This window comes from Nitrospira tepida (assembly GCF_947241125.1).
Taxonomy (GTDB): Bacteria; Nitrospirota; Nitrospiria; order Nitrospirales; family Nitrospiraceae; genus Nitrospira_G; species Nitrospira_G tepida.
Genome location: NZ_OX365700.1, coordinates 3,264,731 through 3,321,013, shown reverse-complemented (window position 1 = coordinate 3,321,013; position 56,283 = coordinate 3,264,731). Strand labels below are relative to the sequence as shown.

The following is a 56,283-nucleotide window of genomic DNA, read 5'->3' as shown; positions in this document are numbered from 1 at the left end:
CGGCCTGATGCTGGTGGCGTTGGCGGCCGTATACTATTTTTGTCCCGATGTGGAGCAGGATTGGCGGTGGGTGACGCCAGGGTCGTTGCTCGCGGTCCTGCTGTGGCTCATCGTGTCCTTGGGCTTCAAGCTCTATGTGGACAACTTCAGCACCTACAACAAAGTCTACGGGTCGATTGCCGGCGTCATTGTCCTGATGCTTTGGTTTTACTTTTGCGGGATCACGCTGCTGGTCGGCGGCGAATTGAACGCCGAGATCGAGAAGGCCGCGCGGGCCCAACGGGCAGAAGCGGCCGACGGTCGGCCGGCCGCCTTACGGGCCGGGGAAGGACAACGGGCGTCGGCATGATACTCTGCCCACGCGACTGCTCGCGGTGCGATGAGGCCGAGTGCCGGCGCGATGGGTGCCGGATCACGGGCGAGCCGATGTTGGAGACCTGTGAGCTGTGCGGAGAGTTATATGTGCCCTTCTGCTCCCTGATCGTCTGTGTCGCCTGTATCGAACGCGAGCCGTAATCCGGGCGAATCCGGCCTGTCGAAAGAGGTGTGCTCATGCCGCGCTCACTCTGGAAAGGCGCCATCAGTTTCGGATTGGTCAACATTCCGGTGGTCCTCTCTTCCGCCGAGAACCGCAACAGCTTTGACCTCACGATGTTGGACCGGCGGGACATGAAGCCGGTCGGGTTCAAGCGCTATAACAAGGAGACGGGAAAGGACGTGCCATGGGAGGACATCGTCAAAGGCTACGAATACGAGAAAGGGCGCTATGTGGTCCTCACCGAGGAGGACTTTCGACGCGCGAACGTGGAGGCGACTCAAACCGTCGAGATCATGAGCTTTGTGGACGCCGAAGCGATTCCGCCCACCTATTTCGAGACGCCGTATTATCTTGTGCCCGACCGGCGTGGGGAAAAGGGGTATGCGCTCCTCCGAGAGACGTTGAAGAAGACCGATAAACTCGCCCTCGCGACCGTCGTCATCCGCACCAGGCAATATGTCTGCGCGCTGATTCCGCGGGGCGAGGTCATCGTCCTGAATACCCTGCGCTATGCCGACGAGCTGAAATCCACGAAGGACCTCGATGTGCCGTCCGCCAACCTGAAAACGGTCGGCGTCACCGCGCGAGAAATCGAGATGGCGGCCAAGCTGGTGGAGGAGATGACGGAGGACTGGAACCCTGAGAAGTTCCGGGACACGTACCATGAGGACCTCATGAAGTTGATCGAGAAGCGCATCAAGGCCGGACAGACGGAGGTCATTTCGGAGCCGGAGGAAGAAGGCGCAACGCGAGCCCCCGCAGAGGTCATCGATCTCATGGCGCTGCTGAAGAAGAGCGTCCGGGCCAAGGAACACAAGAACGGGCAGAGGAATCGGGGCAAGCGGGCGGCCGGCCGCCATGACCGGACAGTCCGGCGCAAGAGCGCCTGAACGGTATGGGCCTTCGGCAATATTGGAACAAGCGGAACTTCAAGAAGACCCCGGAGCCGCGGGGACACGCCAAGCCTGCGTCCGGACGATGGCAATTCGTCATTCAAAAACATGCCGCCAGCCGGTTGCATTATGATTTCCGATTGGAGTTGGACGGGACGCTGAAAAGTTGGGCCGTCCCAAAAGGTCCCAGCCTGAACCCCTCTGATAAACGCCTTGCCGTTCACGTCGAAGACCATCCGCTGGATTACGCCGATTTCGAAGGGATCATCCCGCCCAAACAGTATGGAGCGGGGACGGTCCTGCTGTGGGACCGAGGAACCTGGTCTCCGATCGGAGATCCGCGGAGCGGATACCGGCGCGGCAGGCTGAAATTCCTCCTGTTCGGCCGGAAACTCCGGGGAGCTTGGAACCTGGTCCGCATGGGGTCCCGTGGAGAAAAGGGCAAGGAACACTGGTTGCTGATCAAGGAGGACGATGAGGAAGCCAACCGCGGCAAGGATCGTGACATTACCACGCTGACAGAGAGCGTGGCCAGCGGACGAACCATGGAACAGATCGCCGCCGACCGCCGGAGAGTGTGGCAGTCCAACCGCGACGGTCGTTCCAAAACGAGGTCCAGGGCGAAGCCGAAGGCGCTCGATCCCGCCGAGGTTCCGCGGTCGCGGAAGGCGGCCATGGCCGAGTGGGCGCCGCCCCAGCTTGCGACGCTCGTCGACAGGACGCCTGAAGGGGCTGACTGGGTCCATGAGCTCAAGTACGACGGCTACCGCATCCTCTGCTCGATTCGTGACGGCCGGGCGAAGCTGTTCACCAGGAACGGCCATGACTGGACGTCCAGGTTGCAGCGCCTCGCTCACGCGGCGGAAGGTTTACCGGTCAGGGAGGCCTGGCTGGACGGAGAGATCGTCGCCGTCGAGCCGGACGGGACGATCAGTTTTCAATCGCTTCAGAATTCGTTTGATACGCGATCCGAAGCCAATCTGGTTTACTATCTGTTCGACCTTCTCTATCTCGACGGCTATGACCTCCGGTCCGTTGCGCTGGTCGAGCGCAAACGCCTGCTCGCCTCGCTGCTGGAATCCATGGGGCCGTCGCCGTTGATCCGGTACAGCGATCACATTGAAGGGCGGGGAGAGGTCGTCTTCGCCGAGGCCTGCCGTCGTGGGATGGAGGGATTGGTGTCGAAGAAGGCCGCGGCATCCTATCATGCCGGGCGTAACAGGAACTGGGTCAAGGTCAAATGCGGACAGCGACAGGAATTCGTGATCGGCGGATTTACGGACCCCTCCGGGGCGCGAGTGGGGTTCGGGGCATTGCTTTTGGGCGTCCATGATGAACAGGGACGGCTGCGGTTTGTCGGCAGGACCGGAACCGGATTTTCCGAGCGATCGCTCAGGCAATTGCATCGGCGGCTGACCGCGCTCGAGCACACGACATCGCCGTTCGTCAATCCGCCGACCGGCTCCGAGGCCCGCGGGGTCCATTGGGTGAGACCTGAACTGGTGGCCGAAGTGGCCTTCGCGCAATGGACCGGCGACGGGCTGCTTCGCCAAGCCTCGTTTCAAGGTTTGCGGGAGGATAAGCCGGCGAAGGAGATCGTCATGGAACAGCCGGAACGGAAGCGGCAGCAAGATGATCGTGAGGGGCGGGCAGCCAGGGCTCGGCGCCGCCGCTGGGCCGGCATCCGAGCCGGACGGCGGAACAAACCATCTGCCGGAGACGGGAGATCCGCGAACGGTCCGACCATGGTCGCCGGCGTCACCCTGTCTCATCCTGATCGTGTGCTCTATCCCGAGCAGGGCCTGACCAAAATCGGGCTGGCTCGATACTACGAGCAGGTGGCCGACTGGATCATGCCGCATCTTGAACAGCGACCCTTGACGCTTGTCCGTTGCCCGGAAGGCCGAGCCGCCGAATGCTTCTATCAAAAGCACGCGAAGGACACGGTGCCTGAGATCGTAGGCCGGGTGAAAGTTCAAGAAAACCGAAAGACGGCCGTCTACATGACGGCGGATTCGTTGCCCGCGCTGATCGGGCTCGTGCAGATGGGCGTGCTCGAACTGCATACCTGGGGAGCGCGACGAGACCGCCTCGACCGGCCCGATCGCCTCGTCGTCGATCTGGATCCGGACCCGGAGGTGCCCTGGAAATCCGTCGTCGAAGCAGCGCAGCTCGTCCGGAGTTTATTCCACGAATTGGAGCTGGAGTGCTTTCTCAAGACCACCGGCGGCAAGGGCCTCCATGTAGTCGCGCCGCTTCAACAGGTCCATGCCTGGGATGAGGTGAAATCCTTTTCGAGAGCCCTTGCCGAGCATCTCGCCCGGCTCATTCCCGATCGGTTTGTCGCGAACATGTCGAAACAGAAGCGCAAAGGAAAAATCTATCTCGATTTTCTGCGGAACGCGAAGGGAGCGACCGCGATCGCCCCCTATTCGACCCGTGCCAAACCCCGCGCCCCGGTCTCGGTGCCGTTGACCTGGGATGAATTGTCGGTTGATCTTCGCTCCGACCATTTCACGGTCGCCAACGTCCCGGGCCGCTTGGCAGAATTGCGCCGGGACCCATGGAAAGACTACTTCACGGTCAAGCAGCGATTGACCGGCCGCATGGTGCGGGCCCTCGGCATGCGATAACCGATGGCGTGAGGGCTGCACGGCTCCTGTGCCTGTGACCAGCGTCTCCGGCCTTAAAATCCCGCGGCCGGCTCGGGCAATCTGATCGGCTGCTCCAGAGCGGCGGGCATGGCCGCCGTCGGAACCAGGCTCCGTCCTTCGAGCAACCGTTCGTAGACGGTGACATAATCGCGCACCATGCGCTGGACCGTGAAACGCGCTTCAAAATGGTCGCGGCAGCGCCGCCGATCGATCCGCTCAACGCCCTCCACCGAGCGGATCATCTCGGACAGATCCTCGCAAATGATTCCTGTCTCCCGGTCTTCGATCACCTCGGGAATCGAGCCACGCCGATAGGCCAAGACCGGCGTGCCGCAGGCCAGGGCCTCGATCAGCACGAGTCCGAAGGGTTCGGGCCAGTCATAGGGGCAGAGGAGCGCGTACGCGTCGCCGAGGAAATCGTTTTTTTCTGCATCGTTGATCTCCCCGACATATTCCACCAGCGGATGATCCAGTAACGGCTCAATCTTCGTCGTGAAATAGTCGCGGTCGCTCGGATCGACCTTGGCCGCGATCCGGATCGGCATGCCGACGGCCTTCGCGACGGCAATCGCATGATCGGGACGCTTCTCCGGCGCGATGCGGCCGAGGAACGCCAGGTATTGGCCCGGTTGCGGATGAAAATCATACAGGGTGGGCGGGAGCCCATGGTAGACGGTGTCCTGCCAATTCACCCAGCCGAGAGGCCGGCGTTGCGCGTTGGAAATGGAAACCACCGGCATCTCGGGAAATTCCTCGAAGATCGGCAGCAACTCGGGCAGGTCCAGCCGGCCGTGGAGCGTTGTCACGACCGGAGTGCGGCAGCGGCGCGCGAATGGAAACCCCATGAGATCGACGTGGGAATGGATGAGATCGAATTGCTCGGCTTTAGCGCCGAACGCCTGTTCGAGCTGCAAAAAGATCGGCGCCTCGCGGCAGGAGAGGTCTTTGGCCAGTCGAAGGGCCTTTGGATAGACCGGGTCGAGCTTGGCGGCCGTCACGGAATCCGCGGTGGCGAACAGGGTGACGTCATGTCCCAAGCGGACCAGCTCATCCGTGAGATAGGACACGATCCGCTCCGTGCCGCCATAACATTGCGGAGGCACGCTTTCCCACAGCGGGGCAACTTGTGCAATTTTCATGGGGACCCCTTTGGATTGGTGAAAGAAATGAAAGGCTGGAGGCGGGTAGCGGGACTCCAGCGGCCACTCAGGTGAGCGGGAGTATAGCCGCCGATTCAAACGAGCAAAGCTAGGCGATAACCTAGGTATCTGAAAGCGCCGTAACTGCAGCACCTCGCTAACCCGCATTATTCACGAGAATTCGTGACGAAACCGCGGAGATGCCACGCGTTGGACCCATTGCACGGAGAAGAGCAATGGGTACCCTCGCGCGGAGCCACGAGAGCCCGAGGCATACTTGCGACAGTATGTCGAGGGGCGCACGGCGCGATGAATAAAGAGCGCCACGTCTGTGCGCGCCGCCGAGTTGGTGAGGCGGCCGGACCTAAGCGGCGAGCCCGCCCGGCTGGCGGCCCTTCGGGCACGGCCAGCCTTGTCGCAGCCGGGGTACCTGTTGCTCTTTGCCAGCAACGGGTCGAACGGCGGTTGCAGTGGAAGTCATCGTGAACAATGCGGGCTAACTAGGGAGCTTACCAGAAGAGCATTCGATGAACGTCGGGTATCCTGCCTAAGTGCGCTGGGCGAAGTGAGAGCCAGAGACACATTCACCATGTGCCCATGTTGAATGCGATGGCCGTTCGTGAGCGTCGACCGAGCCTCTTCATATCAAGGTCACATGAAGGATTCCATAATCGTTCTCATCACCCTTTCACCATTGACGAGAGGTGCAACATGAAACGAATTCCAGGCATAGCCAAGACGGTGATCGCCGTATCGGGGGTCATAAGCTTAAGCCTTCCAACAGGCGGGTTCTCCGCAGACGGCGTTTCGCAGGGTGAATCCACACAGCAGAAGGGCCAGCAAGGCGTCGGTTTGGGTAAAGGCGCTCACGAGCAGGGAACCAACGAACCGCAGTCTTCAAACGTGATCATGGGCGGGCCGGAAATCATTACGGGGCGAATCGCGAACATCGACGGCGAGCAGTATTTGATCAAAGGCGACCGGGGGCAGGAAATCCGTCTGAAGGTTACCAAGGATACCAACATGGTCTGTGCGGGATCGCAACAGGACAAGTTGGCCACTGGCCGCGAAGGGGCCAAGGAGCATGAAGAAATTCCTCCCACCCCATTCATGGAACAACAGGCGAGAAAGGGTGGCGCGCCGGAAGAAGCACAAGCCGAACAGCAGATGGCGCGGCAACAACATCAAGGGGATTCTCGCAAGTCCGCACAAGATCCGAGTCAGCTCAAGGGAAAGGTTGGAAGCACCGACGCTCGCGCCAATGAAGATGTGGCCCGAGGCTCGGGTTTCACCGTCGGAGATTGCCGGTTCAACGTGGGCGATATCGTCCGTGTCGAAGCCTCCGATATGGGCACCGCCACGACGATCAAGCAATTGGCACGGGAATCAAGCGGCGATCAGGAAGAAACCAGCCTTCGCCAGTAGGGGCGAAACGAATAGAGAAAAAACGAGCCACCCAGGCATACCTAATAAGTAAGAAGGAGATGACCATGCATAGGGATGATCAATACGATGACAACTATGGGAACGATGCGGCCGGCTGGTCCACGTTTCTCGCCGGAGCCTTCCTCGGGGCCGGATTGGCGCTGCTCTTTGCGCCGCGAACCGGCTCCGAGCTGCGCGGCATGCTGCGCGATTATGCTTCCCGGGCAACCGACGATCTGGTGGAGCGAGGCCGCGAGGCTCTGGATACGGCGGTTGAGCGCGGAAAGGACTATATCGAGCGTGGTCAGGAGGCTGTACAGGAAACCGGACGGGCCGCCCGGGAATACGCGCGGAGCGGACAGGAGAAACTGAAGGATGTAGGAAAGGAAACGGTGGCTCAATTCAAAAATATGGGTCAAGAGGCCAGCAACCGCACATAGGTGATTGTCGTTGAATTCGGTTGAACAACAAGGAGGCGATATGTTGAAGACACTTGTGGGGGCGTTCTGTCTCACGGCGGTCCTGGGATTCGCAGCCTGTCAGTCGACAACCGGAAAGACAGGCGGTCAAACCATGACGGACAGCCGAATCACTGCGGCGGTTCAGGCGAAGCTGACCGCGGACCGGATGTCGAATTTTGCCAGGGTGGACGTGGATACCGAGCGAGGCGTGGTGAACCTAAGCGGGATCGTGCCATCGGCCGAGCAGAAGAGCCGGGCGGAGGACCTCACGCGTCAGGTCGCAGGCGTGAGGCGCGTCAATAACAACCTGCAGATTCAGCGGTAGGTGACGAGCCAGAAGGAGACAATGCCGCTTGTCACCATGAATGCGGAAATGGCATGGCTCCGCATCACGGAGATGACCCGGCTTGCTGCGGTGGGCGATCTACATTGTCCTCGCACGTCGCCGGAAGAATTGCACCGTCTTTTTGGCAATGTGGCCGAGCAAGCGGACATTCTCTTTCTCCTGTGAGGATCGCAAGACCCGCGTTCATCCCAGGGCAACGATTTCGAAAGGAGATGATGATGGTCCACAATTCATCGGGTCAAACGTCCTCTGTATGGATGGCGACGGTCGATATGCCGCAACCGGCGCCGCTCGCCCAATCGCTTCATGCCGATGTGTGCATCATTGGCGCAGGCATCGCCGGATTATCCACTGCCTATTGCCTTGCGTGCGAAGGGAAATCCGTGATCCTGCTGGAGGATGGCCGAATCGGCAGCGGAATGACGCAGCGGACGACCGCGCACCTTTCGAACGTCATGGATGAGGGATATGTTGAGATCGAGCGTCTTCACGGGCACAAAGGAGCCCGACTGGCGGCCAGCAGTCATGCGGCCGCCATCGACCGCATTGAAAAGATTGTCGCCGAGGAACGCATCGCCTGCGATTTCGAACGAATAGACGGATATTTGTTCTCCAAGTCGGGAGGATCGAACGAAACTCTCGACGATGAGTTTCTGGCCGCTCAGTGCGCCGGGATGCGCGTGGAGCGGCTTGAACGATCACCAGTGATTCCGCTTGAGGCCGGCCCTTGCTTGCGCTTTCCCCGTCAGGCGCAATTTCATCCCTTGCGATATCTTATTGGCCTGGCCGGCGCGGTTCACCGGCGCGGAGGCCAAATTTTCGGTGGCACGCATGTGAAGTCCGTCAAAGATGGACCGCAGGCGCAGGTAGAAACGGACGGTGGAGCCATCGTGACGGCCGGCGCCATCGTCGCAGCGACCAATACGTCGATTGTAGATACGGTTGCCATCCATACCAAACAGGCTCCCTATATGACGTATGTCATCGGAGCGCGCATTCCAACTGGTTCCGTTCCCAAAGCGCTCTATTGGGATATGGACGATCCCTATCACTATGTCAGAATTCAGAGCGGTTCCGATCGGGACGGTCAATATGACGTACTCATCGCGGGAGGAGAGGATCATAAAACGGGACAGGCCGACGATGCCGAGATGCGGTATGCCAGGTTAGAGCAGTGGGCGCGGGACCGATTCCGTATGATCGAACGCATCGAATATCGATGGTCGGGACAAGTGATGGAACCGGTCGACGGCATCGGCTTCATCGGGCATGATCCCGGAGGCTCGGAGAATGTCTATATTGCCACGGGTGATTCCGGAATGGGGATGACTCACGGGATGATCGCCGGCATCTTGCTGACCGACCTCATCATGAAGCGGGATTGCCCATGGTCGTCGCTCTATGACCCGTCGCGCAAGACGCTTCGCGCCGCCGGACAATATGCGAAGGACACGCTCAACATGGCGGCGCAATATGTCGATTGGGTTACTGGAGGGTCCGTCAAAGCGGCTGAAGAGATTCCCAAGGACAGTGGAGCGGTCCTTCGGCGTGGTCTCGCCAAGGTGGCGGTGTATCGGGATCAGATGGGTCTTGTCCATGAGCGGTCGGCTGTGTGTCCTCATTTGGGTTGTCTTGTCTCCTGGAATGCGAACGAAAAGACATGGGATTGCCCCTGCCACGGATCGCGGTTTGATAAGCTTGGCACGGTCATCAACGGTCCGGCGAATAGCGACCTCGCGTTGATGAAGAATGGGCAAGAGTAGCGGCGGAGAACGACGCTTCTCATGCCGATCTTGATTTGTGAGTCCAATTCCTCCGACCATGTGCGCTGCCCACCATCCGAGGTCGCGGCAAGGACGAAGGTGTGACCTGACCGATCGGATGACCGAGAGAGGGCCGTTATGGTCGCTCTCGATTGGCTAGCGCGCCATCATCTCAAGCAACTGCCTCGGAATCATCTCCCTCGCGCCGCGCTCGTCCAGCTCCTTGAAGTCGCCCCGCAGGGCCTTGAGCGCATACCGTTCGTAGCCGATCTCCCGTGCCGTTCGGAGGCCCATGCGGCGGAACATCGGCAGGGGCGGACACCAACCCTGCACGGCATGCTGGAAGAGAAACGCCGCGACGAGCCCGGGCAGGAGATACCAGCGGCGGTTCACGAAACGTCCCAAGCCCAGTCCGATCAGCGAGACGAAGGCGGCGTTGCTTTCGAGCGTCCGCTCGATATCCCATTCGCGATCCAACTCGGCCAACCGCCGGCGGATGGCTCGTGAACCACGATGGCGGTAGGAGGCGATACGGCGTTCGGTTTCGCCACGGATTTGCCGGTTGATGCCTTCATGTGTCTGTTGCGGCACACGCGCCGGCGTGTCCGGTATGGTCAGGGTCGGGGCCATGCTTCACTCCTTCCATTCGGGTCATTCGTGATCCGCATCGCACCACTCCGGCTGGTGCGACGCATACCAGACACGACATCTCCCCATCCAGAGACTGGCTATCATGACAGGAGCCTCACGATGACACCCTCGTGCTGCCGAAGCTCCAGTTTGTCTTCGCAAGGGGCATCCTGCCGATCGAGATGCGTCGACAGGGCGATGGCGCCGCGGCCCGGGCAAAGGGTCAACTTCGGCCGATTTGAGAAATTGAGCGCGATCAGGAACCGATTCGAGACCGATTCTCGGTAATAGCACAACAGGTCTCCCTCGGCGAGTCCTGGTCTATATGAGCCGACAGAGAGGGCCGCTTCGGCCCGCCGCAGTTGGATCAGTCGTCGATAGAGCGAGAGCAGGGATGTGGGATCGTCGCGCTCTGCCGCGACGTTAGTGGTCGCCGCGAACGGGGAGATCGGCAACCAGGGCGTGCCGGCGGTAAAGCCGGCTTGCGGGGAACCATCCCATTGCATCGGGGTCCGGACGGGATCGCGGCCGAAGCCGAAGCCTGGAACATTCTTTTCCCAAGGGTCCTGGATGAATTCGGGTGGGATCGGCACGTCGGTCATTCCGATCTCGTCTCCATAATAGAGCGTGGGCGTGCCGCGCAGGGTGAGCAGCAACAGGGCGGCAATGCGGGCCTGCGCGCGGCCGACGCGGCTCGCGATGCGGGGCTTGTCGTGATTTCCGAGCACCCAATTGGGCCAGCCATAAGGGGGCAGCGCCGCCTCATAGGCCTGCACCGCGGAGGCAATGGCGTCGGCCCGCCATGGCAACTCGATCAACTGAAAATTGAACGGCAAATGGAGGCCGTCGCCACCGGCGCCGTAATAGGTCACGAGCCGCTCCACCGGCAGGTACACCTCGCCGATCATCAGACGATCCCGATAGCCGTCCATGACGGCCCGCATTCCCGCGATGATCTGATGGATCTCCGGTCGATCGGTGGTATAGGTGGCCAGCAACTGGCGATAGGCCCACTCGCCCGGGCGATATTCGGGATTGGGCGGGTTGGCGCGGAATTCCGAGTCCTTGATGAGGTGCCAGATCACGTCCACGCGAAACCCGTCTGCGCCGCGATCCAACCAGAAGCGCATCACGCCGTGGACGGCCTCTTGGACCGCCGGCTGGCGCCAATTCAAGTCCGGCTGCTCTTTCAGATACGCATGGTAGTAGTACTGGGCGGTGCGCCGGTCGAATTCCCAGGCGCTGCCGCCGAAGGTGCTGAGCCAATTGTTCGGTGGGCCGCCGTCAGGGGCCGGGTCCTTCCAGATGTACCAGTTCCGTTTCGGATTGTTGCGCGACGCGCGGGATTCAAGGAACCAGGGATGTTGGTCAGACGTATGGTTGGGCACCAGGTCGAGAAGGACCTTGAGGCCGAGCGCATGGGCCGACGCCAGCAGTCGGTCGAAATCCTCCATGGTCCCGAACATCGGATGGACGGCCGTGTAGTCGGAAATATCGTAACCGAAGTCCGCCATCGGCGAAGGATAGATCGGCGAGAGCCAGATGGCGTCCACCCCGAGCCAGCGGAGGTAGTCGAGCTTCCCGATGATGCCCGGCAGGTCGCCGAGGCCGTCGCCGTTGCTGTCGGCGAACGAACGGGGATAAATCTGATAGATGATCCCGCGCTGCCACCACTGAACGGCGGAGCCGGCTGTGGAAGCGTTCATCATGTCACGCTGGCGCCGATCGTCTGAGCAGTCCGGTTCAGGACCCGATACCAGACGTATCCATAGGGGTCCAATTCCAGTCGGGGCGGGGCCGGCGCCTCGCGATGACGGCTTGAACAGAGCGGGACCAGCGTATGGTGCGGCTCCTGTTCGAGGTGCACGATGCCCGATTTGTTGGCGAAGTTGTGGGCGGCCACGAGCCGCTTCCCTCTCCATTCGCAGCTATGGACGAAGACGCTCGGCTCGCCCGTCTGCCACACTCGACACAGGCCGGAGCCCCATTCCGGACATTCGCGTCGGAGCCGGATGAACCGCTTGATCGCGTTGAGGACCGACTCCGGATCGCCCGCCTGCGCCTCCACGTTAACCTGTCGGTATCGGAACGGCCCTTTGGCCACGACCGGCATCGTCAGCGTGCGTGTCGGCGCCGTGGAAAATCCGCCGTGGCGGGCTTTGCTCCACTGCATGGGAGTCCGCACCGCGTTGCGGCCGTCCAAGGAAAGGTCGTCACCCATGCCGATTTCATCGCCGTAGACAAGCATGGGCGCGCCCGGAAGAGAAAAGAGCAGGCTCATTGCCAGCTCCAGCCTTCGGCGGTCGCCCAGCATCGGAGCCAGCCGGCGGCGGATGCCCCTGCCGAAGATGCGCATCTCCTGATCGGGCGCGAAGGCGTCGTAGACCGACTCACGCTCGTCTTCCGTCAGACGCTCCAGATCCAATTCGTCCAGGTTCCGGAGAAAGTTCACCCATTGGCACCCTTCAGGGATGGACGGCAACAAGCGAAGGGCCCGCCCGATCGGTTCAGCTCGGCCGGTCGCCAGCGCCAGAAACAGGTAATTATCGAGCAGGAAGTTGTAGAGCAGGTGAAGCTCGTTGCCCTCGCCGAAGAACGCCGCCAACTCATTTGGCTCCACGTCGGCTTCCCCGAGAAGCGCCGCATCGGCGCGCCGGGATGACGTGAAGGCGCGCAGATCCCGCAGGATGTGATGCGCATCATGGCGCAACGCGGGATCCGGACTTGGAAGCGGCGATTCGATCATGTGCGAGACGGCGTCCACCCGGAATCCTGAGATGCCGAAGGACAGCCAGAAATCGATGACGCGCTTGATCTCCTCCCGGACCTCCGGACAGGTTACGTCGAGGTCCGGTTCGAAATGGTAAAAGCGATGGTAATAGTATTGGCCGGCGATCTCGTCGAACGTCCACACCGAGGATTCTTGGCCCGCAAAGATATTTCCCTGTCCCGGCTCGGTGGGCGGGGGCATGTCGGTCCAGGTGTAGTATCGGCGAAACCGGGACGCGGGATCGTGCCGAGCCGCGCGAAACCAGGGATGCTCGTTGGAGGTATGGTCCATGACCAGGTCGAGAATGACGCGAAGACCCCGCTCTCCGGCCTTGCGCACGAACATCAGAAAGTCGTCGAAGGTGCCCAACCGCGGATCGATGCCGAAGTAATCCATGACATCGTAGCCGTTATCCCGGTCCGGCGTGGGAAACATCGGAAGCAGCCACAGGCAGGTCACGCCGAGGTCGGCGAGATAATCCAGACGCCGGCACAGGCCTGGAAAATCACCCACTCCATCGCCGTTGGAATCCTGAAACGTGGCGACGTCGAGCCCGTAGATCACCGCGTTCTTGTACCAAAGCGGACGCTCTCGTTCATCCATCGATCAGCTCTTCACCAGCCGTGCGGCTCGGGGCGGTGGCCGGCGCCGTCAGTGAGTCCCGGGAGAGCAGGCTCGTGACCGGGGACCTGAGAATACGGACCCGCCCGCATGGCTACCCGTTGATCACCGTGCCGCCGTTCGGGTGCAGCACTTGGCCGGTCATGTAGGAGCTGTCTTCCGAAGCCAGAAAGACGTAACAGGGGGCGATCTCTTCCGGCTGCCCGGCCCGATGTAGCGGAACGTCCGACCCGAAACTGGCGACCTTATCCGGGGGGAACGTCGAGGGAATCAGCGGCGTCCAGACCGGACCAGGGGCCACGGCATTGACGCGAATTTTGTGCTCGGCCAACGACAGCGAGAGGGAGCGAGTCAATGAGACAATGGCGCCTTTGGTAGCCGAATAGTCCAGAAGGTGCGCGCTGCCCTTGTAGGCGGTCACCGACGTCGTATTGATAATCGTCGAACCCTCGCCCAGATGGCGGAGAGCCGCCTGCGTCAGGTAGAAGTACGAGAAGATATTGGTGCGAAACGTCCGCTCCAATTGAGAGGGGGTGATCTTCTCGATCCCGTCTTGAGGGTGTTGTTCGGCGGCGTTGTTGACGAGGATGTCGAGCCGTCCGAATTCCCGCACGGTCTGCTCGACCGCCTGCCCGCACCACGCGGCATCGCCGATATCGCCGGATAATGCGAGACAACGGCGCCCTTCCTGTTCGACCAACTGTTTGGTCTCCTCTGCATCCTTGTGCTCGTCGAAATACAGCACGGCCACGTCGGCGCCCTCCCGGGCGAACGCCACGGCCGCCGCCCGTCCGATGCCGCTGTCACCGCCGCTGATGAGCGCCGCCTTGCCCGCGAGCTTGCCTCTACCGTGATGCTTCTGATCCTCTGTCTTCGGTCGAGGCGTCATGTCTGATTCCAGACCTGGCTGCCGATGTTGCTGCTGAGGCGGCCGTTGCGGTGTTGACATGGTCCACGCACTCCTTTCCCTCTTGATGGAAGCACGGCTGAGAGTTGATGATCTCATGATCCAACATACGAATGAGAAGGCGCCGAAAGAGACTAGGATCATGCCTAGGTTCGGGACCTGGTCGGGAAATGGTCAACTGAGCGAGGGATGGTACTCAGTCCGGAAGCCCGCACAGTCCAGCCGGGCCGGTTGTTTGATCCCGGCCATAACTGCTGGCGTGTCGAGCCTTGCTCACGCGCCGCGTTTTTGGTGGACGGCCAGGCCTACTTCACGGCGTTCCGTGAAGCGGCGCTTCTGGCGCGCCACTCGCTGGTCATCCTCGGGTGGGACTTCGACACGCGGGTCCGGTTGGTTGTCGATCGCGAGCCGGACGGCTATCCGGATCGGTTGGGACCGTTCCTGAGCGCGCTGCTGGTCCGCCGCCGCAGGCTTCATATCTACGTGCTGGTCTGGGATTTCCACGTCATCTATTTCAGAGAACGGCAGTGGTGGCTGCCGTCCCATCTCCTGGCCCAGCGCCGGCTCCACTTCGTGAAAGACGGCGCTCACCCGGTCGGCGCCTCCCATCATCAGAAGATCGTCGTGATCGACGATGCCGTGGCCTTTGTCGGCGGGCTCGATTTCGCGTCCTGCCGCTGGGACACGCCGGAACATCGGGCCGACCATCCCGGCCGGGTGATGCTCTCCGACGGCAGCCCCTGCCGGCCGTTCCATGACGTCCAGATGGTCGTCGATGGACCTGCGGCGGCTGCTCTGGGCCAACTGGCGAGGCAGCGGTGGCGGACCGCCACCGGGCGCCTGATTCCGGCTGCCCCGTCACGTACAGGAGCAGACCCTTGGCCCGCCTCAGTCGTTCCCCACGTCCAAGACATTCGGATGGCGATCGCGCGGACGATGCCGGAAGGGGAACAACAACCGGAAATTCGCGAGGTGGAGCGGTTGTTGGTGGATCTGCTTCGCGCCGCCCGCCGCTCCATTTATATCGAGACACAGTATTTTACCTCCAAGATCTTGGCCGCCGTCTTGGCCGAACGCCTGCAGGAGCCGGACGGGCCGGACATCGTGATGATTCTGCATCCGAACAGCGACGGATGGCTGGAACAGCATACGATGGATGTCCTGCGCGGCCGGGTGCTCGCGTTTCTGCAAAGCATGGATCGGCGCCGGCGTCTCGGCCTGTATTACCCGCGGCTTTCGGATTTTCGGGGGCAATGCATCAGCATGCACAGCAAAGTCTGCGTGATCGACAACGCCTATGTGCGCATCGGGTCCGCGAACATGAGCAATCGTTCCATGGGGTTGGATTCGGAATGTGACGTGGCCTTTCATGCCGGCGGAGATCCCCGGCTGGAAGCGCGGGTGGCGGCCTTCCGTAACGGTCTGTTGGCGGAGCATCTGAATGTGTCTCCCGAGGATGTCGAGCGGGCGCTGGAGGAGGCCCCCGGTCTGATCGCCGCGATCAACTCGCTCCGCGGCGACGGCCGCTCATTGGCAATCTTTGACCAGCAGATTCCGCCGGAAGTGGACGAGCTGGTTCCGGATGAGGAATTCGTCGATCCGAGCCGTCCCTACGACGCTCAGCTCATCCCTGTCGAACATCGTCCCTCGGCCCGCCGGCAACTGGCGATGGGGGCGGGGATGTTGCTGGCGGTCGTGGCATTGGCAGCGGCCTGGCGGTGGTCGCCACTCGGCGAATGGCTGGAGTTGTCCCGGCTCTTGGCGTACGCGGAGGCATTCGAGCGGAGTCCTGCCGCGCCCTTCATCACGGTCGGCGTGTTCCTCCTCGGAGGATTGCTGGTGGCCCCCGTGACGGTCCTAATCGCCGCCGCCATCCTGACGTTTGGGCCAATTCACGGATTCATCTATTCCTTCATCGGCATGACGTTGAGCGCGTGGCTGACGTTTCTGATCGGACGCTTGATGGGACGCAAGGCGGTCGAGCGCTGGTCCCGCCGCTTGCATCGCCTCAGCCATCGCCTCGCCGAGAAGGGCGTCCTGGCCGTCGTCACCGTGCGGGTGCTGCCCGTCGCTCCATTCACGGTAGTCAATATGATCGCCGGGGCCACCCATATCCGTACCAGAGACTTTCTCATAGGCACGATCATCGGCGAGCTGCCTGGCTTGATCGCGTTGTCGATCTTCGTGGATCAGATCACCAGCACGATTCGCCATCCGGGCGCAGCCAGCTATGCCCTCCTGGCAGGCTCGGCCGCCGCGATCCTCGGCGGCTTGTGGTGGCTCAGACGATGGCTGGCCAGGCGTACCGCGATCCCGCGGACGGAAGGCATGAAGGCGGAATGCGGCTGACCCTGGCGACCTACAACATCCATGGTTGCGTCGGCCTCGACGGCCGATATGATCCAGGCCGCATCGTCGAGGTGTTGAGGGAGCTGGATGCCGACATCGTGGCGCTGCAAGAGGTGGACTCGCCGGGACACCACGGGCTCGAACTGTTGTGGCGGCTCGCGCACGAGGTCAAGCTCACGCCCATCGCCGGCCCGACCTTGCTCGAGCGCAAGGGACATTACGGCAATGCGGTCTTGACCCGCTGTTCCCCGGCGGACGTGCGGCTGATGGACCTCAGCCAGCCGGGGCGGGAACCTCGTGGCGCAATCGATATGGAGATCGCGTGCAATGGGGAACGGCTTCAAGTGATCGCCACGCATCTGGGACTCAGGCCCTGGGAACGGCGTCTTCAGGTCGAGGAACTGCTGAAACGCTTTTCGCGTCGCCACTGTGTTCTGATGGGAGATTTGAACGAGTGGTTCCTGTGGGGCAGGCCGCTTCGGTGGATCAAGCGCATCTTCGGCCATGCGCCGGCCTTGCGCACCTTTCCGTCGGCCGTTCCGATCTTCGCGCTGGACCGGATTTGGGTCCGCCCGCCGGCGACGCTCTTGCGCATGGAGGTGCACAAGACGCCGCGCTCGCGCCAAGCTTCCGACCATCTCCCGCTCAAGGCCGCGGTGGAATGGTAGGAAGAGCGACGGATGGAGGCGATAATGGCGCTCACGCGGCCCTCTCCCATGGTCCAGACCGCCGATGGGATGGATAAGCCAACCAGCGCGTACCGTCCGGTGAAGAGCACGGAAGGGGAAGGTGCCCGCCTGATCACCGCAGGGCAATGGACGGCCCTGATCGTCCTTATCGCATTCGCGATCACAGGAAACGGCGCATGCCGGGTCCGGAAAACGGACGACGAGCTTGGGCGTGCGGTCAAGCAGGTCCTCTATGACGAGCCAGCCGTGAATCTGCTGCAAGTGGACGTGACCGTCGACGGCGACACCGTCTACCTCAGCGGAGAAGTGGATCTGTATGCATTCAAGGAACGAGCCGGGCAACTCGCGCGGGGAGTGGACGGCGTCACGGCCGTGGTCAATAAGGTGCAAGTGCAACCTTAAGGTCTTGCCCGTCGTATGCGCCGGCATGGTGCTGTGCGCCGGGCCGGGCGCCGCCGAATCCATGCCGGAGAAGACCGAACCGAATCCCTGGCAGTATGGAGCCCTTCTCGATGTCAGCTACGGCCTCAATTTTAATTTTCCGGAGAATCATCAGTTCCGCAGCAAACAAACGACTCCGCGCACGAATGAGGTCTCGCCGAACATGGCGCTCGGCTATGTGCATAAGGAACCGCATCGAGCGCGCGATTGGGGGATGGAGCTCGCCGCGCAGGCCGGCTACGACACCGACGCGCTGGTGCCGCGCGAGCAAGACGGCCGGGATCGCCCGGTCCCCGGAGCGGACCTGTTGCGGCATCTCGCCCGCGCCAACGTGAGCTATCTGGCCCCGATCGGCTCGGGTCTCCTGCTGACGGCGGGCCTGATGAAGGGCTATATCAACTTTGAGTCATTTTACGCCAAGCACAATTTCAACTATTCCCGGTCGTATCTCACCGATTATTCCCCGAATTTTGTCTTCGGCGTGGGGAGCCGCTACGCGATCAATCACAACGTCGATGTGGGATTCCACGTGATGAACGGGTTTCAATACCTCGCCCATGCCAACGACCTCCCCAGCTACGGTGCGGAATTGGACTGGCGAGTCACCAAGCGGCTCGTCGTCGCCCAGAATCTCTATTACGGACCGGATCAGGCGGACACATCGCTCCGGTTTTGGCGATTCTTCTCCGACACGCAGGTTCAGTGGCGTGGGGACGAGGTCACGATCGTCCTCGCCTATGATATCGGCACAGAACGGGCCGCCGATCAACCGAATCAGGCGCGGACGTTTTGGACGGGTGCGGCGCTCTTTACCCGCTGGGACATCAGCGGGCCGTGGAGCCTGGCGGTGAGGCCGGAATGGTTTTGGGACCGAAACGGACGCCTGACCGAGTTCGAACAACTGCTGTGGGCGGTCACCACCACGCTCGAGTACCGACGCCATGTCAGGCCGCAATTATGGCTGACGCGCCTAGAATACCGTTATGACCACTCGACTGGACAGGACGGCGGGTTCTTTAAAGGCGGGGACATGGCGCCCGGCGTGCCGCGGTTGGTCCCGAGCCAACACCTGCTGTTGTTGTCCCTCGTCTTGGCCTTCGATTCATAGCAAGAATAGAATGTCTTACATGACATACATCAAGTAATTGGTGAGCATCTCATGCCTGTCATTCGGCCTGCTTGTGCGGAATAATCGAAATCCCGCCCCCCACTTCCAGCACGGCATACTTGATCTGCTCCATTCGCTCCAAGCCCTGTGATTTTCGAGCGGCGGCCAATATGTCTTCCTCATCGAGCCTGGCCCGATCCATCAACGTCTTCAATGGGCGACCATGCTCCACGATCACCATCGGAAGTCCGTCCAGCCAGCGTTCAATGAAGGCGCTCCGATGTTTCCAGTTGGTCAGGAGAATGTCCAGCCCCACCAAGGTGATGATGACCAGGATGCCGTTGGTTATCGAATAATCGTTGCCGAGCATGGCATTTTGCGTGGCCTCGCTGATGATCAGCAACAGCACGAAATCAAAGCTGGTCATATCGCTCAAGGTTCGCCGGCCTGCCAATCGAAACACGATCAACAATACAACATAGACAACCAACGCTCGGATGATGGCATCCATAATCGCTCCTTTGGTTGCGCCGGGTTAGGGATAGATGAACTGCTGTATCCGTGCGTCCGCCTGGCCGGATGCGTGGAGTGCTCCCGATAGCGGACCGACGGTGTGGGGCTGCAGGTAAAACGTCACCATGGCGGGTTCGCGGCTATCGGTCCGCCACTCGAAACGCACCCCGCCATCTGTCAAGGTCGCGTGCTCAGGCTGCGGAACGATCTGCTGGATTTCTACCTGTGCGAGATACGACTGCTCGATCCAGAGAGAGGGAGGGCCGTCATGCGTCGGGCGGACCAACGCGCGGACTTCAGTCGGGCTTTGTTGGCGGCCGAACCGCTCGTATTCGACATGCAGGCCCTCGGAAACCTCGCCCTCCATGACCTTGCTGATAGGGCCGTGGCCGAACAGGCCGGCCAAAGCCAGCATTGTGATGAAGCCCATCACAGCCCACCCGGCCCGCTGGATGTTCCACGTGAGGACCTGAACCGACAAGTCCTGGTTAATCTCCAACTCGCCGATGCGAATGATCGGGGCGCCCATACCAAGGCTCCTGATCACTTCCTGGGCTTGAAAGCCGTGACCATTCGTCTGTTAAGGACAGCGGGGGTCGGTTCGTATGTTATACGTCCCATCGTTCACCCGCGCACCTGCACGGCGTCGTGAATGACCTGCAGAAGGCGATCCAATTCGAACGGCTTCGGCAGGCATGCATACGCGCCCCGTCCTTTCTGCATCGCTTTTTCCATGAGATCGGGATCAGACGAGGTCAAGACAACGGGTGTTTCCGGCCAGAGAGATTGGCTGATCGTGAGAAACTTCAGACCGTCCATTTGCGGCATGTGATAGTCGGACAACACAACATCATACTGTCGTCGATTCATGGCCTGTACGGCCTCTGTGCCATTACTGGCTTCATAGACCTTGTATCCTTCTTCGGTCAGGAGATCGCATAGGAGGTACCGGATATCTTGATCATCTTCGACCAGGAGGATGCATTTTTCATAGGTTTCCATCGTGGCCTCCTCTTGTGGGACTCATTCGCAGGAGTGAGGATGGAATGGGCAGATGTCATCATGGCCTGGGATGACAGGCCTATTCATGCGTCGGTTTCATCGAGTGATCAGTCAGCGCCTGATAGGCGAGGGCTGCCGATTGGATCGGCGAAACCTGCATGAGAAATGGATTGACCCAGTCCGAATCGGTGATATCAAGCTCGTCCGGAATGATCACGCGCCGGAGATGTTGCTTCGAAGCCGCCTCGATTTTGAGCGGGATCGAGCTGACCGGGCCGATGCCGCCGTCCTGGGTGATCGTGCCGGTCATGGTGCGGTCGGAGGGTATGATATCCCCCTTGGCCAGTGCGACGACAGTCAACCCCGCCAACCCCGAGAGGCTGTCGCCGTAAATGGTTCCGGCCGGCTCGTGGACCTTAAACGTGACCGTCCAACTGTCCGTCTGCAAACCCGCGGCATGCGCGGCCCGATCGATGGCCAGCAGGATGGCGAGTTCGGTGCCGGAACTCAACGAGCCCCTCCCTTGAAGAAAACTCACCATGATCCCATGGCGATCCTTGCGCTGCTCCCATTCGACGACCATCCGGCCGACCGCACCCCGACCGTAATCCCAGGCGTGATGGGGAACGCTGACCCCGAGAAAAGTAATGATTTGGCTGCGCTCCATCCCGGCGGTTGCCACGGGCGCCGCCATGCTCATCTGCCACACGCATCCCAGTGCCAGGCTGAAGATCGTGGCCAAGGGTGACACGAACCAACGGCGTGGATGCGATGACATCACGAAAATCTCCTTGTTTTCCAGCTACCTGCCGATGGTATGGAGCTACATTCCTAGCTATTGACCATATGGCGGGCCGACCGCCGTTGCACCTGGGAGCGTCCCCGGTTCAGCTTCATGCGCACCCTAGGGATCATCCTAGTATGATGGTTGTCTATGAACAGCCATCCTATGTCCGGTTGAGGCCAATGTTGGGACCGCCATGAGCACCGTGGTCAAACAGCTCTCGTTACAGGTGTGCTACGTCTGTGGACTCGTGCGAGAGCCTGAACCGACATCGGACCATGATGATGAAAGCTTGTGGCACGATCTCAATTCCTATCTGGAGCGACATCGTCTTCGCGGGAACGACTACAAATTGACTCATGGCTATTGCCCGGTCTGTATCGAGCGATATGCCCTCGGCGGAGCCAGCTCTGCGGATGAAAGGGAGCTCATCACAGACCGGGTCCAGCCAATTACCCGTCTGATCTTGCGAACGATCGGGTATAACCCAGGGTGTAGTCTCGAAGCATTAATGCAAGCATGTCTCCCCTTCACGTGGAACCAGATATTATTGGAGGTCGATAGACTCAGCCGAACGGGCGAAATCCAATTGTCACTTTCCGGTCTTGGTCGATATACCCTTTCACTGTCGCCTCGACGAAGCGGCATGGCCTTCGATGCGCTCGCGAGCACGGTCGCGCCCCCTGACTCTGAGATCCAATGTCCTCGTTTGGAAACATCGGTCACGCCGACGGTCTGACTTTCTTCTCTCAGCAGGGAGGTGTATAGACCTCCATCATCTCGATATTGACGCTTGCCGGATAAAACTCGCCGAAACGGTTCAAGACCCAACCTTTCCGTTCATGGGACTCCTTGATAAGGATCGGTTGCGCCACATAAGTCGAACAAACCGGCGATACCACGACAAATTGGTGAGAGGGTTGAGCCTGTTCTCGCCAAAAACAGTTATAAACCTGGACCTGCACAATGTGATTCCCCATCGTTGCGCGATCTGGCGTTTCCGCCGGGCAAGTCGGATTACCATTCAAGACCAACGCAAGAAACAAGGCGATCGCATTCATCGTTCTCACCTCCATCGTTCTTAAGAGCTTCCTCATTCTTAAGAATTGGTGTGACTACCCAGAAGACGAGTCGCACACCTTTCTGTGCAAAAATGATTCCCGTATCATGCCGCTCTCTATCCTCGCGAAACTCAACTCAGGCTGGGGTTCCTGCGACAGAGATCCAGGGTTTATGACTAGGTCTATCAGCCATGATGGAAAGACTGCCGTCCGACGAACGGAATGAATTGTCTTATGGCTTGGACAATTCCTCCCGGATCAATGTGCGTAACCAGGGAGCAATTATCGCTCAAACCGGGCGTTGTCCTAGTGTTCGGCGATGGTTTGTGAATCTAGTGTGGCGGCAAAGAGGAATTGGGCCCGCGCGAGGGTCCTCGCCGCGGGCCCTGTTGGAATGTTGGAACGTTTGTCCACCACGACAGAAGGAGGACCTTCGATGAACCGCCTGACCTCTGCTTCGATCATGCCCTTGCTCGCGGCGGCGCTGGTCATGACCGCCTGCGCGTCCCATTCGCCTTCGGCGAAGACCACGGCAGCGGAGACGGAAGCCGGCACCAGAACCGGCGCCGTCAAGAACGTCCTGATCAAGGAAACGGTCACGCCGGAGTCGCTGACGGTGAATGCGGGCGACGAGGTGCGATGGCTCAATCAACGCCGGCACCCGGTGACGATCACCTTCCTCGATCCGATCGATCACAGCATCTCATGCAAGAAAGGATTCACCAAAGCCTTGGGCATGGGTACCGACAATGTCACCACGCTCGATCCCAACGAGACGGCGAGCCTCTGTTTCACCCGTCTCGGCACCGCCCGGTACGCCGTCAAGTCCGATTCCTCCGACGACAAGGCTCCGGACACGCAAGGCACCATTACGGTGCAGTAGCCAGAAGGCACCGGTGTTGGCCGCGAGAACAGCTCCTTGCAAGCTGGAAACAGGAAACCTATCTGGGCGAACCGGGAAGCGGTGAAGAGCGCCTCCGGCTCCGCCTGTTTGTCGGCGAGGGCGGCGCCCCTGTGCCTACAACAGCCAGGAGTTGCGAATCCGGGCCGCCCTGTACGATCACCTGAAATCGATGATCAGCTTGATGAGCCAGGATCTGGAATTGTTGTGCCGTGCACTATTGATTCGGGAGGAGCGGATCGAACCGGAAGAAGGCCTTGTGCCGTGATCGGCCTGTGAGTTCTACCAGACAGCTACCTCGGCTTGTACCAGATTGCCAGGAAGGGTATGATGCCACCCTTCCGCGATGGCACAATGAACCACTCCTCACCAAGGATCGACACCGACCCCGATCGCTTGGCTTCATCCTCTCCTCCTTCGCGCTCCATGTCGCTTCCAGATCGGCCCGGACTGCTGGCCGCCAGTCTGCTGACAGCCCTCGCCATTTTCCTGCTCGACCTTCAACTCCCGGCCGGCCTGGCCGTCGGTATCCTCTATGTCACGGTGATCGCCATGACCTCGTTGATCCGGCCGGACTGGATCATGTATGCGGCCGCGGGTCTCTGTACGGTCTTGATCGTCATCGACATCCCGTTCTCCGCTCCGGGCGACGGCCCCTACTGGATGGCCTACGTCAATCGCGCCATCAGCGTGCTGGCTATCTGGGGCGCGGCCTGGTTCCGCGCCCAGCGACGCCAGGCCGAACGCAACGTGTCATCCATCATCGAATCGGCCCCCACCGGCATGCTGATCGTGGATGCCGCAGGGATCATCCGGCAGGTCAACGGCCTGGTGGAACGATTGAGCGGCTATCGGAGGGAGGAGCTGTTGGGCCAATCGGTGGAGCAGTTGATTCCCGAGCAGCTTCGGCAGGGTCATACCGCCTTCCGCGAGAAATTCATGGAGAGGCCGGTGTCGCGCGTCATGGGAATCGGCCGGGACCTCTGGCTGCGCCGAAACGGCGGCGAGCACGTCCCGGTCGAGATCGCGCTAACGCCCCTGCGGCTTTCGGGCAAGAATCTGGTGCTCTGCACGGTGATCGACATCAGCTACCGGAAGGAACTGGAACGGAACCTGAGGCGGCGGGAAGAACAATACCGGCTGCTCGTGACCAGCGTGCCAGAGGCCGTGTACCGGGCCGTCCCCGACCAGCGGTTCGCCGTGACATTCGTGTCCAAGCTCTGGACCGAATGGACCGGTTTGACCGAGGAAGAATCCTACCGCTGCGCGAATGTCTGGGAATCGATCCTCCACCCCGACGATCGGGAGTCCGTGATCCGGACGATCCGTGAGGCCGTCATTCGGCGAGATCAAATCGACTGCGAACACCGGATCCTGCACGTCCGGGACGGGACGGTCCGTTACGTCAAGCATCGGGCGGTTCCTGTCGAAGACGCCTCCGACCGCGAAGCCCTCTATTATGGAGGACTCATCACGGATGTGACCGACCTGAAGCGGACGGAAATGGCGCTTCAGGAACTGAACGCCCGCCTGGAAGACCAGGTGGCCAAGCGGACGGAGGTGCTGGAACGGAAAACGGCGTTGCTGCGCCGCATGGCGACCGAGCTGACCATGGCGGAGCAGCGCGAACGCAAGCAGCTTGCCAAGGATCTGCACGATTACTTGGCGCAACTGCTGGTCGTCTGCGGCATCAAGCTTCACCAGGCGATGCGGCGCACGGAAGAGGCTGCGGTCAGGCAACAGTTGACGGAGATGCGAAGCATGCTCGACGAATCACTGGCCTACACCCGCACATTGGTCGCGCAACTGAGTCCGCGCGTCCTCTATGAAGCCGGATTGGTCGCGGCTGTTCGATGGCTCGGCGAATGGATGGGCCGGCAGGGGCTGACGGTGACGGTCGAGGCGGCGGACGGCGTGCCGCCGCTGAAAGACGAGCAGGCGGTCTTGTTGTATCAGTCCGTGCGCGAGCTGCTCTTCAACGTGCTCAAACATGCGGGCGTCGGCGAAGCCGCCGTGACGGTGAGGATGGAAGGGGACTCGCTGGTCGTGGCCGTGTCGGACGGCGGCAAGGGGTTTGACGCCGGAAAACTGTCGGATGAGGGAGCCGGAGCTGGCTCGCGCTTCGGGCTCTTCAGCATCCAGGAGCGGTTGGATGCGCTCGGCGGCAGCGTGCGCCTCTCGTCCGCTCCGGGGCAGGGCTGCCGCGTTGAATTGCGGGTGCCGTTGCAGGTGGAAAAGCCGGCCGCTCTGGCGGCCGACCTGACCTGCCTGCTGGCCGATGACCGGGCTATGGTGCGCCAGGGCATTCGCTGTCTGTTGGAGACCTACCCGGATGTGCCGGTCGAAATCGTCGCGGAGGCGGAAGATGGCGCCCAGGCCGTCGAGCTGGCCTGCCGGCTCCAGCCGGAACTCGTCATCCTGGATGTGTATATGCCGAAGGTGGACGGGGTGGAGGCGACCAAACGGATCGTGCGGGCCCTGCCGAACGTCAAAGTGATCGGTCTTTCCGTCGAGCAGGACGAACGCGTCCAGCAAGCGATGAAGGAGGCGGGAGCGGCGGCCTTTCTCGTCAAGGATGGGATGGCCACCGATCTCTACAACATCGTCCGGCGCATTTGGGAAGACCGATCCCAAGCGACGCCGCGCGCCGACGCCTGATTGAAGGCTAGGGGTTCCCCTAGGCCGTTCCGGTCCCAACATCCTCCATAATGGAGCCCCCGTGATCCGTCGCTCGATTCTGCTCTCGTGACAAGATCAGAGAATCAACCAGTGCCGTTTCCTCAGGATCAACCAGACCAGGAGAACCGACCGGCCTCCCTGCCGGACGACCAGATCCGTGCCCTGGTCGATACCGCCCCGGCCATTCTGTGGATGACGGATGAGACGGGTGCCGGCACCTTCTTCAATCGAAGGTGGGAGGAGCTGACCGGGCAAGCCGAAGCCGCCTGGCTCGGTCATGGCTGGCTCGATGCCGTTCATGCCGAAGATCGGGACCGGGCTGGCCGCGTGCTGGCGGATGCCGTCGAACAATGCCTGTTCTTCACGATGGACTGCCGGCTGCGGGACGTGACAGGGGCCTTTCGCTGGGTCATGGTTGTCGGCCGGCCTCGTCTGTCAGAGGAGGGAGTCTTCCTCGGCCATGCCGGGTCGATGCTCGATATCACCGAACGGAAGGAGATCGAGCGGGACCTGAGAACGCTGAGCGACCAGTTGATCAACGAGCTGGGAGGGCTGGTCCGGCTGCACGAGATCGGCACACGCTTTTTGCAGGAAGGGCGCCTCTCGTCACTGCTGCAAGAAGTGCTGGATGCCTCGATCTTTTTCACCAAGGCGGACAAGGGCCTGATCCAGTTGTTCAATCCCGCCGCGGGCACTCTGGAGGTGCTCGTCCAGCGGGGGTTCTCGCCACAGACCTTGAGCGTCTTCGATTGGGCGACCAACGAACAGGGCGCCTGTCTCGCTCTCGCCAAGCAGGCGCAGCGGCTGGTGGTGGAGGATCTTCGCACGGATCCGGCCTGCGCCGGCAGTCCCGCCGCCGCGGCGTTGCTGGCCGCAGGCGTGCAGGCGATGCAGTCTATTCCCTTGCTCAGCCGCACGGGCCAATTCCTCGGCCTGTTGTCCACCTGTTTCCATGAGCCCCGTCGGCCGTCGGAACGGACGCTTTGTCTCGTGGATCTCTTTGCGAGGCAAGCCGCGGACCTGATCCAGCACCACCGGACCGAGGGCGCGCTGCGGGAAAGCGAAGCGCGGCTCAACGCGATTCTCCAGAACACCGCGGCAGTGATCTATCTGATGACGCCCGACAACCGGTTTCTCCATATCAATCGGGAATTCGAGCGGCTGTTCGGCGTGACCAACGAAGCCGTCGTCGGCCAATCGATTGCCGATTTGTTTCCGCCGGAGGTCGCCGCCGGGTTCGAGCTGAACAACCGGACCGTCTTCCGCGAAGGGCGGACGATGGAGTTCGAGGAGCGGGTGCCGCTCCGGGACGGCGTCCATATCTATGCGTCGGTCAAGACGCCCCTGATGGATGCGCAAGGAGCACCCTGGGCCCTGGTCGGGGTCTCCACGGACATGACCGACCGGAAGAAGACCGAATCGCAACGATGGCAATGGACTCAGGAACTGGAGCGGTCCGTCGCCGAACGGACGCGGGAGTTGGTCGCCTCGCGCGAGCGGCTGCGGGGTCTGGCTGCCCAGTTGACGCTGGCGGAACAGCGGGAGCGGCAGCGGCTGGCCACTGATCTCCACGACTATTTGGCCCAGTTGCTCGTGGTCGTGCGCATGAAAATCCAGCAGGCCTACGCCTCGGACGGCGACCATCGTGCCGGCGTGCGCGACGCCGATCGGCTCCTCGGCGAGGCCTTGAACTACACCCGCTCGCTGGTGGCGACGCTCAGCCCGCCGGTCCTGCATCAGTTCGGGCTTGTGATGGCGTTGCAATGGCTCGCCGAGCAAAAGCAATTGCACGGACTCGAAGTGACGATCGAGGCCGACCAGCCGGTATCGTCGTTGACCGAGGACCAGGCCATTCTCCTGTTTCAATCGGTGCGCGAGCTGCTGTTCAATGTGGTGAAGCATGCGCGGGCGAGCCGGGCGGCGGTGTCGATCGGCGTGAATCCCGCCGGTGAGTTGCAGATCGCCGTGCAGGACGACGGGTGCGGTTTTGATTTGACCGAGTCATCGAAAGAACGGCGGCCCGGCTCGGGATTCGGGCACTTCAGCATCCGCGAGCGGATGGAGGCCATGGGAGGCCGGTTCGACGTGCAGTCCGCTCCGGGCCGAGGAACCCGCGCGTTGTTGGCGATGCCCTGTCATGGAGGGAATCCGGCGGCGACGAACGACGCGGTGCCGGCCGTTTCCGGAACCGGACACGCGAAGAGTCCGGTGAGGCGGGCCGGTGGATTGCGCGTACTGTTGGCGGACGACCATGCGCTGGTGCGACAGGGCCTGCGGAGCATTCTGGAAGGCTATCCGGAGTTGCAGGTGGTCGGAGAGGCGATGGACGGACAGGAAGCGGTCGAGTTGGCCGGCCGGCTCTCCCCAGACGTGGTGGTCATGGACATCAACATGCCGCGCCTGGACGGGGTGGAAGCCACCAAGCGGTTGAAACGCGAACAGCCGTCCATCACGGTCGTCGGCCTCTCCGTGCATCAGGACGCGCTGATGGAAGAGACGATGCGGGCGGCGGGGGCCGCCGCCTATCTCACCAAGGACTCGGCCGCGGATCAGCTCTACCGGCTCATCAGGTCCGCAACCAGCTCGTCCGGGGAATCGACGGAGCGGCCATGACGGACGCCTCCGTCATTCCGGATAAGGCGCAGGTGCACCGGCATCTGGCCATGGCGGTCATCATGGCCGGCCTGCTGGGCATCTTCACGCTCGACAGCGTCACGCCGCTGGGCTACTCGGTGTGGTTCCTCTATGTGTTTCCGGTCTGGTATTCGACCAGGCTGTCGCCCCGGTCGGCGGCGATCACGCTCGCCGCCGCGGCCGCTTCGTCGGCCTTGATCGTCGCGGGCTATTTCGTGAGCCCGCCCGGTGGGTCGATTCTGGAGACGGCCGCCTATAACCGGCTGATGGGCGCGATGGTTCTCTGGGTGCTGACCGCCGTGCTGCTGAAGTCAAGGACGATTGAAGAGCGGGTCCGCTGGTCTCAAGAGGCGCTCAAGGAAAGCGAAGCCTTCAACCGCGCTGTCGTGGAGAGCAGTCCGGATTGCATGAACATTCTGGACCGGGAAGGCCGTCTCTTGAGCCTCAACCCCCAGGGGCTCTGTCTCATGGAAATCGAGAATGCAGCCTCGGTCCTTGGACGATATTGGTGGGATCTCTGGCCCGAATCCTCGAAAGGGACGGTTCAGGCCGCCGTGCAGGAGGCGGTGGCCAACGGGACGGCCCGGTTTCAAGGGTTCTGTCCGACGGCCAAGGGCACGCCCAAGTGGTGGGATGTGATCATCGGCACCGTCCGGGGGCTTGATGGGCAGCCGACGAGGCTGGTTTCGACCTCACGCGATATGACCGTCATCAAACGGGCCGAGGAAGCCGTGAGCGAGAGCGAGGAGCGGCACAGGGTGATGGTCGAACAGGTCCGCGACTACGCCATCATCATGCTCGATCCGGACGGACGCGTCGCGACGTGGAACGCCGGCGCGCAGCGCTTCACCGGCTATGCACAGGAGGAAGTTATCGGAAAACCCCTGTCATTGTTCTTCGATCCTCAGGCGCGCGACGCTTGGACGGTTGAGCTGGAGCAGGCGTCGGCCCGCGGGATGTATGAACAGGAAGGGTGGCGGATGCGGAAGGACGGGTCACGTTTCTGGGCCCATATCGTGACGACGCCGCTCCGGGACGAGACGGGCACCCTGCGGGGATTCACCAAGGTGTGGAGGGACAATACCCAGCGCAAGCTCATCGAGACGCAGTTCCAGCAGCTTGTCGAGCAATCGCCGAACGGCATCTTGACGGTCGACGCTCGAGGCCGGATTGCGCTCGTGAACCGGGCGATCGAACGGATCTTCGGCTACAAGCGAGAGGAATTGCTCAATCGTCCCGTTGACATGCTCCTGCCGGAGCGCCTGCGGGAAGAAGCTGCGCTTCAACTTCATCGCGGGCAGGCCGCCGGTGAAACATCCTTCAAGACCATGGACAACGGAGCGGCCTTTTCCGGTCTGCATAAGAGCGGGAGGGAATTTCCCATGGAGATGGGGCTGACGCCGATCGAGACTCTTCAGGGCATGATGACGCTCTGCACCGTCGTGGACGTGACCGAACGCAAGAGGGCGGAGGAGGCGATCCTGGCTGCGAATCGCGAGTTGGAAGCCTTTACCTACACGGTCTCGCACGACCTGCGGGCTCCGGTCCGGACTATGGCCGGGTTCGCGAGGATCTTGATGGAAGATTTCGGGGCGACGTTGGATCCGGAAGCTCAGCGCCATGTGCGGACGATCCAGAAGGGCGCGCAGCGCATGGGCGACTTGATCGACGATCTGCTGGAGTTTTCCCGGGTCGGCCGGGCTGCGGTAGATTGCCGGCCCGTGGACCTGAACAAACTCGTGGGAGAGGTGTGGACGGACCTGAAGCCGCAGCGGGAAGGGAGGGCCGTCGAGTTGACGGTCGCCGACCTGCCCCAGTGCCTGGCGGACCGCCGCCTGTTGCGGCTGGTCTGGATGAACCTGCTCGCCAATGCCGTCAAGTATACGGCGCATCGGGAACAGGCGCGGGTCGAAGTCGGGTGGCGGCCCGATGAAGAGGCGGCGGATCGGATCGTCATCCATGTGGCGGACAACGGCGTGGGGTTCGATCAGAAATATGTGAGCAAGCTGTTCGGCGTGTTTCAGCGGCTGCATCGCGCCGATGAATTCGAGGGCACCGGCGTCGGATTGGCGATCGTGCACCGCATCATCACGCGGCACGGCGGCCGGGTGTGGGCGGAAGGCCGGCTCGGCGAAGGCGCGACGCTCTCTTTCACCTTGGAGAAGGCCCTATGACGATCAACGGAGTGGAAATCCTGCTGGTGGAGGACAGTCCGGAAGACGTGGAGTTGACCCTGCGCGCGCTGCAGAAGAATCAGGTGACGAACCATGTTCAGGTCGTCACCGACGGGGCCGAAGCGTTGGAATACCTGTTCGGCACCGGCAAGTACGCGCATCGAGCCGACAGGCGCGTCCCCAAGCTGGTCCTGCTCGATTTGAAGCTGCCGAAGGTCGACGGCTTGGAAGTCTTGCGCCGCTGCAAGAGCGAGGAAGGCACGCGCAAGATTCCCATCGTCGTCCTGACATCGTCCAAGGAAGAGCGCGACATCGTGGAGAGTTACCGGCTCGGCGTGAACAGCTACATCGTGAAGCCGGTGGACTTTCAGCAGTTCAACGAGGCCGTCCGGCAGTTGGGCCTCTACTGGCTGTTGTTGAACGAAGCGCCCCGGTAGGGCTCATGGCGGCCCCGGTGAACGAGAGCGACGGCATGCCCGAGATCCTTCGAGTCCTGATCGTCGAGGACGAAGAATCCGACGCCGAGCTGGCCGCGCGTGAACTGCGACGGGCCGGGTTTCAACCGGTCTGGAACCGGGTCGAGACCGAGGAGGCTTTTCTGGAGCACCTCGGCCGCTCCTACGACGTCATCCTGTCGGACAATCGATTGCCCCAGTTCAGCGCCGCGCAGGCGTTGTCGCACGTCCGGGCGCTGGGCAGCGACATTCCGTTCGTGGTGGTCTCCGCCGCCATCGGCGAGGAACAGGCCGTGGCGCTCCTGCGGGCCGGGGCCGCCGATTATCTGATGAAGGATCGGCTGAGCCGGCTCGGCGAGGCGATCCGGCACGCGCTGGAGCAAAAACGCCTTCGCGAGCAGGCCCAGGCCGCCCAGGATGCGCTCCGCCGGTTGAACGAAGAGCTGGAGCGGAGGATCGCCGAGCGGACGGTTGAGCTGGAGCAGGCGAACCGATCACTGGCCCACGAGCTGGCGGAACGCCGGCGTATCGAGCACGTGTTGCGGCAGAGCGAGGCGGAGCTCGAACGCCGGGTGGCCCGGCGCACGAGCGAGCTCAAACAGTCCCAGGAACGGCTGCGGTCGCTGGCTTCCGAGCTGACCCTGACGGAGGAGCGGGAACGGCGGCGGCTGGCCGGCGAGCTGCATGACTATCTGGCCCAACTGCTCGTGCTGGGCCGCATCAAGCTGCAGCAGATCCACCAGCAGATCTCCGATCAACGGGCGGCGGCCGCGCTGAAGGAGGTCGATCAGATCTTTCACGACTCTCTCGACTATACCCGGTCGGTGATGGCGGAGCTGGCGCCGCCCATGCTGCAAGAATTCGGGCTGGCTTCCGCCCTCTGCTGGCTCGCGGAGCGCATGCGCACCCATGGCCTGACCGTCGAGGTGATCACCCAGGCCGTCATGCCCAAGCCGGTCGAGGACCACACGGTGCTGTTGTTTCAATCGGTGCGCGAGTTGCTGTTCAACGTGGTCAAGCATGCGGGGACTTCGCAGGCCACGGTGACCGTGGGCTGTACCCCGAAGGGAGAGCTGGAGGTCACGGTCGAAGATCGCGGCTGCGGGTTCGACCCGGCCTCGGTTGCCATGGGGCACGCGGGAGGGCAACTCAAGCAATTCGGGCTTTTCAGCGTGCGGGAACGAATGGAAGCCATGGGCGGGTGCATGATGATCGAAAGCACGCCCGGTTGTGGGAGCCGGATCGTCTTGCGCGTCCCTTGCGATCCTCCGGAGCAGGCGCCGGACGGGGCCGCGAACCGGGCGGCGGCTCATGACGACGCCGGTGAATCGAAGGTTCCGGTGATCCCGCTCGGGCAGCGTCCGGCTCGAGTGCTGCTGGTGGACGATCATGCCATGGTCCGCGAAGGATTGCGACGGGTGCTGGAACACTATGACGACCTCACGGTCGTGGGAGAGGCCGCCGACGGGTGGGAGGCCTTGGAGGCGATGCGATCGGTGCGGCCGGATGTGGTGGTGATGGACGTGAACATGCCCCGTCTGGACGGGATTGCCGCCACCACGCGCATCAAACAGGAGATGCCGAACATGGCCGTCATCGGGCTCTCGGTGGTCAATACGGAGTCGATGCAGGAAGCCATGCGGGCGGCGGGAGCGGCAGCCTTCGTGAGCAAGGAATGTGCGGCGAGCGAACTCTATCAGGCTATCCAGACTGCGTTGTCCCCGCCGGCCTGCAACGGGGGCGCGAGGAACGGGGTCACGGAGCCTGATCGATGACCTTCACCTGCACGTCCCTGACTCCCTGGATGGTCCGGAGTTGTGCGGCGGCCGTTGTCAAGGCTTCCCGCTGTTCGGCGGGACCTTCAAGCGTCATGAGGCCGTTGACGACGCGGAGGACCAGCCTGCCGAGGCTGATGTCGGGCGACAGCCTCAAGATCGTCTCGGCCTCATTGGCGATGTCCGGGTCGCTTCTGGCCGGCCCCGCGACTTCGATCTGATTATGGACGTCCTCGACCAACGGCACGGTCTGCGCCAATCGGAAGGCGTCCGCTCGTTGGGCTTCGCTGCCGACGGTGCCGGCCAGCGTCACGACTCGCTCGGAAACTTGGACAATGATGTTATTGCCGGGCGTCAACCGTCCGAGCTGCAACGCCTCCTGGACCGCGAGCATCATCTGTTGATCGGTCGGCGGTTCCGTCTCGATCCAGAGATTGTTGGCGATGGATTGGACACCCGGCACCGAAAGCGTCTCCTGAGTGGCCAGCGTTTTCATCTTGGCGGTCGGGACAAGCCCGGACAGGAGCACATGGCCGTGATCGACGCGGACGAGCACGCGGTCCAGCGGAGGAGTCTGTTCGGTCAACCGTCGGGTCACGCCGGCGGTGATCTGTTCGTCGGATGGAGGCTCCAGCGCGCGACAGGGAGCCGCATCGACCGCCGTCCAGAGCGCAAGCGCGACGACCGCCACGGCGCCGATGCAGGGGCGCGGGCCTGATCCCTGCCTGGGCATCGCGGCAATGCGCCACGTTCGTGTCGATCGAGTGGACATGCTCTTGTCCTTCTGCCCCTCGTATAAGCGTAATGCAAGGCAAGCAGGATCGAACTGGAAGAATCCCTAGCCCACATGATTCATGACGGATCGTGACGTTCCACCCGTTGCACGCACGGAGCAACGGGTACCCGAAGACGCCAGGCGTTGGACCCATTGCATGGAGAAGAGCAATGGGTACCCCCACGCGGAGCCCTGAGCGGCTGAAGCGTACTTGAAACAGTACGGTGAGGCCGCGAGCGGCGAGCCTGCCCGCCATACCAAGCTTCGCTTGAGCCGCCGCGCTCGATCATGTCGCGGCGGAGAGGCCCTTTGCCTCCGACTTCGCATGCTGGCTTGTCGCAGCCGGGGCACCCGTTGCTCTTTGATCGCAACGGGTCCCACGGCGGTTGCAGTAAAAGCGGTCATGAATCATGTGGGCTAGAAGTCATTTGAAAACCCCATGACCGTGCTTTGACAAGCACGAACCGAGATATATCCTGTCTTCAGGAGCAGATCCGTTCGCCCTGAGTCGGTCGAAGGGTGAACGGAGGGCTTGAAACGACTTCTATTGCGCCTTGTTCAATGCTGGTTCATGACGGTTCGTCGTGTTTCCCCCCTTTGTTCTTCTGTTGCAATGGGCCGAAGCAGCAGAACCGTTCATGGAGAATGTGGGGGGTCTGGAAATCCGCCCGGGACGGGCCATTCGAGGCGGTTGACTTGTCTGTAGCGAAAGGGAGTACACTTGCGCATACTTCTCCATTCTCCACATCGGCGGGCCGACACAGACGGCCGAGTCCGAACCGTCGAACACCACCCATGAAGAAGAGAGGAAGATGACCATGGCCAGCAAGCCCAGGGTGATTGTCGCCGACGACCATGAACTCGTCGCCGAAGGGATTCAAAAGTTGCTCGAACCCTATTGCACGCTGGTTGGGCGGGTCGCGGACGGCCGGGCCCTGCTCAAGGCCGTAGAAGACCAGAAGCCGGATATTGCGGTCGTCGATATCGCGCTGCCGTTGCTCAACGGGTTGGACGCATCCCGGCAGATCCTCAAGGCGAGTCCCGGCATCAAGATTGTCATCCTGACCATGCATGGCGAAAACAATTTCGTGCGGGAAGCGTTCCGAGTCGGAGTGTCGGGCTATGTCCTTAAGCAGTCCGTGAGTTCCGAATTGGTGCTGGCCCTCAATGAAGTGTTGAAGGGCAGGACCTTCGTCTCGCCGATGGTGGCCCAGGGCCTGGTGGATCGCGCCGTGAATCCCGCGGCTCCGGAGGGGCCGTCGGCGGAAGGCGGAGATTTTGCGCAGGGACTCAGCATGCGTCAGCGCGAAGTGTTGCAGCTCGTGGCCGAAGGCAAGTCAATCAAGGAAATCGCCGCGATCCTCAATGTCTCGATTAAAACGGTGGAGTTTCACAAGACCCGGATCATGAAAGAACTCAAGCTCCACACGACGGCCGAATTGACGAAGTACGCCATTGCGAACGGCCTGGTGTCGATCCAATAACGAATCTTCCGCAACGAATCGTCCGCTCTCCTGATCTCGGGCTGACTCCTCGCCGCGCTCTTTCCGACTTCCTTCCGGCCATTCTGAGCCTCGCGCGAACGACGTGCGTGATGGTCCGACCGCTTCGACTGACACCGCTGCGCGTCTGTATGAAGCGAGAGGCCGACCTTATTCCTGCGGATGGAGCGAGGTCATCCCCTGGGCCAGGGCGAACTTGGTGAGGTCGGAAATCGTGTGGAGGCCGAGTTTGCGGGTGATGTTGGCCTTGTGAAATTCGACCGTCTTCATGGAAATCCGCAACTCGCCGGCGATCTGTTTGGTCGTGCAACCCTTGGTCAGCAAGACCAGAATTTCCCGCTGGCGGGGAGTCAGGTCTCCGGTGAAACCTTCGGGGCGGAGCCACTCATGCTCGATGACTTCACGGACTTCGGAGGCGATCTTTTCCGAAAGATAACGCTTGTTGGCGAGCACGCTGTTGATAGCGGCTCTCAGCTCGTCCGATGCCGATTGCTTCAACACATAGCCGCTTGCGCCGGCCCGGAATCCCTCGCTGATGTGGATCGGTTCCGACAGCATCGTGAGAAAGACGATTTTGGCCGTCGGGACGTCGATCTTGAGACGGCGGGCGGCTTCATATCCGTTCATGTCCGGCATCGACACATCGAGCAAGATCACATCCGGCTTGGTGCGTGCCGCCAAGTCCAGGAGGTCCTTCCCGTTCGATGCAGCCCCGACGATGGAGAAATCCGGCTCCAGCAGTTGCCGGAGACTATCCAAGACCAACGGATGATCGTCGGCCAATGCGAGCCTGGCTTTGTACATGATCCTGTTCTCACATGAAGAGTTGAAGGCAGCTTCTGTGTGACGGTGATCAATCGACTGGCAGTCTGCGTTTGGGCGTGACCCACTCAGTATCCACCAGCCGCCCGCCGAGTTCAAGAGCGCCGGCGCCGCAACTTCGGACATGGGTCGCTTCTACCGCCGTTGACCGTGACCCTATCGCGTGTGTCCTTTCTTCATCCACTGGGTCCTTCCCCGGTTTCCTTCAAGGGTTCGTCCTAGTCCGCAGGGCGCGTCCCGCTGCATAGGATGGCGTTATCGGGTTCGTTCCGTCATACCGGCGCCGCACACCGTTCAGCGCAGTCAGGAAGGAGGAGGGCCATGGGACAGTCGCGAGTCTATCGGGCCAGAGCGTTTGATCTTCACGGCTTGCAGGGAATTTCAGACCGCACCGTCGAGACGCACCTGAAGCTGTACGACGGCTACGTCAAGGCGGCCAATCAGTTGACGGAGCAAATCGACGACATCGTGAAACAGGGCGTGGTCGATCAGGAGACGATGCCGGCCTTTTCGGAATTGGTCCGCCGATTGGGATTCGAATATAACGGCATGGTGCTGCATGAAGCCTACTTTGAAAACCTGACGCGCCGGGGGGCGCCGGCTCCCGGCCAGCATTCCGCCTTTCGCTCGGCGACGGAACGCTGTTTCGGAGGTTTCGATACGTGGAAAGAGGCCTTCGCCAGCGTGGGGCAGATGCGCGGCGTCGGCTGGGCGATCTGCTATCTGGATCCGAGAAACGGGCGGTTGAGCAATCACTGGGTCAGCCTGCACCAGAACGGCAATATCGCCGGCTTCGTCCCGCTGCTGGTGATGGACATGTGGGAACATGCGTACCTGCTCGATTACGCCCCCTCGGAGCGAGGCGAATACATCGCCGCGTTCATGAGCAATGTGAACTGGGAGGTGGTGGAGCAGCGGATGAACATGCCGATGCCGGCCTGGGCCGGCGCGGGGTCGGCCTGATCAGCGGATCGAGCCGGCGGGGAGCCATCGGTCCCCGGAGACAGAAACGACGGTTGACCATCGGGGGGATCACCATCACCCCTCACGGGATCGTGAGGAACAGAACAGGAGGAGCGCGATGAAGACGGTGTTGAGCACGTTCATGTTCGCAAGCGGGTTGGCCCTCACAACCGCGGCGTTCGCCGACGCCACGGGTTCCGGTCAAGGCCATACGCCCGCACCGGGTAAGGATCAGACGAATATCACCGACTCCCTGGAGAAGGGCGATATTCCGGAAAAGTACAACATCCTGCCGCTCCTCCACGGACAGCCGCAATCGGTCGATGGACATCAATTGGAAGATGCAAAGGTCCTCGACAAGAACGGGAAGCCGGTCGGCAAGTTGGAAGACGTCATTGTCGATTCGGCCAGCGGCAAGATCGCCTACGCGGTCGTGTTGTTGGACGAGAACCAACGCCGCATGCCGGTCGCCTGGTCGAATTTCAACGTGAACAAGGGAGAGAAAGAGGTGCGGCTGAAAACGAGCGCGAGCGCCCTTCAGCCGACCGGCGAGCAGGCCATGAGGGACAAGGATGGGCCGGACATGGACAGGATCATGAAGGAGGTCGAGAAGAAGCGCCAAGAGTTCAAGGGCACCAAGGGTAGCAGCGCACCAGCTCCGAACGTCGATATGACGGAGCCGCCGGCGCCGGTTCCCGGGCCGCCTGGCCCCGCCCCGAGTTTTGAGGGCGGCAAGTAAGTCATTGTCGAAGGGGAACAACATGGCCTTCCGGCAGCGCGACATGCTGCCGGAAGGCCTGATTGTGTGAGGTGGCTCGGTGCCGGTGAGGTGGCGTCATGAATCGACCGCCGGAATCCAGTCCCAGCCGTTACCGTTCGCTTGTGGAGGAGAGACGTCATGTCGGACAACGCGGCCGATGTGTTGATGGATACGTTGGAGGCCTGGAGCGTCCGGGTGGTATTCGGGATGCCCGGAGACGGCATCAACGGCATTATGGAGGCCCTGCGCAAGCGGCAAGACCGGATCCGTTTCATACAGGTGAGGCATGAAGAGTCGGCCGCGTTCATGGCCTGCGCCTACGCCAAGTACACCGGCCGGTTGGGCGTGTGCCTCGCCACATCCGGCCCGGGCGGGCTGCACCTGCTGAACGGGTTGTACGATGCCAAGCTGGACGGAGCCCCGGTGCTCGCGATCACCGGCCATCATTTTCACGACCTGATCGACACGCACGCCCAACAGGACGTCAGCTTGGATCGCGTGTTTGCGGACGTCAGTTGCTACAACACGCGGATCATGGGAGCGGCCCATGTCGAAGCGGTCGCGAACCTTGCCTGCCGGACGGCCTTGGCCTGCCGCGGGGTGGCCCATATCAATTTTCCGGTCGATCTTCAAGAGCAGAGCTGCGGTGCCCGCTCGAAGCGTAACGTGCCGGGCTACCCGTCCGATGTGTTTGCCACGAGCGCGCGGCTGCCCTCCGATGAGGATCTAGGCCGGGCCGCTGCCCTCCTCAACGAGGGGCGTCGTGTCGCGATTCTTGCCGGACAAGGAGCGTTGCGCGCAGGAGATCTGTTGGAACAGGCGGCCGAGCTACTGGGCGGACCGATCATCAAAACGATCCTGGGCAAGGCGGTGGTGGACGACGACAGTCCCTTGACGACCGGAGGAATCGGATTGCTCGGCACCAAACCTTCGCAGGAAGCCATGGAGGCCTGCGACACCCTCCTGATGGTCGGCACATCCTTTCCCTACATTGAATTTTTGCCCCAGCCTGGACAGGCCAGAGCTGTGCAGGCCGACATCAATCCAGCCCGGATCGGGCTCCGCTACCCGGTGGAGGTGGGATTGGTCGGGGATGCGCGCAAGACGCTCGCGGCGCTGCTGCCGCTGCTGGAGCGAAAGGCGGACCGCTCATTTCTGCATCAGGCTCAACGGGCCATGGAAGACTGGCGGAACCTGATGGAGCATCAGGGCACGCAGCCCGACAAGCCGATGAAGCCGCAGGTCGTCGCCTGGAACCTAGGCCGGCGCCTTGCGGACGATGCGATCGTCTCGTCGGATTCCGGCACGATCGCCACCTGGTTTGCGCGGCATATCCACGCCAAGCGCACGCAGCAATTTTCCCTCTCCGGAACCCTGGCGTCGATGGCCAACGGGTTGCCCTACGCGATTGCGGCGCAGATCGCCTATCCCGATCGCCAGTGCGTGGCCTTCGTGGGCGACGGGGGCTTTTCCATGTTGATGGGAGAATTCGCCACGGCCGTCAAGTACCGATTGCCGATCAAAGTGATCGTCGTGAAGAACAATACGCTCGGCATGATCAAATGGGAGCAGATGGTGTTTCTCGGCCATCCGGAGTTCGGCTGCGACTTGAGTCCCATTGACTTTGCCGCCGTCGCGCGGGCCTGCGGAGGGCGGGGCTTCACGATCGAGGATCCGGCGGATTGCGATCGCATTTTGGCGGACGCATTGAACTGCCCGGAGCCGGCGGTCGTCGAGGTGTTGGTTGATCCTTTCGTTCCGCCGATGCCCCCCGCCATCACCTTCGATCAAGCAGCGAAGTTCGCCCAAGCCCTGGCCAAGGGCCAGCCGAATGCCGACAAGATCGCCTGGACCCTGCTGCATGACCGAGTCCGAGAATTGATCTGACGCGCGCGCGTTCGCTTTCCCCGCGAGCCGTTGAGCTGATGGGGGAGAAAACCAGGACGGACCAGGGATTCAGCCAGGTGGGTCCGGCCTTTCAAAGAGATATGAAGGACACAGGGAAGGGATCGATGCATCGAAGGCCTCGATTATCAAGTGAAGAGCACATCGTCGGCGGAACCATGCCGATGAAGCGGAACTATCTGTTGATCTGGCTGGGAGCGGTTCTCTTGCTGAGCTTGGCCGTCGTGGTCGTAATCGTCCAGTATTACCAACCACGCGTCTTCGCCGAGGAGCCCAAACGGTATCAATACAAGATCGTCGAAGTGTCCAAAGAGACGGACCACATGCAGGCGATTCTCAATGAATATGGACACAGCGGCTGGGAATTGGTTGCGGTCGGCATGGGCGATCTCGCCGCGCCGAAGCTGATCTTCAAGAAGTAACCGTCAAGAGGACAAACCGGAGCCCGGAAAGGAGTCTCTCATGCAACCAGCGGAAGCCACAATGCCGTTACGGACCATCGCACCCGGGCATAGGGGGCGTCGCCCGATCATGGGCGCGACCGTTCCTTTCAGGACATTCATGAAGGTCCGTGTGGACCAACTTTGGCCCGAATTGAAGCGTGAATCAAGCGAGCACTCAGTCGCTGCCAATGTTACCGGCCTCGAAGGGAGAGTGAGCCGATGAAAGCTGCGATGCCGAGCTTCTACGTGCTTCTTGTGTCGGCCGTCCTGCTGGTTTCCGCCGGGTGCGAAACCACGCACGGCCAGTCGGCCTCCTCCTACCTGGACGACACCAGCATCACCACCTCGGTCAAGGCACGCCTGGCGTCGGATCAGATGGCAACGGTGACCCGGATCGACGTGGAGACGACGCGCGGCATCGTCCACTTGAATGGAGTGGTCGACAACGCCGAAGACAAGGAGCGTGTCGAACGGATAGCCGGAAGCGTCGAAGGGGTACAACGCATCGTCAATAATCTGCAAGTGCGGAAATAATCGCACGTGCGAACAGACCTGCGGTCGGTCGAGGCCGGAAGCGCATCAGAGGACGACGCCGGCCGCCGCATCGCGACGGGAGGAGGAGGCTATGCGATACTTGATCCTGTGGTTACTGGGCGTGCCGGCCAGCGTGCTGCTGTTGCTCTGGTTCTTCAAGATTCTGTAGCGCGCGCCATCTGTCTGTTGCGCATGGGCTTCAATGACTGGTGATCAGTGAAGGAGGAACTTATGGTACGTGTCGAACTGTCGGGAAAAGCAAGGACGGTGATGATGTGGGGCTGCGCACTCGGCGTACTGGGCCTGGGCTTAAGCGCGACGGCTTGCGCCGATCACCAGTCCTCCATGCATGCGAGGACCGCGCGCACGGGAACCGCTTCGGAGGCGAAGGTGTCCAAGGGAATGGTCAAAGGCGAACGGACGATCAAGGGCACGGTGACGGAGATCGCCGGCGGGCAGATCAAGGTTGATACCGGTGAGCCGCAGCCGCGGTATCTGCCGCTGAAGGCGGGTGGAGAAGAAGCCGCCTCCTTTCGGAAGGGGGATGCGATCGATATCGTGGTTAACGAGCAGAACCTGGTCGTGTCCTACCAACGGCCGGGCCAGATCAGCACGAAGGTGTTGCGTGGCGCTCTGGCGCAGAGTCTGCCGGTGGGCCAGGACCGCGCGGTGATCAGGACCGAGGAGGGGAAGGAACTGTCCTTCTATGTGTCTCCCTTGGCCAAGGCCAAACTTGCTGCGCTGCAGGTCAATGAGCCGGCGGAATTCGTCTTGAACGAGCAGAATCACATCGCCGACCTTCACTCTCAGTCCTCGCCGGGCGACGGCGGCCAGAGCGACATTGGATCAACCCCCAAATCCGTGCATACCCGGTTGGACGCCACCGTGATTTCGGCGAATGAAACCGAATTGCGCGTGCGGACCGCGGATGATCAGGAGAAGACCTATGCCGTCCGGCCCTTGATCGGGTCCCAGGTGGCCGGCCTATCAAAGGGCGAAGATCTGGCCATTTTCCTGGATTCTGAAAACTATGTCATCGACATCGCGAAGGCCAAGCCGATCCGCTAGCGGCAGCCGACGCGCAAGAGGAGCATGATCGACCGCTGGCGAGGCGGCCTCGCAACAATGGGGACACAAGTCGTTCCGAGAAGCAGGCGGCGGTCGTCCATGGCGGCGGCCAGGAAGGTTCGCTATGCCGTGGTGGGCCTGGGCCATATCGCCCAGGCCGCCGTGTTGCCGGCATTCGGCCATGCCAAGCACAACTCCGAATTGGTCGCATTGGTATCAGGAGACCGGAAGAAACTGGCGGCGCTAGGGCGCCAATACCGAGTACCACACCTTTATCGCTATGACCAATATGACCGCTGCCTGCGCAGCGGCCGGGTGGATGCGGTGTATCTGGCCCTGCCGAATCACCTTCACGAATCCTATGCCGTCAGGGCTGCCCGTGCCGGAGTCCATGTGCTGTGTGAAAAACCGCTCGCCCTGTCCGAGCGGGAATGCCGACAGATGATCGACGCGGCCGGGCGCCACGACGTGAAGCTCATGACGGCCTACCGGCTCCACTTCGATGCGGCCAACATGACGGCCGTGCAAGAGGTCGGCAAGGGCCGGATCGGGCAGTCTCGAATATTTCAATCGGTCTTCTCCCTTCAGGTCAAGCCTGGCAATATCCGGGTCAAGCGGCGATTCGGCGGAGGTCCCCTCTGGGATATCGGGATCTATTGCGTGAACGCGGCGCGCTATTTATTCCGGGATGAGCCGGTCGAGGTCTTCGCGTTTTCCGCCAACAACGGGGAAGCGCGATTCCGCGAAGTGGAGGAAATGGTCTCGGCGACGCTCCGGTTTCCGGGCGACCGATTGGCCATTTTCGCATGCAGCTTCGGCGCGACGGACGTGTCCGCCTACGAAGTCGTGGGAACGAAAGGGGTCCTTCGTTTGGACCAGGCCTACGAATATGCCTTGCCGATCAAACAGACGATCACCGTCAACGGCAAGTCCATGAGCCGAACCTATCCCAAGCGGGACCAGTTCGCGCCGCAGCTCCTTCATTTTTCAGACTGCATCCTTAATAACCGCCGGCCTCAGCCTTCCGGCGAAGAGGGGCTGCGGGATGTCCGGATCATCCGGGCGCTCTATCGATCCGCGGAGACGGGCCGGCCGGTGGCGTTGGCCGCGATGCCCGCCATTGAAAGGCCCTCTCGCCGGCGCGTCCGCACCAAACCCTCCGTGAAAAAACCGCGCGAATTCCACGCCACTCCTCCGAGCCAATAACAACGATCGGCCAGAGCACTATGAGAATTTCTCGCAACTGAGTTGACCGCCTTCTCACTATTATTCTGAATCAGGATCGTTGAACGCGAGGTTTCCGGCTTGGCTTCTGCCTAGTACCAGCTCTGACGCCATTCAAACATTTCATCGAAAGTCGCGGACAAGAAACCGGAGCATGGCGAGGCAACGTGATATAAAATGCAGTTGTTTAACGATGTGACCGCCGCATGAAAAGAAATATCGGTTCCTTTGAGTGGCTGGCTCCTGCAGACGCCTACGACCAATGGGCCGGAGAATATGATGATGCTGATCCGAGCACGCTGCTCGATGAGCCATTCCTGCTCGCCATGGTCAAGATCTTTCCCGGCTGTCGGCTGCTGGATCTCGGATGCGGCACCGGTCGGTATGTACGCATATTGAATCGACCGGGAATCTCGATCGTTGGGGTGGATCTTTCCCAGGGCATGCTTGCCCGCGCAAGGCGGACATGTCTCTCCAAATCGACGGTCGCATGGGTCCAAGCATCGTTCACAAAGCTCCCGTTCATAGGTGGAACCTTCGATCGCGTCATTTCTGGCCTGGTATTGGATCACGTGGAGAACCTCCATTCATATTTTCATCAGATCGCCACGATGCTTCGACCTGGCGGTCGTTTGATCCTGTCGACTGTTCATCCGGATATGCAACGTCTGACGGGATCAAACGTACGGTTCACCGTGCAGGGCCGCCACTATCAAACGGAAGGGACAGTGCACGAAGTCTATTCAATTGCAAATGCCGTTCGACAAGTAGGCCTGACGGTCGAAAGCCTACTGGAGCCTTCGGTTGATCAGAATATGGTCGCTCATCGGCCTGTCTGGAAGACTAGACTGGGTTGTCCCGCTTTGGTGCTTCTGGCCGCTCAAAAGGGCGAGGTTTCTAATTGCTCCCAATGACTTCTAGCTGAGGGGCGAAGCCTTCTCGAAACAGTAATAGCCGTATTAGGTATCTCCTCGCTCCGCTCATAATACAGATCCAGCCAGGGAGCCAGTTGGCGGGTATCCCATAATGGCTGAGCCGCCAGCGCACGGCATACCCATTTCACGAAACTCTCTTCCCAGCGTGCCCATGTTTTCGTATCCTGGTCTGCCAGCGGTAGCAGTGTGTCAGGGTAGACCCTGCGCCGACGGAACCCATGCCGGCCCACAAGTTGATCCAGGGTAGAAATGGAATAGCCATGGAGATACGGAAATGCAAGGAGATTGTTCCATGCGAGAACCATCGTTGCCATATCGTGCAATACACTTTGGCCCGTTATGATCTCCACGCCTTTACGATACAGCACACCATTAGGTACTCGAACGACAAGTAACCCCGCCTGTCGAAGGATCCGGCGCGCGGCTGCCAGCGTTGTATCGGGATTGGGAAGCTGATCGAAAGTATTCCAAATCACTACAGCATCGACCGAGCCGCCAGCGATCGATGCGTCCCCTAGCGTTCCACAATAGACAGGCAATCTTCGAGCGCGACAGAATTCCGTCACCTGCTTGCCCGGGTCCACTCCCAGCATGGTCCAGCCGCGGCGCTGGCCTGCAGCCAAAAAGCCTCCCACAAAACTGCCAACTTCGATAACCACGGGCGTTCGGTCGACCGGCAACCAGTTGGTTAAGAGCAATGATTTCTTTTCTGCCCATTTCCGTTGCAACTCAAATTCGGATCGAAGATGAGACTCGCTGTAGCGATCTCTTATATAGGCGGAGGTCACAGCTAACATGACGGGGCGCGGATTCCTGAAGATAAATCCGCATATGCGGCACTCCACTACATGGGTGGGGTAACCTTGTGTAAAGTCAGCCCGATCGGCGAGGTCGGCAGGTCGGCTGCCTATTCGCCTCCGCCGATGGAATATTTCAAGATCCCGGAGCTGGGCTTCGATGTCGGCTGCCGATGCAACAATGTCTAGTTGCTCACCGCCACAGATCAGACAGGGAACGTCAATGAAAGGACGCACCTGGGAAGGGCTTTCGGACGTCACGGCCTCCATCCTATCAGCGGCCTGGCTCATTGATGCGTGACCATCGCGAATCACTTTTGCATGCTCGCTTTCTGCATAGGGGTTTGAGCCATGGCGTCGGCAAGAAGATTATCTTCTTGTCTCTATCATGCAGCATGACCGCTCCCCTTCATTCCAGTGGTCACAGGCACCTGGGACTCTACGGCGACACCGTGCCCATAGACCAATTCGCCGCCGAGCCAACCCGAGATGCCGAGCATGGCAAGGCCGATCAGTGATAGGCCAAAAGGCAGAATATCGCCCGCCTGGCCATCCAGGCGCAGCCACAGATTGATTGCGAACAGACCGACGAGGAAGAGATTAGTGGCCATATGCCATCGGCCGATTCGTCGTACATTCGTGTCCACTAAAGAGCGGAAATCAAGATACCCTGGTACCGCAGCAATAACTGCGCCGATCACGCCACCGGCCATCGAAAAGAAGGCCATGTCCTCCCATAGTGTACCTCCAAAGCGCAGTATAGAAACGAGATCACAAATACACGAGAACGTCCACAGAGCGATCGGGAATGGAATTAACATTGGATGAATGGGATGCCCTTTTATGCTCGCAGGACTACTCATCGTTAGTTCTCCTTATACGCCTGAGGCCAGGGGCGACATTACCGAAGGCGGCCAGGCCCCTCCCGTGAGTGAACACCTTTTATATCGCGTCTTGCAGGCAGCCTCATTCAGTCTGATAACTGATGGTCTATCATGCTGATGGGAGCTACGCTGCGCCTCGATTCAGTCGCGCGGTACTAGGAAGAGCCCTGGATGCTCAATCCGTTCGCTCGAATCCTCCCGACAAAGGATTTCTTTAGTGAAGTCAGTATGGCCGCCAAAGCGATGTCAATTTAGATGGCGAAGAAATGATTTGCAGAGCCGCCCTCTTGGCAACAAAAAGACCCGGTACTTTTATAGCGCCGGGCCTTTCATCCCCTGGATTGCGCAATGTGTTCATGGACGCTTGTACAACGTTTCCATTGTGGTTGCGCCATGTGTGTTGCCTGCCAAGGCGTAACGTTACTGTGCCGCATCCCTGAAAAAAGTGCTCCTATGGGACTAGCCCGCATTATTCATGAACGCTTCTGCTGCCTTGGCCCATTGCAACAGACAAGCAATGGGCACCCCGATTCGCCGCTGCGACAGAGCCTACATGAGAAGTCGAAGGCAAAGTACCTCTCCGCCGCGATGTGATCGAACGCGGTGGCTCATGCGAAGCTTGGTATGGCGGGAGTGCGCGCCGCTCAGGTCCGGCCGCCTCACCGACTCGGCGGCGCGCACAGACATGGCGCTCTTTATTCATCGCGCCGTGCGCCCCTCGACGTACTGTTTCACGTACGCCTTGGTCCTTCGCGGCTGTGCTTGGGGGTACCCATTGCCGGGGGACCCGTTGCGGGTTGCTCCATGCAACGGGTCGAACATGCAATGGGTCCAACGCTTGGCGACTGCCGGGTACCCGTTGCGCCGCTCATGCAACGGGTGGAACGCCACGAATCGTCATGAATAATGCGGGCTAGGTTCTTTGACCTCTGGTTCTTAATTGGCGGCGTCCTGAACCTTTTCGATGGAAATTAGCCGCATTGTGGAGTTGTTTCGGAGAAGACCAATGAGCGAGAACGGCAGGCAAGCGACAAGGCGGCATCCAACCTTTGGACTATCCCGGGCTCAGGTTCAGTTCGGATACCGGATACGGTTCTGCGCGCCGGACTGATTTGGCCTATTCGGATAGTGGCGTGGTAACAGATTCGGAGGGCGGCAATGAGAAATGGAGTTAAGTAAATTGAATCTGAATCGTCCTGGGAATGTCCGCGAGATAATATGCAATGACCTCCCGATCCTGGTCCGACAATACCGTGCCGCAGGCGACTGCGGACAAAAGATACTCACTGTGCCTGCCGAAATCTTGGACCTCTTTTGTGAGAGTGTCCTTCGTATACATGATCAGGACTCCTTTTCGGAGTTGAGTGAGCGAGACAATCCTAGATCCTGAGAGGCGGTGGGTCAATGCATGAGGTCTACCCCGGGGTGCGTGTGCCGCGTTCGAAGTCGTTTGACAGGCTGTTCCAACGCAGGGGCGAGTCCTCTCAAGAAAGGCGCCAACGCGGCGTAACGTAAGATAAGGGGAAGGGTGGTGGAGAGGACTAACATCAAGTGGGAGGGATTATTTGCGCCGGTGATCTGTCATTCGGAACCGCCAGCAAACGGCGGTCTTCTTCGAACTCCTCCACATAGATCTCATAAGCGGTCAGGGCGATCGCGAGAAGAATCGGTCCGAGAATCAAGCCGATGAGCCCGAAATAGGCCAGGCCGCCGACGGTGGAAAAGAACAGCAGGATCATGGGCAATTGAGTTTCCGATCCCACCAGCAACGGATGGAGAACATTGTCCATCAGCCCGATCAAGACGACTCCGATCCCGATCAAGACGATCCCTTTCCAGATCGGCGCCGTCGTCATGAGATAGAGGGCCAAAGGGACCCAGATCAACGACGTTCCGCCGAAGGGGACGAGGGCGAACAGCGCGGTCAAGGCGCCGAATACGACCGGAAACGGCACCCCCAACAACCAATAGCAGAGGCCGGCCGCCGACCCCTGCGCCGCCGCGGTCAGCAGCGAGCCTTGCACGACGGCCGTGACCATGCCGCTCAACCGTCCGAACAGCTTGGTCTTGTGCCCTTCGTCCATCGGAATGGCGCGATAGAACCGCCGATAGACGCGGGCGCCATCCCGGTACAGGAAGAAGAGCGTCAGGAGCATGACGAGGAAGTTCATCAGAAATGCCATCGCATCGGCGGCCATGCCCGCGAGCTGTGAGACGAAGAACCCGCTGGCCTGCTTGCCTCCTTCGAGGACCGCCTGTTCGATCCGTTCGCGCGAGCCAATCAACCGGCCCAGCCATTCCTGAAAACTCACGCCGCCGATGGAATAGTGAGCGATGTCGCGCATGAATCTCGCCAGGCCGCCTTCCTTGACCCAATTGGAGATTTCCTCATAGGCCGCCAGGCTCTCATCGATCAGGACCACGACGAGAAATACCGCGGGCAGGATGATGACCGTGATGACGCCAAGCGTCAGGATCGCGGCCGTCAGGGTCTCGCGATGGCCGAGTCTGGCGCGCAGCCGCGAGTACAGCGGATAGGTCATGCGTGCGACGATGATGGCCCAGCCGATCGGAAGGATGAAGGGCCTAAAGATCAGCGCCAGTTGGTAGAGCAGGACCAGGAACAGGCCGATGAAGGTGATCGAGAAGATCCATTTCCGAACGAGGGCGCGCGACGCGGCGGGCGTCTGATCGCCCGCCGCAGGGAAATCTTTGAAAAGGGCCATCGGAGGGGCCGGGGTGAGTGGTTTGGTTCCGGATCACAGGGCGCGGAGAAAGGCCGCCAGGGCCGCCTTGTCCTCCGCCGTGAGCTGCAAGCCTCCCACCACGTTGAAGAACTCCACGGTATCCTCCAACGTCGGCAGCCTTCCGTCATGGAGATAGGGAGGCGAGTCCTTGATGCCGCGGAGCGTGAAGGTCTTGATCGGGCCGTCGGCCTGGGCGCCGAACCGTTCGAGTTTCAGATCATGCATCTGTTGGTCCATATACCAAGGCGGTTGGTGGCAGCCGGCGCAACGGGCCTTGCCGAAAAAGAGCTCTTCTCCCCTGATTTCCTGCTCGGTCGCCTTGTTCCGCATGAGGCGTCCGGTCATGGGATCGAGCTTGGGCGCGGGCGGCATGTCGATCATGTTCTGTATCTGGGCCATATGCGCGACCACAACGCGGTCGATGATGTTCATGCCCTTTTTGATGGCACGGATGTGATCGCCGTTGAAATAGGCCGTCCGCTGCTCGAACTCCGTAAAGTCTTCCACAGACCGGAGGCTCCGCTTCGATCCGTGAATCTGCTGGTTGAACAGCCCGCGGAGGCTGACGGTGTCCAGGCGCAAACGGTCCCGCTGCGGCCTGGTGTCCGGGTTGAGATGGAATTGTCCCGTCGTATGGAAGTTGACGTGGCAGTCCAGGCAGGAGACGCCCAGGCTCGGCTTCTCGCTCTTGCGATCATGGGTGGCGTTGAACTCCTCCTGCGGGAATTGCGTCACCAGCATGCGGAGGCCGTCGAGTTGCACCGGCGTCACGAGACCGCGGAACAGCCGGTCGAAATTCTCCGCCGTCAGGACCTCGCCTTGCGACACATCGCCCAATTCCGGATGGGTGGTCAGGAAAATCGGAGGCGGGAATTCGGGCAGGAAGCAGTCGGGAAGATCGAAGTTCACGTCGAAGCGGATCAGACGCGGGAACTGCTTGGTCTGGACGTCCGGAAACACTTGGCCGCCGACCGCCGGTTTCACGTGAGGCAGCCGGCGAAACCCGGCGGGGAACAGGTCCTTGGCCGCGATGTCTTCCGGGCTCAGTTTGGACAGTTGATCCCAGGTCGCGCCGTTCGGCAATTTGACCGTCGGACCGATCGGCTGCGGCTTGCCCTTGGTCATGACGACGCCGTCCTTGCTTCTGCAATCGAGTTGATACCGGTCCTGAAGGATCTTGGCGTGCTGGGCCATCACGGCTGGCTTATCCGCCTTATCCTTGGCCTTCACCTCTTCCGCGATCCGCTGAGGATCCTGGCCCGGCGGCGCGCCGAAGACATCATAGGAAAAATCGACGCCCTCGGCCCCCTTCTGTTTCGTGTCCTGTATATCCCGATCACCCTTGTCCCGCGGCGATGCCGACTCGCTTGACCAGACGGTGGCCAGCGAGCAGCCGACCAACAGGGCCATGATCAGCAACGCGTGACCGGCATGGGGTCGGCGAGAAACATTCTGTGAGGGCGGCTGTTGGTCAGTCATTACAGGTCCTTTCACTGAATGGGTTCTGTTGAACGATACACGCGAACACGCGAGCCCGATGGCAACAAGCCGGCCGGGCTCCTTGCTCGTTGCATCCGAGCCGACCGTAACGCAGTCCGCATGGATGAGCGACTGGGGACATCACTAGCGACGATTAGTTGGGCTTGGCGCTAGGGTGAAGCCGGGATCGATGGCGACGAAGGCTTAATCGGAAGGAGGGTTCCGGATGGAAAATACAGAGAAGGCCCGGGAGATTCGCGAATGGATCGATCCGGATGAGCGGGTCACCGTGAATTTCATCGACGAGTGGAACTTGAACGCGGAGGTCATCGGCTGTACCGACGAGGTCGTTCATCTCTCCCTGGAGACATCGCTCCCCCACGTGAAACAGCCGGTCTCGATTCCCCTGCGAGAGGTGACGTTGGCGGAGGACCCTTCCCGCTACACGCGGGATCCGGAAAAACCGCTCCGATATGGGCGCCTGGTCCTGACCATCGACCGCGATCGCCCCGACGGTCTCTTGTGAACGCGTCAGCATCGCCTCGGGCCGTTATCGGCCGGCCGCCGGCTTTCCTCTCTCGATGGGCCGATGCGGCGTGGAGATGGGAATGAGATCACGCAGCACGTCGCGAAGCAGCTTGCGGCCGGCCTGCAAGAGGACCGTTTGCATATGGCCGAGCTCGGCGGTCGCTTCCTCCCGGAGCCCCTCGATCAGCGACACGAAAAAGGGAGTCTGAACGGTCTGTCGGGCCGGACGAGATCCGGACGCAGCCGAAGGGGAACCAGCGACTGAACCGGTCGGATAATAGGGATAGATCCCGTCCGTTCGATTCCCTCCGGCCTTTCCCTTCTCCGGCATGACTCCGGCGCCCTTGGCAGATGGTGTGTAATAGGGATACACCCGCCGTCTCGCCTGGCCGGCCAACCGGCCGGCCAGAAAGCCGAACGCGATCGCTGCGCCGAACAGCGCCCATGGTCGTTCCTCGGCATGCTTGGCTATCATCCGGGCCCCGTTTCCGATTGTGGCGGCGCGCTCCATGGTGCTGGTTCCCTCGCGAACGAATCGATGAACGGCCTCTCTGGAATTGTGGAAGGTTTCCTCGACCCTCCGTTCGAGGAGTTTGAGCTTATCCGCGATCGCCTCGCGCGTCGCGACGATCGATGTTATGTCCTGCTCCACCGCATCTGTTGTTTGATCCATTGCGTGTCTTCCTTGAGTGAATGGATGGTTCTGGTCGGGACCAGGTTGAAGGTCCTGGCGGTGCCGCTGCCGATCTTGAGGGCCACCAGCCCGCCGCCCAACAGGAGCAGCGCGAAGATTCCATAGGAGGCCCACAGGGGAAGGCCGGCCACCTCATGCAGGAGATGCACCACCGCCAGCAGAAAGAGCAAGGCTGAGGCGGTCAACAAGAACAGACCGGCCAGAAACGCCACGATCGCGGCTTTCAGCTCGCCCAGCTCGGTCGCGATCTCGTCTTTGAGAAGCTGATACTCCTGCCGGATCAAGGTGCGGACGTCGTCCAAGAGGCCAGTCAGCAATGCCGCCATCGAGGGGCGGGTGAACGAAGATTGGTTCTCCTGCATGGTCACCTCTTGGTTCCCCGGCCCAGGAGGTAGCCGATTCCGAAACCGACTGCGAGCACTGGGATCGGATAGATCCTGATAAGCCGTTCCGCCCTGGGCCGAATATCCGAGTCAAAGGAGGACGCCAGGCGAGACGACTGCGCCTGCAATTCCTGGAGCGTCTGGACAGCCTGATCCGTTAAGGAAGTCGGCAGTTCGATTTTCATCAGCAGTTCCTTCCGCTAATGAGGGTCGCGCACAGGACTCTAATGACCCTGACGTGCAGACTACGCAAGATGCACTCCCTGCCCAACTGGGCATTACCCTGGACAGTGGCCTGTCACAAGGTCTGCCCATCGGCTAGGGGATCGCCCAGTGTCTGGCGGATCCGGCACGGGTTACCAGACAACGGGCGCCTGTACAGGTCCGATGCCGGAGGAATTTCATCTTCAGCCGGTAGCAAGAAAAGGAGTGACATGCCGGTCTCATCTTTCTTTCCATCGATTCATAGGGCTGATCGTGCCGGCAGGACGCTCCGGCTCTTGGTGCTGTGGTTGTTCCTGCTGTCGGCCCCGGTGCTTTATGCAGCCGATGACGCATATCTGGCCGGGTACGTGGCGTCTGTTCTCGAACGGGAATACCGGCTCCACGGCGCTCACGTCGAGGTGCAGGATGGGGTGGTCGTGATTCGGACGGAGTCGCTCAGTGGAATTCCGGAAGACAAGCTTAAGGTCGCGCTGAAGGAGATTCCCGGGGTTAGGCGGGTGGAGGTGCTGGAAACGGTCGAGGCCCCGGTCCCCGCCGCATCGGGCGCCGCGGCGGCTGCGGCGGTGCAGCCGCCGCGCTCGAATTGGTTCCCGGACGATCTCTTGGTGGTGCCGTTTCACGCGGACCCGCGCTGGCCGCACTTCTCGGCGGCCGTGCGGCGGTTCCAGAACGATCCGAACTTCTCCAACATGTTCGCTGGGAACTTCGGAGAGACCTTTGCCTTTTACCGGGGACCGGCGCCGTTCGGCGGCCAGTGGGACTTCAGCGTGCAAGCCGGCGTCTTCAGCCTGTTCGATGTGTCGTCCGTGTCCGGCTCCAACGACCTGGTGAACGCCGATTATCGATTCGGCCTCATGACCGGCTACCGAACGGGCCGTCTGTCCGGATTCATCCGCCTGTACCATCAAAGTTCCCATCTGGGGGATGAATTCGTGCTCAACAGCCAGGTGAACCGCATCAATCTCAGTTATGAAGAGCTGGACCTGAAACTGTCCTTCGACGCGGCTTCCTGGCTGCGCTTGTACGGAGGCGGGGGCCTGCTCGTGCGGCGCGACCCCGGCGACATGGGGATCGGCACGGCGCAGTGGGGGGTGGAGCTCTCCAGTCCTTGGACCTTGTGGGGCGGCCACCTTCGCCCGGTCGCCTACGGCGATTTCCAGGCGCACGAGCGGACGCAATGGCAAGTCGCGCATTCGCTGATGGCGGGCCTGCAACTGGAGCGTGTCCAGATCGGACATCGCAAGGTGCAGGTCCTGTTCGAATACTTCAGCGGGCCTTCTCCGGACGGGCAGTTCTTCGTCCAACAGGCCAAATGGCTGGGGGTCGGCATCCATCTGTACTTTTAGCGCGTCGTTCGAATCGTGGTGCAGGTTTCCCTCTAGGGATGATCCGAGTGTCTGAGGAGGCCGGAATCGATTACACGTAAAGTGAATACCGGGCAACCGGCCGAGATGGAACGGCCGGCGGAGCCGAAAGCACAGCGAACACGATCAATCAAAAGGAGGGATGTGATGAATGCCGATCATTTTAAGGCGAAGTGGAATCAGTTCAAGGGCGAGTTGAAGCAACAGTGGGGGAACTTTACGGACGACGATCTGCTTCAGATCGAGGGGAACTACGACAAATTCGTCGGCCGCATGCAGGAACGGTACGCCGACCGGAAGGACGAAGTGGCGCGGTGGGCCGATCAATGGTTCAAGGAGCGCGAGACAACCGGCACCGGCGGACGAGTGCGCTCGCTGGTCGGAGCGACCGTGCTGGCCGGGGCCTTGGGACTTGGCGGGCCGGCCTTTGCCGCGCCGGGGCTGTACCAGTCCACCGATCAGTTCTCTCGTCTGGACCAGGCGGCCGGCGCCGCGACCACCGTCGTCAATAAGGATCAGTTCCAGGGAAACTGGAAGCAGTTCAAGGGCGAGGTCAAGAAGCAATGGGGTGAGTTGACGGACGACGACCTGATGCAGATCGAAGGCGACATGGACAAATTCGAAGGGAAGGTGCAGGAACGTTACGGCGACCGGAAGGAAGAAGTGAAGCGCTGGACGGACGAATGGTTTGAGAAGCGGAAACAGTCAGGGACGCAGTCCCGGTGAGAAGCGGGCGCTGTGTTCGCTCAAAGGGATTCATAACGGCAGAGAAAGGACGACACACATGAGGCAATGGATGTGGGGACCGGCGCTCGTTCTGGGAGCCGCGATCACAGTCATAACCCTGGGACCGTCGGCGCCAATCGCTTCGGCCGAGCCGATGTTTCAGCAAATGGAGTACGGCCCGTTCTCAATCGGAGGCCGGGCCACCTATTATGATCCGAAAGACGCCGACGGCAAGTGGTACGGCGGCGCTCAAGTGCGGGCTTATTTGGGCAACTATTTCGCGATCGAGGGGTCCGCGGATTATCGCCGGAATGATTTTGAGAATACGCGAGTCCATTCCTATCCGGTTCAGGTCTCGGCGCTGATCTATCCGCTCGGACATACCAGACTGGCTCCCTTCATACTGGGCGGAGGCGGCTGGTACTACACCTCCGTGAAGGGGCCGGGGGTTGACGACACGCAGAATCGGTTCGGCGCCCACGCCGGCGGGGGACTTCAGTTCATGCTCAGCCGCCATTTTTCAATCGACAGCACCTATCGCTATATCTGGCTGGAAAGTATCGAGTCGAAGAACGTGAGCCTGGACGACAAGAAGTTCAGTGACAACGGCCATATGATTACGGTCGGCTTGAACTTCCATTTCTGACCACGGTGTGCATGAGCGAGTCGCTCAACCCCCCGAGCGGCTCGTCCTCAGGGCAAGGGCGAAGCGCCTTTTCAACATGAGGGGCGTCTTCGCCCTTGTTGTGTGGAGGCAGATGCCGGCCGGCCTGTGAGGCCTATACAGCGCAAGAACCTATACAGCGCAAGAAAAGGAGGGGCTATGTCCACCGCACTGATCATCATTCTGGTACTGTTGTTGGTCGGCGCCCTTCCGGCTTGGCCATACAGCCGCTCGTGGGGCTATTATCCTGCCGGCGGCCTTGGCCTGGTCCTCATGCTCCTGGTGCTGTTGGTACTGCTCGGTCGAGTCTGAAAGACCCGGCGCTGCCCTCGGGTGGAGGGTTGTGATGAGCTTATGGGCGGCTGGTCCGGCCGAGGCGGAACCCGAGGAGAAAGACCATCAGAATCAACGCAGCCATCAGCGCATCCGAGCTCCTGACGGCCTGCCTCTTCACCTCCAACCTATCCCCGCCGACCCGCTTCCGTCGCACTTCTCTTTCCCCAGGTGCCGTCGATGTGGTCCCCCCGGGCAGGCCGGTAGAATCATGACGCAAGGCCTCCGCATTGGCGTAGAGATCCATAGGCGAGCCTTCGGTGTCGAACGCCTCGGATCGCGAGGATGGCAATTGATCAGGTGGCATGGCTCCTCCATGATTCATAGCTATCCTTCCTCCTGTTCCCTTATCCGATCACGCATGGATTGACCTCAGCGACCTGCGCCCCGTTCCCCATCCACTCTCCACTCTCTTCACTCTCTTCCACCTTGGGCTTGGGCCTTGCTGTTGAGTTTCAGCCTATCCCTGCGACCCGGAGCAGCGCCACTCGGCGTTCTCCTAGCACGCCTGCCAGTTTGAGAACCGCGTTCGTCCCCTCCGTGGCTCGGGGCAATCCATGGGGCGGCTAGGGGTTCAACCAGTAGGTTCTGTGAGGGCGGCGATTATAGTGAACCTCACACACTTGGAACCGGCATGCGCGGCGGCGCAGTCTGGTCGTTCACGTATCTCTCATCAAGGCCGAAGGAGGATTCACTCATGCGGGACAGCGGTCAAGACAGCCTGTTGACGTTTCTGGGAGGAATGGCGGTCGGTGCGATAGCCATGCTGTTGTTCGCGCCGGAGAGCGGGGCACAGCTCAGGCAACGGCTGGGCCGATACGCAAGGGAAGCCGGTGAGGAGTTGGCGGAGGAGGGAGCAGCCGCATGGGAACGGGGCAGGCAGGCGGTCGATTCCGCCGTCGAACGGGGAAAAGATTATGTTGAAGGCGCGCGTGAAACGATGCGCGACAAGGCCTCGGCCATCACTGATGAAATCGGGGACCGGTACGAGGAGATCCGGCAGGGGCGAGGCGCCAAATAGCCGGGCGCCCGCCCGTGCGGCCGCCTGGGCCTATCGCGTCTGAACCGGATCGCGGCCCGTTTCAACTTTTACACCGTTGTGCCAATCGGTCGAAAGGAGATCCTATGTCTCGCACATACCTGCGCATGGCGCTGATCTTTGGGTTGATCTGGGTGGGGACGGCCGAACCAGGTCATGCCTTGTTCGGCTTGGGAGATTCGGACAAGAAAGAATTGGCCGCTTCGGCGACGATCACCCTCCAGCAGGCGGTGGACAAGGCCGTGGGGAACGTCCCCGGGACCGTGGTCGAAGCCGAGTTGGAGAAACATGACGGGCGCGTCGTGTACGAAATCGAGATCATCGACGAGCAGGGGAAGGAGTGCGAGGTGTTGATCGATGCCAAGACCGGAGAAACTCTTAAGATCAAGCGGGATTGAGAGGCCGATGTGCCAAATGCGCAGTTCACTTTCATGAGAGCGAGGAGGGCCTGACCATGTTGAGCTGGGCCGTGACCTTTTTGGTGGTCGCCATTATTGCCGGTATCGTCGGATTGAGCGGAGTGGCCGGCACGGCGACCAATATCGCCTACGTGTTGTTCGTGCTCTTCCTGATCTTCTCGATCGTCGGAATGTTCATGGGGCGGCGACCACCGGCGTAACGAACGAGCGCGCCGCGCGTGCCGACACGCGCGGCGCGCGCAAGCCGGCGCCTGCCGGGGATGGAAATAGAACCTCGGGCTCCCGGCAGGCGCGGTGCACCGGCGGCATTCCTACCTGCGTTGTAACTCGTCTTGGTTTCTGTACTGCCAACCATCCA

The 56,283-nt window shown here is 61.0% G+C and carries 55 protein-coding genes and 1 pseudogene (1 of these 56 running past the window's edge); 36 read left to right on the top strand and 20 right to left on the bottom strand.

Translation table 11 applies throughout. The features are described 5' to 3' along the window. The 3 genes from QWI75_RS15730 to ligD form a co-directional block, all read left to right on the top strand. On the top strand, positions 1-349 hold the end of the coding sequence (locus QWI75_RS15730; protein ID WP_289269533.1) for a YihY/virulence factor BrkB family protein. Its footprint begins 614 nt before the window's first position; 349 of the gene's 963 nt are visible here — the last part of the coding sequence; its start codon lies off the left edge, out of view; it ends in the stop codon at positions 347-349. Positions 350-552: 203 nt separating this feature from the next. Further along, positions 553-1,428 carry a non-homologous end joining protein Ku gene (ku, locus tag QWI75_RS15725; RefSeq protein ID WP_289269532.1) on the top strand — a complete coding sequence of 292 codons (876 nt, stop codon included), beginning with the start codon at positions 553-555 and terminating at the stop codon, positions 1,426-1,428. Between the two features lie 5 nt (positions 1,429-1,433). Next, complete coding sequence (gene ligD / locus QWI75_RS15720) at positions 1,434-4,064, top strand: DNA ligase D (protein ID WP_289269531.1); 2,631 nt, start codon at positions 1,434-1,436, stop codon at positions 4,062-4,064. Between the two features lie 53 nt (positions 4,065-4,117). Here ligD and QWI75_RS15715 read toward each other — a convergent pair whose 3' ends face one another. Further along, on the bottom strand, positions 4,118-5,224 hold the full coding sequence (locus tag QWI75_RS15715; protein ID WP_289269530.1) for a glycosyltransferase family 4 protein: 1,107 nt from the start codon (positions 5,222-5,224) through the stop codon (positions 4,118-4,120). 711 nt (positions 5,225-5,935) lie between these two features. On the opposite strand from QWI75_RS15715, the gene QWI75_RS15710 reads away from it, so the two are divergent. From QWI75_RS15710 to QWI75_RS15690, 5 genes are all read left to right on the top strand, one after another. Beyond that, the gene (locus tag QWI75_RS15710) at positions 5,936-6,649 is read left to right on the top strand and encodes a hypothetical protein (RefSeq protein WP_289269529.1); all 714 of its coding nucleotides are present in this window, start codon (positions 5,936-5,938) and stop codon (positions 6,647-6,649) included. 65 nt (positions 6,650-6,714) lie between these two features. Further along, on the top strand, positions 6,715-7,089 hold the full coding sequence (locus QWI75_RS15705) for a YtxH domain-containing protein (protein ID WP_289269528.1): 375 nt from the start codon (positions 6,715-6,717) through the stop codon (positions 7,087-7,089). Positions 7,090-7,129: 40 nt separating this feature from the next. Further along, positions 7,130-7,435, top strand: a complete 306-nt coding sequence (locus QWI75_RS15700; RefSeq protein WP_289269527.1) for a BON domain-containing protein — start codon at positions 7,130-7,132, stop codon at positions 7,433-7,435. Between the two features lie 21 nt (positions 7,436-7,456). Next, complete coding sequence (locus QWI75_RS15695) at positions 7,457-7,621, top strand: hypothetical protein (protein ID WP_289269526.1); 165 nt, start codon at positions 7,457-7,459, stop codon at positions 7,619-7,621. A 92-nt stretch (positions 7,622-7,713) separates the two neighbouring features. Beyond that, positions 7,714-9,219, top strand: coding sequence for an FAD-dependent oxidoreductase (locus QWI75_RS15690; RefSeq protein WP_289269525.1), 1,506 nt, complete (start codon positions 7,714-7,716; stop codon positions 9,217-9,219). Positions 9,220-9,375: 156 nt separating this feature from the next. Here the strand turns inward: QWI75_RS15690 and QWI75_RS15685 are convergent, their stop codons facing one another. The 4 genes from QWI75_RS15685 to QWI75_RS15670 all read right to left on the bottom strand — a co-directional run bounded on the left by QWI75_RS15685 (position 9,376) and on the right by QWI75_RS15670 (position 14,189). Further along, positions 9,376-9,849 carry a hypothetical protein gene (locus QWI75_RS15685; RefSeq protein WP_289269524.1) on the bottom strand — a complete coding sequence of 158 codons (474 nt, stop codon included), beginning with the start codon at positions 9,847-9,849 and terminating at the stop codon, positions 9,376-9,378. A 101-nt stretch (positions 9,850-9,950) separates the two neighbouring features. Beyond that, the gene (locus tag QWI75_RS15680) at positions 9,951-11,558 is read right to left on the bottom strand and encodes an alpha-amylase family glycosyl hydrolase (RefSeq protein WP_289269523.1); all 1,608 of its coding nucleotides are present in this window, start codon (positions 11,556-11,558) and stop codon (positions 9,951-9,953) included. Continuing rightward, positions 11,555-13,222, bottom strand: coding sequence for an alpha-amylase family protein (locus QWI75_RS15675; RefSeq protein WP_289269522.1), 1,668 nt, complete (start codon positions 13,220-13,222; stop codon positions 11,555-11,557). Before QWI75_RS15675 ends, QWI75_RS15680 begins: the two co-directional genes overlap by 4 nt. Positions 13,223-13,334: 112 nt before the next feature. After that, complete coding sequence (locus tag QWI75_RS15670) at positions 13,335-14,189, bottom strand: SDR family oxidoreductase (RefSeq protein ID WP_289269521.1); 855 nt, start codon at positions 14,187-14,189, stop codon at positions 13,335-13,337. 147 nt (positions 14,190-14,336) lie between these two features. Here QWI75_RS15670 and QWI75_RS15665 point away from each other — a divergent pair, with 147 nt between their 5' ends. Genes QWI75_RS15665 through QWI75_RS15650 form a run of 4 tightly spaced genes read left to right on the top strand, consistent with a single transcriptional unit; the run spans position 14,337 to position 18,734 of the window. Further along, positions 14,337-16,496, top strand: a complete 2,160-nt coding sequence (locus QWI75_RS15665; RefSeq protein ID WP_289269520.1) for a VTT domain-containing protein — start codon at positions 14,337-14,339, stop codon at positions 16,494-16,496. Continuing rightward, the gene (locus QWI75_RS15660; protein WP_289269519.1) at positions 16,487-17,164 is read left to right on the top strand and encodes an endonuclease/exonuclease/phosphatase family protein; all 678 of its coding nucleotides are present in this window, start codon (positions 16,487-16,489) and stop codon (positions 17,162-17,164) included. Before QWI75_RS15665 ends, QWI75_RS15660 begins: the two co-directional genes overlap by 10 nt. Positions 17,165-17,188: 24 nt before the next feature. Continuing rightward, positions 17,189-17,587: a BON domain-containing protein gene (locus tag QWI75_RS15655; protein ID WP_289269518.1), complete on the top strand. Its 399-nt coding sequence runs from the start codon at positions 17,189-17,191 to the stop codon at positions 17,585-17,587. A gap of 25 nt (positions 17,588-17,612) precedes the next feature. Next, the gene (locus QWI75_RS15650; protein WP_289269517.1) at positions 17,613-18,734 is read left to right on the top strand and encodes an outer membrane beta-barrel protein; all 1,122 of its coding nucleotides are present in this window, start codon (positions 17,613-17,615) and stop codon (positions 18,732-18,734) included. A gap of 58 nt (positions 18,735-18,792) precedes the next feature. On the opposite strand, the gene QWI75_RS15645 is transcribed toward QWI75_RS15650, so the two are convergent. The 5 genes from QWI75_RS15645 to QWI75_RS15625 form a co-directional block, all read right to left on the bottom strand. Continuing rightward, entirely contained in the window at positions 18,793-19,245 is a 453-nt protein-coding gene (locus QWI75_RS15645) for a DUF421 domain-containing protein (protein WP_289269516.1), read from the bottom strand. Between the two features lie 24 nt (positions 19,246-19,269). After that, positions 19,270-19,776 (bottom strand): hypothetical protein, encoded by a 507-nt coding sequence (locus tag QWI75_RS15640; protein WP_289269515.1) that lies wholly within the window; start codon positions 19,774-19,776, stop codon positions 19,270-19,272. 95 nt (positions 19,777-19,871) lie between these two features. Continuing rightward, complete coding sequence (locus QWI75_RS15635; protein ID WP_289269514.1) at positions 19,872-20,249, bottom strand: response regulator; 378 nt, start codon at positions 20,247-20,249, stop codon at positions 19,872-19,874. A 79-nt stretch (positions 20,250-20,328) separates the two neighbouring features. Further along, positions 20,329-21,027, bottom strand: coding sequence for a S16 family serine protease (locus tag QWI75_RS15630; protein ID WP_289269513.1), 699 nt, complete (start codon positions 21,025-21,027; stop codon positions 20,329-20,331). 755 nt (positions 21,028-21,782) lie between these two features. Continuing rightward, entirely contained in the window at positions 21,783-22,094 is a 312-nt protein-coding gene (locus tag QWI75_RS15625; RefSeq protein ID WP_289269512.1) for a hypothetical protein, read from the bottom strand. A 436-nt stretch (positions 22,095-22,530) separates the two neighbouring features. Here QWI75_RS15625 and QWI75_RS15620 point away from each other — a divergent pair, with 436 nt between their 5' ends. The 6 genes from QWI75_RS15620 (at position 22,531) to QWI75_RS15595 (ending at position 32,712) form a co-directional block, all read left to right on the top strand. After that, a complete protein-coding gene (locus tag QWI75_RS15620) occupies positions 22,531-22,977 on the top strand; it encodes a cupredoxin domain-containing protein (protein ID WP_289269511.1) in 447 nt (148 codons plus the stop codon). A gap of 444 nt (positions 22,978-23,421) precedes the next feature. After that, positions 23,422-25,653 carry a PAS domain S-box protein gene (locus QWI75_RS15615; protein ID WP_289269510.1) on the top strand — a complete coding sequence of 744 codons (2,232 nt, stop codon included), beginning with the start codon at positions 23,422-23,424 and terminating at the stop codon, positions 25,651-25,653. A gap of 111 nt (positions 25,654-25,764) precedes the next feature. Next, a complete protein-coding gene (locus tag QWI75_RS15610) occupies positions 25,765-28,287 on the top strand; it encodes a PAS domain S-box protein (protein WP_289269509.1) in 2,523 nt (840 codons plus the stop codon). Further along, a complete protein-coding gene (locus QWI75_RS15605) occupies positions 28,284-30,482 on the top strand; it encodes a PAS domain S-box protein (protein ID WP_289269508.1) in 2,199 nt (732 codons plus the stop codon). Before QWI75_RS15610 ends, QWI75_RS15605 begins: the two co-directional genes overlap by 4 nt. After that, positions 30,479-30,919, top strand: coding sequence for a response regulator (locus QWI75_RS15600; protein WP_289269507.1), 441 nt, complete (start codon positions 30,479-30,481; stop codon positions 30,917-30,919). The genes QWI75_RS15605 and QWI75_RS15600 overlap by 4 nt, the downstream gene beginning before the upstream one ends. A 35-nt stretch (positions 30,920-30,954) precedes the next feature. Then, positions 30,955-32,712, top strand: a complete 1,758-nt coding sequence (locus QWI75_RS15595; RefSeq protein ID WP_289269506.1) for a response regulator — start codon at positions 30,955-30,957, stop codon at positions 32,710-32,712. Here QWI75_RS15595 and QWI75_RS15590 read toward each other — a convergent pair. Beyond that, positions 32,693-33,484: a BON domain-containing protein gene (locus tag QWI75_RS15590; protein ID WP_289269505.1), complete on the bottom strand. Its 792-nt coding sequence runs from the start codon at positions 33,482-33,484 to the stop codon at positions 32,693-32,695. The two genes, QWI75_RS15595 and QWI75_RS15590, sit on opposite strands and share 20 nt — an antisense overlap. Before the next feature lie 821 nt (positions 33,485-34,305). On the opposite strand from QWI75_RS15590, the gene QWI75_RS15585 reads away from it, so the two are divergent. After that, on the top strand, positions 34,306-34,971 hold the full coding sequence (locus QWI75_RS15585; RefSeq protein ID WP_289269504.1) for a response regulator: 666 nt from the start codon (positions 34,306-34,308) through the stop codon (positions 34,969-34,971). A 168-nt stretch (positions 34,972-35,139) separates the two neighbouring features. Here QWI75_RS15585 and QWI75_RS15580 read toward each other — a convergent pair whose 3' ends face one another. Beyond that, positions 35,140-35,793, bottom strand: a complete 654-nt coding sequence (locus QWI75_RS15580; RefSeq protein ID WP_289269503.1) for a response regulator — start codon at positions 35,791-35,793, stop codon at positions 35,140-35,142. A gap of 339 nt (positions 35,794-36,132) precedes the next feature. Here QWI75_RS15580 and QWI75_RS15575 point away from each other — a divergent pair, with 339 nt between their 5' ends. From QWI75_RS15575 to QWI75_RS15540, 8 genes are all read left to right on the top strand, one after another. Continuing rightward, complete coding sequence (locus tag QWI75_RS15575) at positions 36,133-36,774, top strand: superoxide dismutase (RefSeq protein ID WP_289269502.1); 642 nt, start codon at positions 36,133-36,135, stop codon at positions 36,772-36,774. A 118-nt stretch (positions 36,775-36,892) separates the two neighbouring features. Further along, a complete protein-coding gene (locus QWI75_RS15570) occupies positions 36,893-37,513 on the top strand; it encodes a PRC-barrel domain-containing protein (protein ID WP_289269501.1) in 621 nt (206 codons plus the stop codon). A gap of 159 nt (positions 37,514-37,672) precedes the next feature. Then, positions 37,673-39,421, top strand: a complete 1,749-nt coding sequence (locus QWI75_RS15565) for a thiamine pyrophosphate-dependent enzyme (RefSeq protein WP_289269500.1) — start codon at positions 37,673-37,675, stop codon at positions 39,419-39,421. 125 nt (positions 39,422-39,546) lie between these two features. Continuing rightward, the gene (locus tag QWI75_RS15560) at positions 39,547-39,861 is read left to right on the top strand and encodes a DUF4177 domain-containing protein (RefSeq protein ID WP_289269499.1); all 315 of its coding nucleotides are present in this window, start codon (positions 39,547-39,549) and stop codon (positions 39,859-39,861) included. Between the two features lie 240 nt (positions 39,862-40,101). Then, on the top strand, positions 40,102-40,416 hold the full coding sequence (locus QWI75_RS15555; RefSeq protein ID WP_289269498.1) for a BON domain-containing protein: 315 nt from the start codon (positions 40,102-40,104) through the stop codon (positions 40,414-40,416). A gap of 231 nt (positions 40,417-40,647) precedes the next feature. Then, on the top strand, positions 40,648-41,484 hold the full coding sequence (locus QWI75_RS15550) for a hypothetical protein (RefSeq protein WP_289269497.1): 837 nt from the start codon (positions 40,648-40,650) through the stop codon (positions 41,482-41,484). Positions 41,485-41,583: 99 nt separating this feature from the next. After that, a complete protein-coding gene (locus QWI75_RS15545) occupies positions 41,584-42,690 on the top strand; it encodes a Gfo/Idh/MocA family protein (RefSeq protein WP_289269496.1) in 1,107 nt (368 codons plus the stop codon). Between the two features lie 224 nt (positions 42,691-42,914). Then, positions 42,915-43,622 (top strand): class I SAM-dependent DNA methyltransferase, encoded by a 708-nt coding sequence (locus tag QWI75_RS15540; protein WP_289269495.1) that lies wholly within the window; start codon positions 42,915-42,917, stop codon positions 43,620-43,622. On the opposite strand, the gene QWI75_RS15535 is transcribed toward QWI75_RS15540, so the two are convergent. From QWI75_RS15535 to QWI75_RS15515, 5 genes are all read right to left on the bottom strand, one after another. Beyond that, positions 43,589-44,701: a class I SAM-dependent methyltransferase gene (locus QWI75_RS15535; protein ID WP_289269494.1), complete on the bottom strand. Its 1,113-nt coding sequence runs from the start codon at positions 44,699-44,701 to the stop codon at positions 43,589-43,591. The two genes, QWI75_RS15540 and QWI75_RS15535, sit on opposite strands and share 34 nt — an antisense overlap. Before the next feature lie 125 nt (positions 44,702-44,826). Beyond that, complete coding sequence (locus QWI75_RS15530; protein WP_289269493.1) at positions 44,827-45,303, bottom strand: DUF2231 domain-containing protein; 477 nt, start codon at positions 45,301-45,303, stop codon at positions 44,827-44,829. A 1,192-nt stretch (positions 45,304-46,495) separates the two neighbouring features. Beyond that, the gene (locus tag QWI75_RS15525) at positions 46,496-46,663 is read right to left on the bottom strand and encodes a hypothetical protein (protein ID WP_289269492.1); all 168 of its coding nucleotides are present in this window, start codon (positions 46,661-46,663) and stop codon (positions 46,496-46,498) included. A gap of 208 nt (positions 46,664-46,871) precedes the next feature. Beyond that, entirely contained in the window at positions 46,872-48,050 is a 1,179-nt protein-coding gene (locus tag QWI75_RS15520) for an AI-2E family transporter (protein WP_289269491.1), read from the bottom strand. Positions 48,051-48,083: 33 nt separating this feature from the next. Further along, on the bottom strand, positions 48,084-49,481 hold the full coding sequence (locus tag QWI75_RS15515; RefSeq protein ID WP_370693646.1) for a cytochrome B6: 1,398 nt from the start codon (positions 49,479-49,481) through the stop codon (positions 48,084-48,086). Positions 49,482-49,776: 295 nt separating this feature from the next. Here QWI75_RS15515 and QWI75_RS15510 point away from each other — a divergent pair, with 295 nt between their 5' ends. Further along, complete coding sequence (locus QWI75_RS15510) at positions 49,777-50,076, top strand: hypothetical protein (RefSeq protein WP_289269489.1); 300 nt, start codon at positions 49,777-49,779, stop codon at positions 50,074-50,076. A gap of 24 nt (positions 50,077-50,100) precedes the next feature. On the opposite strand, the gene QWI75_RS15505 is transcribed toward QWI75_RS15510, so the two are convergent. From QWI75_RS15505 to QWI75_RS15495, 3 genes are read right to left on the bottom strand one after another with little or no spacing between them, the layout of a single operon-like run. Next, positions 50,101-50,751 carry a hypothetical protein gene (locus tag QWI75_RS15505; protein ID WP_289269488.1) on the bottom strand — a complete coding sequence of 217 codons (651 nt, stop codon included), beginning with the start codon at positions 50,749-50,751 and terminating at the stop codon, positions 50,101-50,103. Continuing rightward, entirely contained in the window at positions 50,715-51,134 is a 420-nt protein-coding gene (locus tag QWI75_RS15500) for a phage holin family protein (RefSeq protein ID WP_289269487.1), read from the bottom strand. The genes QWI75_RS15505 and QWI75_RS15500 overlap by 37 nt, the downstream gene beginning before the upstream one ends. A 2-nt stretch (positions 51,135-51,136) precedes the next feature. Then, entirely contained in the window at positions 51,137-51,340 is a 204-nt protein-coding gene (locus QWI75_RS15495; protein ID WP_289269486.1) for a hypothetical protein, read from the bottom strand. Between the two features lie 249 nt (positions 51,341-51,589). On the opposite strand from QWI75_RS15495, the gene QWI75_RS15490 reads away from it, so the two are divergent. The 8 genes and pseudogenes from QWI75_RS15490 (at position 51,590) to QWI75_RS15455 (ending at position 56,125) form a co-directional block, all read left to right on the top strand. Next, positions 51,590-52,726, top strand: coding sequence for a DUF1207 domain-containing protein (locus QWI75_RS15490; RefSeq protein WP_289269485.1), 1,137 nt, complete (start codon positions 51,590-51,592; stop codon positions 52,724-52,726). Positions 52,727-52,831: 105 nt separating this feature from the next. Beyond that, positions 52,832-53,041: pseudogene (locus QWI75_RS15485) on the top strand (CsbD family protein); the annotation flags it as partial. A gap of 174 nt (positions 53,042-53,215) precedes the next feature. Then, positions 53,216-53,470, top strand: a complete 255-nt coding sequence (locus tag QWI75_RS15480; RefSeq protein WP_289271655.1) for a CsbD family protein — start codon at positions 53,216-53,218, stop codon at positions 53,468-53,470. A 58-nt stretch (positions 53,471-53,528) separates the two neighbouring features. Beyond that, positions 53,529-54,116 carry a porin family protein gene (locus QWI75_RS15475; RefSeq protein ID WP_289269484.1) on the top strand — a complete coding sequence of 196 codons (588 nt, stop codon included), beginning with the start codon at positions 53,529-53,531 and terminating at the stop codon, positions 54,114-54,116. Between the two features lie 177 nt (positions 54,117-54,293). Further along, complete coding sequence (locus QWI75_RS15470) at positions 54,294-54,446, top strand: DUF3309 family protein (RefSeq protein ID WP_289269483.1); 153 nt, start codon at positions 54,294-54,296, stop codon at positions 54,444-54,446. Positions 54,447-55,164: 718 nt separating this feature from the next. Next, complete coding sequence (locus QWI75_RS15465; protein ID WP_289269482.1) at positions 55,165-55,488, top strand: YtxH domain-containing protein; 324 nt, start codon at positions 55,165-55,167, stop codon at positions 55,486-55,488. A gap of 104 nt (positions 55,489-55,592) precedes the next feature. Continuing rightward, entirely contained in the window at positions 55,593-55,904 is a 312-nt protein-coding gene (locus QWI75_RS15460) for a PepSY domain-containing protein (RefSeq protein ID WP_289269481.1), read from the top strand. 56 nt (positions 55,905-55,960) lie between these two features. Continuing rightward, complete coding sequence (locus QWI75_RS15455; protein WP_289269480.1) at positions 55,961-56,125, top strand: DUF1328 domain-containing protein; 165 nt, start codon at positions 55,961-55,963, stop codon at positions 56,123-56,125. The last annotated feature ends 158 nt before the right edge of the window (positions 56,126-56,283 follow it).

What these genes read in the sequence shown, in the direction of transcription:
- QWI75_RS15585 (WP_289269504.1), top strand. Translation starts at nt 34,306, where the DNA reads ATGGCCAGCAAGCCCAGGGTGATTGTCGCCGACGACCATGAACTCGTC.
- QWI75_RS15525 (WP_289269492.1), bottom strand. Translation starts at nt 46,663, where the DNA reads ATGTATACGAAGGACACTCTCACAAAAGAGGTCCAAGATTTCGGCAGG.
- QWI75_RS15460 (WP_289269481.1), top strand. Translation starts at nt 55,593, where the DNA reads ATGTCTCGCACATACCTGCGCATGGCGCTGATCTTTGGGTTGATCTGG.
- QWI75_RS15615 (WP_289269510.1), top strand. Translation starts at nt 23,422, where the DNA reads ATGTCGCTTCCAGATCGGCCCGGACTGCTGGCCGCCAGTCTGCTGACA.
- QWI75_RS15530 (WP_289269493.1), bottom strand. Translation starts at nt 45,303, where the DNA reads ATGAGTAGTCCTGCGAGCATAAAAGGGCATCCCATTCATCCAATGTTA.
- QWI75_RS15695 (WP_289269526.1), top strand. Translation starts at nt 7,457, where the DNA reads ATGCCGCTTGTCACCATGAATGCGGAAATGGCATGGCTCCGCATCACG.
- QWI75_RS15680 (WP_289269523.1), bottom strand. Translation starts at nt 11,558, where the DNA reads ATGATGAACGCTTCCACAGCCGGCTCCGCCGTTCAGTGGTGGCAGCGC.
- QWI75_RS15465 (WP_289269482.1), top strand. Translation starts at nt 55,165, where the DNA reads ATGCGGGACAGCGGTCAAGACAGCCTGTTGACGTTTCTGGGAGGAATG.
- QWI75_RS15605 (WP_289269508.1), top strand. Translation starts at nt 28,284, where the DNA reads ATGACGGACGCCTCCGTCATTCCGGATAAGGCGCAGGTGCACCGGCAT.
- QWI75_RS15490 (WP_289269485.1), top strand. Translation starts at nt 51,590, where the DNA reads ATGCCGGTCTCATCTTTCTTTCCATCGATTCATAGGGCTGATCGTGCC.
- QWI75_RS15705 (WP_289269528.1), top strand. Translation starts at nt 6,715, where the DNA reads ATGCATAGGGATGATCAATACGATGACAACTATGGGAACGATGCGGCC.
- QWI75_RS15590 (WP_289269505.1), bottom strand. Translation starts at nt 33,484, where the DNA reads ATGTCCACTCGATCGACACGAACGTGGCGCATTGCCGCGATGCCCAGG.
- QWI75_RS15600 (WP_289269507.1), top strand. Translation starts at nt 30,479, where the DNA reads ATGACGATCAACGGAGTGGAAATCCTGCTGGTGGAGGACAGTCCGGAA.
- QWI75_RS15510 (WP_289269489.1), top strand. Translation starts at nt 49,777, where the DNA reads ATGGAAAATACAGAGAAGGCCCGGGAGATTCGCGAATGGATCGATCCG.
- QWI75_RS15620 (WP_289269511.1), top strand. Translation starts at nt 22,531, where the DNA reads ATGAACCGCCTGACCTCTGCTTCGATCATGCCCTTGCTCGCGGCGGCG.
- QWI75_RS15625 (WP_289269512.1), bottom strand. Translation starts at nt 22,094, where the DNA reads ATGAATGCGATCGCCTTGTTTCTTGCGTTGGTCTTGAATGGTAATCCG.
- QWI75_RS15665 (WP_289269520.1), top strand. Translation starts at nt 14,337, where the DNA reads ATGGTACTCAGTCCGGAAGCCCGCACAGTCCAGCCGGGCCGGTTGTTT.
- QWI75_RS15475 (WP_289269484.1), top strand. Translation starts at nt 53,529, where the DNA reads ATGAGGCAATGGATGTGGGGACCGGCGCTCGTTCTGGGAGCCGCGATC.
- QWI75_RS15570 (WP_289269501.1), top strand. Translation starts at nt 36,893, where the DNA reads ATGAAGACGGTGTTGAGCACGTTCATGTTCGCAAGCGGGTTGGCCCTC.
- QWI75_RS15640 (WP_289269515.1), bottom strand. Translation starts at nt 19,776, where the DNA reads ATGGGCGCCCCGATCATTCGCATCGGCGAGTTGGAGATTAACCAGGAC.
- QWI75_RS15635 (WP_289269514.1), bottom strand. Translation starts at nt 20,249, where the DNA reads ATGGAAACCTATGAAAAATGCATCCTCCTGGTCGAAGATGATCAAGAT.
- QWI75_RS15560 (WP_289269499.1), top strand. Translation starts at nt 39,547, where the DNA reads ATGCATCGAAGGCCTCGATTATCAAGTGAAGAGCACATCGTCGGCGGA.
- QWI75_RS15495 (WP_289269486.1), bottom strand. Translation starts at nt 51,340, where the DNA reads ATGAAAATCGAACTGCCGACTTCCTTAACGGATCAGGCTGTCCAGACG.
- QWI75_RS15690 (WP_289269525.1), top strand. Translation starts at nt 7,714, where the DNA reads ATGGCGACGGTCGATATGCCGCAACCGGCGCCGCTCGCCCAATCGCTT.
- QWI75_RS15655 (WP_289269518.1), top strand. Translation starts at nt 17,189, where the DNA reads ATGGCGCTCACGCGGCCCTCTCCCATGGTCCAGACCGCCGATGGGATG.
- QWI75_RS15650 (WP_289269517.1), top strand. Translation starts at nt 17,613, where the DNA reads ATGGTGCTGTGCGCCGGGCCGGGCGCCGCCGAATCCATGCCGGAGAAG.
- QWI75_RS15670 (WP_289269521.1), bottom strand. Translation starts at nt 14,189, where the DNA reads ATGTCAACACCGCAACGGCCGCCTCAGCAGCAACATCGGCAGCCAGGT.
- QWI75_RS15520 (WP_289269491.1), bottom strand. Translation starts at nt 48,050, where the DNA reads ATGGCCCTTTTCAAAGATTTCCCTGCGGCGGGCGATCAGACGCCCGCC.
- QWI75_RS15575 (WP_289269502.1), top strand. Translation starts at nt 36,133, where the DNA reads ATGGGACAGTCGCGAGTCTATCGGGCCAGAGCGTTTGATCTTCACGGC.
- QWI75_RS15470 (WP_289269483.1), top strand. Translation starts at nt 54,294, where the DNA reads ATGTCCACCGCACTGATCATCATTCTGGTACTGTTGTTGGTCGGCGCC.
- ku (WP_289269532.1), top strand. Translation starts at nt 553, where the DNA reads ATGCCGCGCTCACTCTGGAAAGGCGCCATCAGTTTCGGATTGGTCAAC.
- QWI75_RS15565 (WP_289269500.1), top strand. Translation starts at nt 37,673, where the DNA reads ATGTCGGACAACGCGGCCGATGTGTTGATGGATACGTTGGAGGCCTGG.
- QWI75_RS15685 (WP_289269524.1), bottom strand. Translation starts at nt 9,849, where the DNA reads ATGGCCCCGACCCTGACCATACCGGACACGCCGGCGCGTGTGCCGCAA.
- QWI75_RS15660 (WP_289269519.1), top strand. Translation starts at nt 16,487, where the DNA reads ATGCGGCTGACCCTGGCGACCTACAACATCCATGGTTGCGTCGGCCTC.
- QWI75_RS15455 (WP_289269480.1), top strand. Translation starts at nt 55,961, where the DNA reads ATGTTGAGCTGGGCCGTGACCTTTTTGGTGGTCGCCATTATTGCCGGT.
- QWI75_RS15630 (WP_289269513.1), bottom strand. Translation starts at nt 21,027, where the DNA reads ATGTCATCGCATCCACGCCGTTGGTTCGTGTCACCCTTGGCCACGATC.
- QWI75_RS15515 (WP_370693646.1), bottom strand. Translation starts at nt 49,481, where the DNA reads ATGGCCCTGTTGGTCGGCTGCTCGCTGGCCACCGTCTGGTCAAGCGAG.
- QWI75_RS15505 (WP_289269488.1), bottom strand. Translation starts at nt 50,751, where the DNA reads ATGGATCAAACAACAGATGCGGTGGAGCAGGACATAACATCGATCGTC.
- ligD (WP_289269531.1), top strand. Translation starts at nt 1,434, where the DNA reads ATGGGCCTTCGGCAATATTGGAACAAGCGGAACTTCAAGAAGACCCCG.
- QWI75_RS15710 (WP_289269529.1), top strand. Translation starts at nt 5,936, where the DNA reads ATGAAACGAATTCCAGGCATAGCCAAGACGGTGATCGCCGTATCGGGG.
- QWI75_RS15500 (WP_289269487.1), bottom strand. Translation starts at nt 51,134, where the DNA reads ATGCAGGAGAACCAATCTTCGTTCACCCGCCCCTCGATGGCGGCATTG.
- QWI75_RS15700 (WP_289269527.1), top strand. Translation starts at nt 7,130, where the DNA reads ATGTTGAAGACACTTGTGGGGGCGTTCTGTCTCACGGCGGTCCTGGGA.
- QWI75_RS15595 (WP_289269506.1), top strand. Translation starts at nt 30,955, where the DNA reads ATGCCCGAGATCCTTCGAGTCCTGATCGTCGAGGACGAAGAATCCGAC.
- QWI75_RS15550 (WP_289269497.1), top strand. Translation starts at nt 40,648, where the DNA reads ATGGTACGTGTCGAACTGTCGGGAAAAGCAAGGACGGTGATGATGTGG.
- QWI75_RS15715 (WP_289269530.1), bottom strand. Translation starts at nt 5,224, where the DNA reads ATGAAAATTGCACAAGTTGCCCCGCTGTGGGAAAGCGTGCCTCCGCAA.
- QWI75_RS15645 (WP_289269516.1), bottom strand. Translation starts at nt 19,245, where the DNA reads ATGGATGCCATCATCCGAGCGTTGGTTGTCTATGTTGTATTGTTGATC.
- QWI75_RS15675 (WP_289269522.1), bottom strand. Translation starts at nt 13,222, where the DNA reads ATGGATGAACGAGAGCGTCCGCTTTGGTACAAGAACGCGGTGATCTAC.
- QWI75_RS15540 (WP_289269495.1), top strand. Translation starts at nt 42,915, where the DNA reads ATGAAAAGAAATATCGGTTCCTTTGAGTGGCTGGCTCCTGCAGACGCC.
- QWI75_RS15545 (WP_289269496.1), top strand. Translation starts at nt 41,584, where the DNA reads ATGGCGGCGGCCAGGAAGGTTCGCTATGCCGTGGTGGGCCTGGGCCAT.
- QWI75_RS15580 (WP_289269503.1), bottom strand. Translation starts at nt 35,793, where the DNA reads ATGTACAAAGCCAGGCTCGCATTGGCCGACGATCATCCGTTGGTCTTG.
- QWI75_RS15555 (WP_289269498.1), top strand. Translation starts at nt 40,102, where the DNA reads ATGAAAGCTGCGATGCCGAGCTTCTACGTGCTTCTTGTGTCGGCCGTC.